The sequence below is a fragment of the Mycobacterium sp. NPDC050041 genome (assembly GCF_049541695.1).
Lineage (GTDB): Bacteria > Actinomycetota > Actinomycetes > Mycobacteriales > Mycobacteriaceae > Mycobacterium.
In genome coordinates, this window is record NZ_JBMVDG010000011.1 from 114,830 (window position 1) to 169,898 (window position 55,069).

Here is a 55,069-nt window from a genome sequence, read left to right on the forward strand (position 1 = left end):
GCCCGTCGACAGTGCATCGGTGCACAGCAACGCGTCCTCGTCTTCCATCCAGTCGGGGATCACGGACGGACCGACATCGGCGAAAGGCACCCGCACGAACTCGGCCTGCCCGCCGTCGTAACCACCACAGGTGTGCGAGTACCCGTAGATGCCGCCGACCGCGGTGGCGTTCGGGTTCACGTTGTGGCAGTTGGAATAGAGCCCCCTGGCGCAGAAGTAGCAGGATCCGCAGTAGATGTTGAACCGCACCATCACCCGGTCGCCCGGCTTGAGGTTCTGCACCGACGAACCGACCTTCTCCACGACTCCGATGAACTCATGTCCGAAGGTGTGGCCGACCCGGGTGTCCGGCATCAGGCCGTGATAGAGGTGCAGGTCGGACCCACAGATCGCCGCCAACTTCACCCGCACGATCGCATCGTTGGGATGCTCGATCGCCGGGATGTCCTTCTCCTCGATGCGGACCTTGTATGGACCGCGGTAGGTCATCGCTTTCATAGCGCCTCCTGTCGAATGAATGGGATACCGCGGCTTACCCCCCCGCCTTTCGGCGAAAACTGGCCTCGGTGGCCCAAATAATGCAGAGAGACATGACTTTTCATGACAAGTGCGCATCAGGTCAGCGCATCCGCGCCGTGCCTGCCTGCACGATCAGTGCGCTCCTCCTACTGCGAGCACAACTTCGCAGATGAAGATTGAAGCTGCCGGGACGAGGTAGACCCCCGTAACAGTGGGAACAGTGGTCTGAACACGGCGAGGAGGTACACATGTCCAACAAGCGACGGCTGCAGGGCCGCAGAATCGCCGCCCTGGTGGCGGACGGATTCGAGAAGGTCGAGCTGACGGTACCGATGCGCGCGCTGCAGTTGGCAGGCGCCAAGGTGGACGTCATCTCCCTGCGGCGCGGCCGAATACGCGGCGTGAACCTCCACATGCCAGCCACGCGGGTCGGCGTGGACAAGACGATCGGCGAGGCCGATCCGGACGACTATGACGGACTGCTGCTGCCGGGCGGATTCATCAACCCGGACCTTCTACGGCAGTCCGCGGAAGCGCGGCAATTCGTGCGGGAATTCGACAACAGTGAGAAGCCGATCGTGACGCTGTGTCACGGTCCATGGGTGCTGGCGTCGGCGGGGCTGCTGGACGGGCGGACGCTCACGTCGTGGCCCGGCATCCGCGATGATCTGGTGAACGCCGGCGCCACCTGGCTGAACCGAGACGTCGTCAAGGACCGGAACCTGGTCACCAGCCGCGGGCCACAGGACATGACATCGTTCGTTCCGGCGATCATCGACCACTTCGCGGACGCGAAGCCCGCGCTGTCAGCCGCGGTACCAGGCCAGGTCTCCGACCCGCAGCTGAGCTCCCCCGTCGGCTGGGCCGTTGCTGCGTTGCGCTGGTCGCCCAAGCCGTCGATATCGGCCGCTCTCGCTGGGCTGATGGCAGGTGCGCGGTTGTCACCCACATCGCCGCTGCGGAGGATCGTCTCCTGAACGTGGTCAGGTCGCGCGTCGGCCGGCGGCGCGTACACGAAGCATCGGCTTCGGTCTTGGTGGTATCGGCTGGTAATCGTGTGGATCGCACTGTTCGCGACGATTTACATTGTCCGCTAGTGCCATCCGGCGGAACTACCCGACTTTCGGGCCATGAGCCGCCGCCGGCGCCGCACACTTCTGTGTCGTCAGGACCCGCGAGATCGCCAGAAGGCCAGCATTGTCCGCGTCCTGTCGAGAAGGCTTCAATCTGATCGACTTCACCAGCGATGCTCAGATCACTGCCAGCGGCCTGCGAAGATGGGACTTGTGAACGACACGAACCTGCCGCCGCCCCGGCAGCCGCAGCCAGCGCAGCGCCCCATGCTGGGATCTCGTGCCGCGGCAATTCTCGTCTTTGCGTCTTCGGCGGCGGTGCTCGTGGTGGAGATCACCGCTCTGCGACTGCTCGCTCCGTACCTCGGCTTGACGCTGGAGACCAGCACCTTGGTGATCGGAATCGCGCTCAGTGCAATCGCTCTCGGCTCCTGGACGGGTGGGCGTATCGCCGACCGAATAGATCCGCACCGGCTGATCGGACCCGCACTCGCCGCATCCGGCGCCGTTGTGGCGTTCACGCCCGCGCTGCTCCGAAGCGTTGCCGAGTGGGCGGCACCGGGCTTGCTGCTGATTGCGTCGCTGACCATCCTGATCCCTGGCGCGCTGTTGTCCGCGGTCACACCCATGGTGACCAAATTGCGTCTGAGCACACTTGCAGAGACCGGGACCGTCGTCGGACAACTATCAGGCTTAGGTACCGCTGGTGCCATCGCAGGCACCGTCATGACGGGTTTCGTCCTGCTGTCGCGGTTACCGATCACCGTCATCCTCGTCGGACTCGGGACGCTTCTGGTCGTCGGCGCGGGCCTGTTCGAGTGGCGGACACGCGGATTCCGCAGTGTCAGCGCCGCGGCACTGGCACTAGTGCTGGTCACGGCCGGGCTCGCGAGCTACGTTGCACCCGGCCGCTGCGATGCTGAGACGAAGTACCACTGCGCCCGGGTCGTCGCAGATCCTGAGCGAGACGGCGGACGCACCTTGATGCTCGACGGTGTGCGGCACTCGTACGTCGACATCGGCGATCCGACCTTCCTCAAATTCACCTATATTCGCGCCCTTGCCGCGATCGTCGATGCTGCGTTTCCCGCTCGCGAACCGCTGGATGCCTACCACTTGGGCGGAGGCGGCCTCACCTTTCCCCGTTATCTCGCGACCGCCCGGCCAGGCACACAGAGCCTCGTCTCCGAGGTCGACGCCGAGGTGGTGCGCATCGACCGAGATGAGCTCGGTGTGCCGCAAGCCGGCATCGACATCCGTGTCGAGGACGGCAGGCTCGGTCTACGCCGACTCCGAACCGGAAGCCGTGATCTCATCGTCGGCGATGCGTTCGGAGGTGTGAGCGTGCCATGGCATCTCACGACGTTGGAGGCCATGACCGACATCCGCCGCGTCTTGAACTCCGAAGGCGTTTACGTTGCCAACCTCATCGATCACGGCGACCTGTCGTTCGCCCGCGCGGAGGTTGCCACCCTGCTGCAGATCTTCGAGTATGTCGTGGTCGGTGGTGAACTCAGAGACCTCGGAATCGACCCGGCAGCTGAACCGAATGGCGGCAATCTTGTGGTCGTGGCCGCCAACCGGCCGATTGATCTGCCTGCCACTCAAGCAGAATTGAACACGCGGGAGACGGGCTGGGTGCTCGCTACCGGCAAGGACCTGAACGGCTGGATCGGTGACGCCGTACCACTGGTCGACGACCATGCGCCCGTCGACCAGCTCCTCGAGCCCTACCCCGCACCACGCACGCAGTGAAAGGTCAGCTGACACAGAGGGATCGACCGAGAGCACCACACCGCCGTCGCTCAGCGATCCGTGCTGAGGTCTGGCTCCCTCGACGGCTCATCGATCGCGCAGTGCGCGGTCTACACGGTCGGCGCAGACAGCCGCTGGAGCGGTCTCGGGGGTTGACGTCGCCTTCCCGTCCGGTCGGCTGATGGCCGCACGTTTCACCAGGTGGCACGCCACGATGTGACCGCTCGCGACCGGCAGCAATTGCGGTTCCTCGACGCTGCAGCGGTCGAACGCATGCGGGCACCGGGTCCGGGTAGGCGTGAGCACCACCGGGTCGTACGTGCAGGCCGCTGCAACCCGACACGAGCCGCAGCGCGGCCGACAACGTCCGATAACCGACGGTGCCACCACGACCGGCACTTCGATTTCATATGGCCCAGCAGCCTCGGGCATCAGCCGCCCAAAACCCGTCGTCAGGCCTCGGCTGCGCCTCTGAACTGCGATTTTTGTGGTGGTCCCGGCTGGTTTCGAACCAGCGACCTTCCGCGTGTGAGGCGGTTCCCGCCTCCAAGCTGATGCAATTGTGCTGGTCAGAGGCCTGCGAGCGGGTGGATTTGGACCCACCAGAGCACCTGGTCTGAAAATTTGGCCCGATTTTGGCCCTATAAAAGGGAGGGAAGACGCCGACGATCTAGGAGGCTTCCGCCGGTGTGCGATCCGCCCGGAAGAGAGCGAAATCTGCACTTTGCACGGTGCAGCCATTAGCTACCGAAGAGCAGATAGAGAGCCGCGAAGGCGTACCCCACCATCGTGAGCATGAGTGGCAACTGCCCGGTCACCCGACGCTCGACCGTGAGAAGCCGGAGAGCGCTGTCGTGTGCGGCGATGACGGCGACAACGTGGCCGGCGACAACGCACGAGATCTTGATGGTCGACAGCACCGCCGGGTTCTGTGATAACCATCTGTTGCCGTCGGCCGAGGTCATTCCGAACACGACCCAGTTCCTGTCCAGAGGGTCGGTCAACAGGATGAGTGTGTCGTGGCCCTCCTCGACCAAGTAAGACAAGTAGTGGGCGAGGAAGTACCCGATGAATATCGGAATCAGAGAATGAGCCATCTGACCAGGCAGTCGCCTGCGTAACTGCCTGTCCGAACCGCCCGCTGCTCGTGCCGCGGCCCAGAACGTACCGGCCACAGTCACGATGCACAGCGACAGGCCGGTTGTGCGCAGGACGGCACCGCCGACCACCTCGGACACCAGGGGAACAGCCGCTTCATGGTCGTAAACGAAGTTCTCGAACAGCGGCATCGCCGAGACGCTGTCAAAGGCAATCGAGCCCAGCAGCACCGCGATCACGGCAAGGGTTCCCGGCCGCACAGGCATCGACAGCAGGTGATCGAATGGGCTACCGAAAATGACTCGATGGCTGACCACATCTCGGCGGAACGGCGAGAGCCGCGAGGCGACCACGCTGGCAATCTCGAACGGGTCCGCGCGAGTGAACCAGCGTTGCCCGAACAACGTGGCACCGACAGTCATCGCCACGACGTAGGCGAGTAACCAATACTTGATAGCCGCAAGCGTGCCAAGATTCGGGCTTGCCAACATCAGCCACACAACGGAAAACAGACCGGCTGCGGCCGGCCAGAATCCCCAACTCCGCGGGTAGCGGAGACCGCGGGTTGTTCGGCTGGACTCCGAATTATGGACCGCTCCGATGAGTCGATAGAGGGTCCGCATAGGTGAAATGGCTCGCCAGACGGGCCCGAAAGCGACGGAGATAACGACCAGTCCGACCCATAGCAACGCATACAAGACTCCGCGCAACGGGTTCTCGCCGTCCTGCGGGCCGACCAGGGCGCTGACCGCCACCAGGGCGGTGAACAGCAGCGCTGCCATCGCTGAGAACGACCGAATGCCCGGGGAGTCGACGACGTCGGTTGCCCAACGCGGCAGTACACGACCCGGCCTAGCCGGATCGAAGCGCGGCTGTTTCCACGCGAACGCCACGATGGCGAATGTCAGCGCCGTGATCCCCGTTGCACCGATCAGCACGGCGAACAGAGGAACCGGTAGGTCGGTGGCGCCGCCAACATCGTGCGCCAGAACCGCCGCGCCACCTCTGGCACTCATAGGCGAGCCTGGAGGACGACGACGGTGTCTCGGAGGAGCCGCCGCATTCGATTCAGTGCTTCGCCCTAGGCGCCATCTCTGGCTTATCCATGCGCAGCACTCAACTCACCGCGAAACCACTGATTACATCCTGGTCGCGGCAACGCACAGTCGCATACTGACACCGACACAAGCTTCCGGAAGCACGAATGTGCGGATACCGATGCTGCACGCAAGTCTTGTGCAGATGAACGGCACCGTCACCGCAGAGCAGGACGTCGACCGAGAGTCCGATCCGGCCATGGCAGGTGCCCGCCGGTGGCGTTTTTCGGCGCGGCGCAGCCCGGGCCGACCGGGTCCCTCATCTGGCGGCATCGGTTGTGTAGTTCGACGGATTCTTGGAGAACCGTTCGGCGCAACGGCCGGAGCAGAACCAGATGTCCTGATCGTCGTGACGCAAGTGATGACTGGTTGTGCGGGGGTCGATTCGAACACGACAAACGGGATCAACGGGGTACCGGGGCGCTGGCAGCGACACGCGGTACATCGCCATCGGGGACGTGATGTTGCGAAGCGCGGTGATGCCCAATGGGTATGCCGTCAGACCCACGTTTTCGCATGCGTCTACTACCGGCTCGGTGACTACTGCCTGGCCGGCGCCGGCGAGTGCCGTGACGCGCGCGGCGGTATTGACCGCGTGCCCGAAGAAATCGTCGTTGCGTCGGACGGCGCTTCCGTGGTGAATTCCGACTCGGAGCACGAGGAAGCCGTCTTCGGCAGCGGCGCGGTCGGCCAACGCCACGATCGTCGCCATCATCTGGTCGGGACTGGGGGCGTACAGCATCACTGCGTCACCCATGCTTTTCACCAGGTCGACATGAGGGGTGAGCGCGTCTTGGGTGAGATCCACCAGCCGCCCGGCGAGGTGTGCGGCTTCCTCGTCGCCGCACATCTCGGTCAGGGCGGTGAAGCCGGACAGATCGACGAAAGCGAACGTTGCGGCCTCGTTGGTGATCTCGTTCATGGCTGGCCGTTTCCACTCGCGTCGGTTGTCGTTGCGGTCGACCTGTACGACAGATTGTCACGAACTTGTAGACGCCCAATCCCTGGGAGGAATCGGCCGGCGGTTGCGGCGTACTGGGCATAGGGCTCGCCGTGGAGGCGGTGTAAGCGCGGCTCTTCGACTCGCCGTACCTGGGTTTCGATACCGAACACAGTAAGGACCCAACCGGTCAACGCGACCACGTTGAAGACCATGAGCGTCAGGCCGAGCAACGCGACGAGCACTGCGGTGAAGATCGGATTGCGCACCCACCGGAACGGGCCGGTGGTGACCAAACTGGTGCGTTCACAGTCGTCGACACCGATCCGCCACGATGAGCCCATCGCCATCCGGGCTGTGAAAGCGGCCAGGATGCCGATGACCGCCAGGATGACGCCGAGCAGTTGGACGGGAGGATGCAGGGAGCTCACCGGAGGAAGGCCCAGCCAGTGCGCGAGCGGGCCGCCAACACCGACTGCGAGGTAACCGATGTCGGTCGTGGTCAGCGCAAACCATCCCAGCGAGCCTCGCGGTGACAGCGTGCGCCGGTTCCCACTGTCACCGGTGCGGTGACGCTGGATCAGGGTGCGCAGCAGCCCACATAACAGCATCATTCCCAGGAACAGGCTTACTGCGGCGGCGGCCATCACCGTCCACCACCCTCGGCCACCGGCTTGAGGGCCACGCCCAGCAGGTAATCGCCTTGAATACGGGTGACCGATCCGAGGATGAGCAGGCCCTGCCGGCGCACTTCGTCGACGAATTGTTCGGCAGTGAATCGGTCGCCGATCGGGTGGTCGAACAGTCGCCGGTAGGTCGGGCGGTCCAGGGCATGGGCGGTGACCTCTTCGAAGTAGAACCGCCCGCCGGGCGCGAGCACCCTCGCGGCTTCGGCCACCGCGGTACGCCACTGCGGGATGTGATGGATGATGCCGAAGTCGAACACTGCGTCGTAGGCGTCGTCGTCAGCGTTGAGCGCGGCCCGAAGATCGGTGGCGCTGCCACTCACCAGGCTTACCCGGTTCCCATAAGACGCCAGCCGCTTTCGTGCCCGATCGATCATCGCCGGATCTAGATCGAGTGCATCGATCCGGTCGGCGCCGAAGCGTTGCAACACCAACTCTGATCCGTAGCCCGATCCGCAGCCGATTTCGAGTGCTGCGCTCCCCGGCGAGAGCCGGCCCCCGATTCGCAGCAGTACCGGCACCTCGTAAAAGCGTTGGAGCCACCGCCGAGGCTGCGAGTTGATCAAGGCGGTCTCGGCCCAGTTCATCAACACCACAGGACCCCTTTTCTCCCCGGCACCCATCGCACTTCGCGGGTGGCGATGAACAATCTATCTGTGACGCTATCATCGTTCTATGACGATGAATAGCGGCAGTACTGAGGCGTAGGACCGCGTTGGGGCGGGGACGCCCTGCTACGTCCGGGAGTGTTGGCCTCCACCGGGTCGATAGGCGTCACCGATGCCCATGCCCACCATGCCGTCCAGGTGTCTTTCGCGACAACGGCCGTCACGGTGCTCGACGCGGCTGGCAAACGGCATCGAGGCAGGAACCTGGTGGTGCCCGCGGACGCACAGCATCGGATTGAGGTCGGCGCCGAACAGGGCACCGTGGTCTTCTCTGACCCGGAGTCCGCGCGGGGACGGTCCGCTCATCTTCGGGCGGTTCGCTCCGGATTGACGGTCGTCCCGGCGCTAACTGTCACCGGTCGACGTGCGCTGGCCACCGTGGCCCTCAATGAAGGTCACCGCTTCCACCACCTCAAATGGGCCGGCATCGGCGACGTCAACTTCGGCCTGTCACCCTGCTGTGGGACCACCTGTTGCGCACCTACTCCTACGACCCCACCCGCCGCTTCGACTCCACCCAACTCGGCATGGCCGCCAAACCCCGGCTACCCCAGCACCTATCTCCACCAGATGCTCTACCCGTTCACTCGGGGCGGTGGCTGCACCCTGACAGGCAATGCCCGCTCGCAGCTGGCACCGACCCACCCCCCGAAGTGCAGTATCGCTGAGAACCGTTTATCATCGTCGTATGGCGATGAATAAGTCCGATGGATGCCCGTCTGGCAGCGCCCCGGGGGCCTCCAGCCTCGACGCTGCGGTGGCGCTGTTTCACAGCCTCTCCGACTCAGCCCGGCTGGCGATCGTACGCCGCCTGGCCGACGGGGAGGCACGTGTCGTCGATCTCGTCGGCGAGCTGGGCTTGGCGCAGTCCACCGTCTCGGCCCATGTGGCGTGTCTGCGGGATTGCGGCCTGGTGATCGGTCGGCCCGAAGGCCGCCAGATGTTCTATTCGCTGACCCGCCCGGAACTGATGGATCTGCTGGCCTCAGCGGAGACGCTGCTGGCTGCCACCGGCAACACGGTGGCGCTCTGCCCCAACTACGGAACCCGCGCCCGCAGGGTCGCGACGATCGACAACGAGGAGTCCCCCCGATGAGCGACGCCTGCGGCTGCGGCAACGACGAACCCCGCAGCGCCGACGATCAGGACGAGCCCGAACGACTGTGGGAAATCAGGGAACTGCAGTTCGCCGCCATATCGGGCGTATTCCTGCTGGCCGCTCTGATCGCCGGATTCGCTGACGCCCCCGAGCCGGTCGTTCTCGCCCTCGAAGTGGTCGCGCTGCTGGCCGGCGCCTACACCTTCGTACCGTCAACCCTCAGGAGGCTGGCCAAGGGCAAGATCGGCGTCGGCACTTTGATGACCATCGCCGCGGTGGGCGCGGTGATCCTTGGCGAGGTCGGTGAGGCCGCGATGCTGGCCTTCCTGTTCTCCATCAGCGAAGGCCTGGAGGAGTATTCGTTGGCACGCACCCGCCGCGGATTGCGCGCCCTGTTGTCGCTGGTGCCCGACGAGGCGACCGTGCTGCGTGGCGGCGGCGAAGAAACAGTTGCTCCTGCCGAACTAGAGATCGGCGACCGCATGCTGGTCAAGCCGGGCGAGCGTGTCGCCACCGACGGTATCGTCCGGCAGGGCCGCACGGCACTCGATGTCTCGGCCATAACCGGCGAGTCGGTCCCCGTGGAAGCCGGACCCGGGGATGAAGTGTTCGCCGGATCCATCAACGGCACCGGGGTACTGGAGGTCGAAGTCACCACCACCGCCCAGGACAACTCACTCGCTCGCATCGTGCGCATCGTCGAGGCCGAGCAGTCCCGCAAGGGCGCCTCCCAACGCCTCGCCGATCGCATCGCCAAGCCGCTGGTACCTGGCATCATGATCGCCGCGGCCGTGATCGCGGCGATGGGCAGCCTGATGGGTGACCCGGCCACCTGGATCGAACGCTCCCTAGTGGTGCTGGTGGCTGCATCACCGTGCGCCCTGGCGATCTCGGTGCCAGTCACTGTGGTCGCCGCCATCGGCGCCGCCAGCAAGCTCGGATCGCTGGTCAAAGGCGGCGCTGCCTTAGAAGGGCTCGGCCGAATCCGCGGCATTGCCCTCGACAAGACCGGCACGCTCACTGCCAACCGGCCCGCGGTCATCGAGGTCGCGACCACCAGCGGCACTACGCGCGAACACGTGCTGGACCTGGCCGCAGCATTGGAATCGCGCAGCGAGCACCCGCTCGCCGCCGCGATACTGGCCGCGGCCGGCGAGGTCACCCCCGCCTCCGACGTCGAAGCCGTCACCGGTGCGGGGCTCACCGGACGGCGCGACGGGCACACCATCCGGCTAGGCCGCCCCGGCTGGCTCGACCCCGGCCCACTGGCTGGCGACGTCACCCGAATGCAGCAGGCCGGCGCCACCGCAGTCCTCGTCGAAGACGACGGCCGCGTCATCGGTGCCATCGCCGTGCGCGATGAGCTGCGCCCCGAGGCCGCCGAAGTGATCTCTCAACTGCGGCGCGACGGCTACCACGTAGCCATGCTCACCGGTGACAACCAGGCCACCGCCACCACGCTGGCCCGCGACGTCGGGATCGAAGCCGTGCACGCCGAACTGCGCCCCGAGGACAAGGCGCGACTGATCGAACAGCTACGCACCCAACGCCCGACCGCGATGGTCGGCGATGGCGTCAACGACGCTCCCGCATTGGCCACCGCCGACGTCGGCATCGCGATGGGCGCGATGGGCACTGACGTCGCCATCGAAACCGCCGACGTAGCGCTGATGGGCGAAGACCTGCGCCACCTCCCGCAGACGTTCAGCCATGCCCGCCGAGCCCGAGGGATCATGTTGCAGAACGTCGGCCTCTCCCTCGGCTTGATCATCGTGCTGATGCCGCTGGCGCTGTTCGGCATCCTTGGACTCGCGGCCGTCGTACTGGTCCACGAACTCGCCGAGATCATCGTCATCGCCAACGGCGTGCGCGCCGGACGTACCAAACCGCTGACCTCCGCAGCGGTTCGACAGCCAGCCAACAAATTACGCACCTCGGCGGTGGGCGCGCCGTCGTGACAGCCGGCGACCCCACCGGCAACCGAACAAGTGTGCTCCGAGCGCGAATCACCCTGGCCGCCGTGGCGGTGACCGCCGCCGGATTGGACCTGATACTCAAGTCGTGGGCCAACCGCACGCTGACCGACGGCAGCACAAGAGAATTCGGTTTACTCCAACTTCGACTAGCTTACAACCCCGGGGTGGCGTTCAGTCTCGGCAACACTGTGCCCCCAGCAGTTCTGCTCGGCGTCACAAGCGTGATCGTGATCGCACTCGCGGTGTTCGCCTTCCGATTCACCCGCAACGCGGCGTTGCCCTTCGTGGTGGCACTGGCCGCCCTACTGGGTGGCGCCGTAGCCAACCTCATCGACCGCGCCGCTGATGGTGTGGTCACGGATTACCTGCACACAGGGTGGTTTCCCACCTTCAACCTCGCTGACGTCTTCGTCGTCACGGGCGCTGCCGTACTCGTTATGGCGAGCCTGCGCGCAAGCGAGACCGGCAACACGGGAGCAGCAGCATGATCCTGTCGTCGATCCTGCCCGCGGTCGGCCTGTTCATCGTCACAAATATCGACGACATCATCGTGCTCTCGTTGTTCTTCGCCCGCGGCGCAGGACAACGCGGCACAACGGCCCGGATCACCGCGGGCCAGTACCTGGGATTCGCGGGCATTCTTGGCGCGGCAGTCCTCGTCACGTTGGGCGCCGAAGCGTTTCTGCCGCCGGAGATCACCCCGTACTTCGGGCTCATCCCCCTGGCCTTGGGACTGTGGGCGGCATGGGAAGCCTGGCGTGACGATGATGACGACGACGACGCGAAAGTCGCGGGCAAGAATGTCGGCGTCTTGACCGTCGCTGCAGTCACATTCGCCAACGGCGGAGACAACATCGGCGTCTACGTCCCGGTCTTCCTCAGCGTGGGGCCCGCGGCCGTGGTCGCGTACTGCGTCGTCTTCCTGGTGCTCGTCGCGGTCCTGGTCCTCGCCGCCAGATTCGTCGCCACCCGCGCGCCGATCGCCGAGGTCCTCGAGCGCTGGGAACACGTTCTTTTCCCGATAGTTCTGATTGGTCTCGGCATCTTCATCTTGGTCAGCGGCCTCGCCTTCTGAGAGTTGAACAGTCTCGCTCGCAACGCGTGGATACCAAATCGGCCCTCGAGGAGGACCTGTGAGTAGCCCTAGGCGATCTGGCGCCGTCATCGCAGGCCTGGTCGTACTGACCACAGCGCTGTTGATCGGATGCAGCACCGGCGAGAACGCTGTGGCACAAGGCGGTACGTTCGACTTCGTCTCTCCCGGCGGCAAGACCGCGATTTTCTACGACCCCCCCTCCACACGAGGCACCATAGGCGATCTGCGCGGACCAGACTTGTTCACCGACGAACAGATTCAGCTCTCGGACTTCACTGGCAGGGTCGTCGTCATCAACGTGTGGGGCTCCTGGTGTGCGCCATGCCGCACCGAAACTCCCGAACTGGAAACGGTTTACGCCGAATATCGCGACCGAGGGGTGCAATTCCTGGGTATCGATGTACGCGACAACAGGGACACCGCACGTGACTTCGTCACCGACCGCAACGTCGGCTACCCCTCCATCTACGACCCATCGCTGCGCAGCCTGATCACCCTGGGACGCAACTATCCGACCAGCGTGGTCCCCACCACGATGGTCCTCGACCGCCAACACAGAGTCGCCGCGGTTTACCTCATGGCACTGCTGGCCGAAGACCTGCGGCCGCTACTCGACCGGCTGACGACCGAGCGCTGACGCTCCGCGAACGACCAGCTGCAGATTCGCCGCTGGTCAGCGGGAATCACGTGCATGTCAGGCCAGAGGTGCCCGTCTCGACGGCCCGCAATTCCGATCAGTCCTCTGCCGAGGCTAGGCGAGCGCGAGGAAAAGCTTCTCCAGTTCCGCTTCGGTCATCGGAGTGTCGGCGCCGGACTGCTCACCGGTGACACAGTCTCGCAATCCCGTCGCGACGATCTTGAAGCCGGCGCGGTCAAGCGCGCGAGAAACAGCGGCCAACTGTGTGACGACGTCTTTGCACTCACGTCCTTGCTCGATCATCGAAACGACGCCGGCGAGCTGGCCCTGCGCCCGACGCAATCTGTTCAGAACTGCATCGATCGCCTCTTGGTCTCCGACCATGGTCATTCCTTTCGTCGCCGCTACCAGATTACCCGTGGGGGTATTCGGCAGGCTGGTCAACCATCCCGTCCCCGTCCTCTCTCCCGCCCCAAAAGGGCCGGTGTCAAACGCCGCCGGGCACAAGTGGATGCCCCGCCGCTTGCAAGTCTATACCCCTGGGGGTATCTTCGTCGACAACAGCGGCATACCCCCAGGGGTATAGGGTCGACTGGGACTAGATACCCCGGGGGGTATCGTAGCTATGTACAGCGGGCCGCCGCGAATCGGTGCCCGACTCGGTTTGAGAGGAATGGTCGATGATCTTGGAGCAGTACTACATCGAGTGTCTGTCGCATGCGTCGTACTTGATCGGCGATGAAACGACCGGCCGCGCGGTGGTGGTCGATCCGCGCCGTGACATCAGCGATTACCTGGCCGACGCAGCGGAGTTCGGGCTGACGATCGAAGGGGTGATCAACACCCACTTCCACGCCGACTTCGTCTCCGGGCACCTGGAATTGGTTGATGCGACCGGCGCGTGGATCGGGTTCGGTGAGGCCGCCGAGACCGACTACCCGATACGCCGGCTGGCAGACGGGGAGCACGTGTCGCTGGGTGAGGTGGACATGGAGATTCTGTCGACGCCGGGCCACACCTGGGAATCGATCAGTGTGCTCGTTCGTGAGCGTGCCGGGGCCGAGCCGGTGGCCGTGCTCACCGGTGACTCGCTGTTCATCGGCGACGTCGGCCGCCCAGATCTGGCCAATATCGGTGACAGCTCGACCAGTGACCTGGCTCGAGCGATGTACCGCACGATCCACCACAAGCTCATGCTGCTGCCGGACAGCGTGACCGTGATGCCCGCGCACGGGGCCGGCTCGTCGTGCGGAAAGAACCTCTCGACTGAACTCACTTCGACCATCGGTGAACAGCGGGTGAGCAATCCGTCGGTGCAGCCGATGCCCGAGGATGCCTTCGTCGCGATGCTGACCGCGGGTCAGCCCGCCGCACCGGCGTACTTCGCGTCCGACGCGGCGATGAACAAGCGCGTCCACCCTTTGCTGCAGCCCGACCGCACCGTGCCCGAGATGAGACCCCCGCAGATCCGCGCAGCGCTCGATGCGGGGGTGCGGGTGCTCGATGCCCGCAGCGTGGAGGACTTCGCCGCCGGGCACCTGCGTGGGACGGTCAACGTCGGCTTCGACGGCCGGTTCGCCGAGACGGGCGGCATGGTCGCCGACGTTGGTGAGCAGATCGCCCTGATCACCTATCCCGGTGAAGAGCAGCAGGCGGCGCTGCGGCTGGCGCGTATCGGCTTCGACGACGCCATCGGCTATCTCAACGTGAGCCGCGGGCAGTTCCCGGCTGCGCTCGCCGACCTCGTGCAGGCCGCACCGCGTACGACGGTCACCGAACTGGACGAGCTGCTGGCCGAAGGAGCGGTGACGCTGATCGACATCCGCAACCCGGGTGAGCGCGAGGGCGGCGCCATCCCCGACTCCCTGCACATCCCGCTTGCCCAGTTGCGTCTGCGCCTCGGCGAGGTGCCGGTCGGCAAGCCGATCGTCGTGCACTGCGCCGGTGGCTGGCGTTCCAGTGTGGCTGCATCGTTACTGCGCGCCAACGGTATTCGGCAGGTCTCCGACATGGTCGGAGGGTACAACGCTTGGGCCGACGTCCACACCGCAGTCTGACAAGACACACGAAGGAAAGACTTCACAGGATGTGTTACGCCGTTACCTGCCGGGGGTGTGGGAAGGCGACGTGGGATGGGTACGGCGCCGCGATGATGCGGCGCCGATCGAACGGGTAGCGGAACTGTCATGGCGATCGCGATAGGCCTGGCCCTGGGTGCGCTGATCGGCGTACTGCTGGGTCTGCTCGGCGGCGGCGGGTCCATTCTCGCCGTTCCGGCGCTGGTTTACGGGATGGGTTTCGACGTCGAGCAGGCGATACCCATCTCGCTGATCGTCGTCGCCGCGGCCTCAGCGGTCGGGATGCTGCCCAAGATCCGCGCCAAGCAGGTGCGGTGGCGCATGGCCGCAATCTTCGCCGCCGGCGGTATACCTGCCACGGTCGCCGGTAGCGCCATCAGCGCGCACCTGCCCCAGTCGGTACTGATGATCGGATTCGCGGTGGTGATGGTGGTCGCCGGTATCCGCATGCTGACCGACCAGGGCGCCACCGGCACGGCCTGCAAGGTCGACGCCGGCCAGGTCAACTGGCGCCGCTGCGCACCCCGATCGGTCGGTGCCGGACTCCTGGTCGGGTTGCTCACCGGACTGTTCGGCGTCGGCGGTGGCTTCCTCATCATCCCGGCACTGGTGGTGGTCCTCGGTGTCGAAATATCTACGGCCGTCGGCACTTCGCTGCTGATCATCGTCGCCAACTCCGTCACCGGCGTCTTCTCTCACCTCCAGGGAATCAACGTCGACTGGCAGGTCACCGCCGCCTTCGTCGCCGCCGCGATGGCCACCTCACTGGTCGCCGGATACTTCGGCACCAAGACCAACGCCACCCGGCTGCAGCGCTGGTTCGCCTACCTGGTGTTCGCCGTCGCCGCCTACGTGCTCGTCGACACCCTCATCTTCAGCTGACCGGGATCGAAGGAGCAGGAGGTGGACGTCGCGAACACGGAAACCTTCGGACTCGGATGAGCGCAGCTACCTAGCCACCACGCCATGCCGATCGACTTCGAGCATCATCTACTATCTCGGTACGAACATAGGAGATGCCGGGCGGTCGGTGACCGGGGCGCGGTAAAAGGAGCCAGACGTGCGCAAGTTCTCTCTGATGACGGTTGTGGTGGCGATGGCGGCGATGCTGGGGGTGAATTTTGCCGGGGTAGCGTCGGCGGCGGAGAACTGTGCGCACCGCTTCGGGTCGCATCAGCAGGTCGCTGATGGCGGTGGCATGCAGGACTGGTCGGTAACGGATTTGAAGAAAAGCAGTGACGTGGCGCCTGGATTCCCGGTGGCCGGGCAGCTATGGGAGGCGACCGCGACGGTGACGGCGATCTCGGGCACCTCGACGCCAGTGATCCCCAACTTCAACGCGACATCTGACGGCGGGAGCTACCCGGTGCTGTGGCAATTGGCGACTCCGCAAGGCATCTCCGCTGCCACGTTGGCTCAGGGTCAGACGGCGACCGGCAAAATTTACTTCGACGCCACCGGCGGGGACCCCATGGCCGTCATCTATAGCGCTGGCGGCGCGAAGCCGCTGATGTGGTGCTGCAGCGAGGCAATGATGACGATGATGGCGATGCCGATGGACAAGTGCACGTGTTGCGCCGACATGAAGGAACCGTGCCCATGCTGCGCGGGGAAGATGTAACGCAGCACTCAAGCGGCACAAGAGCCCAGCTCAAGCGCGCCCTCAGGCGGTTCCGTTCAAGAACGCCTTGGCTACTATTTCGGTACCGAGATAGTAGTTGGCGCGCGTCGCGCCGGTAATCGCGATCCAGGACCCCCGCCGACGAAGACCGGCCGCAGCGAAGAGCCATGCACGGGAAGAGGTGGTATCGGTGCGGGTGTTCGGTGAGCTGGAAACCGTGGTGATGGCCCAGCTGTGGGCCACCGACGGACAAGGCACCGTCCGGGAGGTGGTCGATCAGCTGCGCGCCGACCGTGAAGTCGCCTACACCACCGTGCTCTCGACGATGGAAAACCTTCACCGCAAAGGGCATCTGCGACGGCAACGCGAAGGCAAGGCCTACCGCTACCGCACCACCCTGAGCCACGCCGAACACATCGCTGGACTGATGCGCGAAGCCCTCCGCAACAGCGAGGAGGACACCACCGCTGTTCTGATGCACTTCGTCGACGAAATGAGCCCAGAGGAACTAGCGGGGCTCGAAGACGTGATCCGGCGCCGCGGCGCAGGGACTTCCAACCGATGAGCCTGGCCGTGTGCCTGCTCGCGAACGCGATGTGCTGACGGTGCTGGGCCCTGCCGTGTTGTCGCGGGCGCGCCGGTGCCGCACCACGACTTGGCATAGGTGCCTAACTGGCTGTGACGGGAAGTGTGCTGATGTCCGCGGCGGCGATGCTCATGTCCCAGACCGTCGCCTCCTGGGGTCGGATCGGTGCGGTCCTTACCCGGGTGCATCGCCGGTCTGGATTTGATCGTGAGCGGCGGGTACGGCCAGGTGGTGCAGGTCGGCGTCCTCGGCGAGCATCCTGGCGGTGGCCACGCCTGGCACTCGCGCCGCGCTCTGTACGAGTCGAGAAGGCGGCAACTGTATGCGCGCGAAGCCCTAGCCGTGATTGACGTAGATCTACAGTAGGTGGCGGCCGCTGATGGTCGCCGCCGCCCCTCGCTGCTTAGCCAGGACCTCTGAACGCTAGAAGAACCGCTCTGGCGGGGAGTGGCGCGCTGACGGAAAGGATGACGGAAGAATCTCGGTCAAGTTGAGATCTGATGTCGCATAGTTGCCGGCCCAGACGGTGCTGTCATCATCGGACGAGTGGCGCCCACAACAGCGACGAAGACGGACAGCAGGCTGGCGGCTCGCCTTGCCGCATTGGCCTCTATCGGCGCTTCGGTGATCCACTTCGCCGTCGTGCCGAATCATTGGCGAGAGTGGATGCTCGCGGGGCTGTTCTTCGCCGCGATCGCGTCGTCTCAACTTATTTGGGCACGGGTGGTGCTAACCCGAACTACAGCTCCAGTGCTCGCCGCCGGCATCCTGCTCAACGTGGGAGCCATTGCGCTATGGGCCTTATCGAGGACTGCTGGATCCCCGTTCGGCCCGAACGCAGGGGAGCCGGAGTTAGTGCAAGCCGCCGACCTCTGCGCACTCCTGTTACAGATCTACGTCGTGATGGGTGCTGGGTGGGTGTTATACCGAGGTCCGCAAGGCGAGCACGTATCAACCTTCGTCAGCGCCGTTATCCTCTTGGGCGCAACCGGTGTCGTGGCGCTGGCGTCCACCATTGGAGTCGCTTCGGGGATACGGCACGGCCATCACGCCCCAGCGAGCGCAGACGCCGATCACCATGGGACGGCGAACGAGGATGCCCCCGGTGACCACCACGGCACTGGCGCCGAACCGGCGGAGGAAAGCCATCCCGGCACGGAAACCGGGCCGGTGGACAGCCCCGACGTTGGCCATCCAGAGTCGGTCATTCCGCCGGCGGTGATTGAGCCTGCCGAGGAGCTGACGGCGCCTGCACCGCCGGCGGCTCCGCCGCCATCTACGGTTCCCTCGCAGGAAAGTCACGGCGATCACGATCACGGCGGATGACGCTGAGGTGCCCGTGCGGGGTTGAAGCACACTCTGCGGCGGGCTACGCGGAATCAGCGATCGAGGACCGCGCGGGTGCTTGACTCGGGACTCAGGTCGAGGCTGCGCAACAGTTGCGCGTTGAGCGCCACGACGATCGTCGACATAGACATCAGGATTGCGCCGACTGACATCGGGAGCACAAATCCAATCGGTGCGAGCACACCGGCAGCCAGAGGCACTGCGATGAGGTTGTATCCGGCACCCCACCAGAGGTTCTGCTTCATCTTTCGGTAGCTGGCACGCGACAGCTCGATGACCGACAGCACCGAGCGCGGGTCGGAGCTGGCCAGGATCACACCGGCAGAGGCGATGGCTACATCCGTGCCGGCGCCGATCGCGATGCCCACGTCGGCCTGCGCCAACGCGGGAGCATCGTTGACACCATCGCCGACCATCGCCACCTTCTTGCCCTCATGCTGCAGAGCAGACACCTTCGACGCCTTGTCCTCCGGGCGTACGCCGGCGAACACGCGATCGATGCCGAGTTCCTGGCCCACCGCAAGGGCGACGGCCTCAGCGTCACCGGTGATCATGACGACCTCGACGCCGAGCTTGTGCAAGGCATCGACCGCTGCGCGGGATTCGGGGCGGATCTCGTCGGCCAGGCGCAGCCCGCCGAGCACTGCGCCGTCGCGGACGACGTGCAAGATGATCGCACCCTCCTCACGCCAGGCGCTGGCGGTGCTGACTTCCTGTCCGCCGATTTCGTCGAGCAGGCGGGGGCCGCCCACCCGGATCTCGCGCTCTCCAACCGTGGCAGTCACCCCAACCGCCGGAGAGGATGAGAAGCCGCTGGCGCGCGGCACAGTGAGTGCGCGCTCCTCGGCGGCTTCCACGATGGCCCTCGCCAAGGGGTGTTCGCTGTCAGCCTCGGCGGCGGCCGCCAGGGCGAGCACAGTGTCGTCGTCGAGGTCACCGCGAGCCTCGATCGCGGTCACGGTCGGCTCGCCCTTAGTCAGAGTGCCGGTTTTGTCGAAGAGGACGGCGTCGACGGTGCGCATACTTTCCAGGGCCAGGCGATCCTTGATCAGCACACCTCCTCGCGCGGCGCGCTCCGTGGCGATCGACACCACCAGCGGTATCGCCAAGCCCAACGCATGCGGACACGCGATGACGAGCACCGTGATCGCCCGGACGACGGAGGCGTCGGGATCTCCGACAATCGACCACACCGCGGCAGTGATGGCTGCGGTCGCTAGGGCAAACCAGAACAGCCAGCCCGCCGCCTTATCGGCGAGGCGCTGGGCTCGCGAGGACGAATTCTGCGCTTCGGTGACCAGGCGCTGGATTCCCGCCAAGGCGGTATCTTCGCCGGTGGCAGTGATTTCAACCCGCAGTCCGGAATCGGTGGCGACAGTCCCAGCCGTCACCGCATCTCCGACGCCGCGGGCCACCGCCCGCGATTCACCGGTCACCATCGACTCGTCCATGTCCGCACGTCCGTCGACGATTCTGCCGTCGGCGGGGACGCTGCCACCGGGTCGCACGACCACCAGATCTCCCACTTGCAGATCGGCGGGCGCGACGGTGATGACGCGGTCGCCGTCGACCTTCTCGGCCTCGTCGGGAAGCAGCGCGGCCAGTGAGTCCAGTGCGGAGGTGGTCTGAGCCAGGGAGCGCATTTCGACCCAGTGGCCGAGCAGCATGATGACGATCAGCAGCGCAAGTTCCCACCAGAACTCCAGTTCGTGGTGGAGCAGGCCCAGGCTGGCACCCCAGGAGGCGAAGAATGCGACGGTTATGGCCAGACCGATGAGCAGCATCATTCCCGGTTTGCGGGAGCGGATTTCGCTGACGGCGCCGGTGAGGAAGGGGCGACCACCGACGATGTACATGACCGTGCCCAGCAGTGGCGCGATCCAGCGGCCGCCGGGGACGTCGGGCACTGCGTAGCCGAGCAGCATTGCGAACATGGTCGAGAACGCGATGACCGGGACGGCGATGATGAGGTTGATCCAGAACAGCTTCCGGAACACAGCAGCATGATCGGCGCCGTGGCCGGCATGACCTCCGTGGTCAGCATGGTTGTCGTGGTGGACGTTGGTGTCCTGAATGGCGTGCTCGCCGTGGCCGTCATGGTCTGCGTGAACGCCGGCGTGCGATGTCGCTACGGCGTGCTCGTCGTGGTTAGTCATGTTGTGCTCTCCTTGAGGAGTCTCACGTGTCGGTTCGCGCGGGTGTGTAGCAGCGCGGCGGCGGCGGTGCACTGCCGGTGTGGGTCATGACCGCACGAGTCGGGCGATGGCTTCGGATGCTTCGGTGAGTTTGGCGTCGGCGGCCGGTCCCCCGGCGGCAGCAGCGTCTCGAACGCAGTGCCGGAGATGGTCGTCGAGCAGCGCCAGCGCGACGCTTTGCAGGGCTTTGGTCAGCGCGTCAGCTTGGGTGAGGATGTCGATGCAATAGCGTTCCTCCTCAATCATCCGGCTGATGCCGCGTGCCTGGCCCTCAATGCGTTTCAAGCGTTTGAGGTATTTGTCCTTATCGGTGATGTAGCCGTGGTGGACCGAACCCGATGCCGGGCAGTCGGTGACGTTCTCGTCGACGTGAGTCATGGCAGATCCTTCGTCCTGTGAGCGGGGGCGCCGATAGGAGCGATGCGGCGCGGGGTCCGAATGTCAGTCACGCCGCGCTGCCGTACTTGTCGGGGTCTCGGTCGAACCGCGGTCCACATCCTTTGCAGCAGAACCAGTACCGTCGGCCGCGGTAGTCGCGGAACAGGCCCGCGGCTTCGGCGGTCGTCTTGTTCACCGGCGTGCCGGGCATCACCGGGCATGTCGTCCCGTCCGTTGCGGGGTCGAGGAGGTTTGTGGCCGCAGGATTGATGACCGTCGTGTCGAGGTCTTGTGTTGAGCCGCTGCAGCAGCAGCGCGACGTCAGTTTCTTGTTGTCGGACATGCGTTCTCCTTTGGAAGCGGTTTAGTGAGTAGGGGCAGAGGATGTGGATTTGAAGCCGCGCAGTCGAAGGCTGTTACCCACGACGAAGACGCTGGAGAACGCCATTGCCGCGCCGGCGAGCATGGGGTTGAGCATGCCCAGGGCTGCGACCGGTATGGCGGCGACGTTGTAGCCGAACGCCCAGAACAGGTTCGTCTTGATCGTCGACAATGTTCTGCGGGATAGCCGAATCGCGTCGACGGCGCTGCGCAGGTCGCCGCGCACCAGGGTGATGTCGGAGGCCTCGATCGCGACGTCGGTTCCGGTACCCATCGCCAGGCCGAGGTCCGCTTGAGCCAATGCGGGCGCATCGTTGACGCCGTCGCCGACCATCGCCACAGTCTTGCCTTCGGACTGCAGCCGGACAATGACGTCGACTTTGTCTTTCGGCATGACCTCGGCGATCACGGTGTCGATGCCGACCTCGGCGGCGATCTGGCGGGCGACGGCTTCGTTGTCGCCGGTGAGCAGCACAGGCGTCAGGCCAATCTCGCGCATCTGTGAGATCGCCTGAGCACTACTCGGTTTCACCGTATCCGCGACGACGAGTACGCCGCGAGCCTGACCGTACCAGCCGACAGCGACCACCGTCTTGCCTTGCGCTTGAGCCGCTTCTTTCGCCCGCACCAACTCTGGGCTCAGGCGTTGAGACCAGTCGGCGAGCAGTGATTCGCGTCCCACGACGACGGCGTGGCCGTCGACGACGCCCTGCACGCCCATGCCTTCGGCATTGGCGAAATCCTCAGGGATGGGTAGCGTCCCGAGTTCTTTGGTGGCGGCGATGGCGATGGCTTGGGCGATAGGGTGCTCCGAGGCGTTTTCCAATGCGCCGGCCAGCCGGAGCAGGTCCACGCGTTCGGTTCCCGGGGCGGTGATGACGTCGACCAGGGTCATCTTCCCAGTGGTGACGGTGCCGGTCTTGTCCAGCACCATGGTGTCGACCTTGCGAGTGGACTCCAGCACCTCAGGGCCCTTGATCAACACGCCAATTTGCGCGCCGCGACCGGTGCCGACCAGAAGTGCGGTCGGCGTGGCCAAGCCGAGCGCGCAGGGGCAGGCGATTACTAGGACCGCCACCGCGGCGGTGAAGGCGGCCGCGACTGAAAAGTCCGCGCCCAGCCATGCGCCGAGTGTGATTACCGCGATCGCGAGGACAATCGGCACGAAGACGCCGGAGATGCGATCGGCCAGCCGCTGGACCTGGGCTTTGCCGGTTTGGGCGTTCTCCACCAGCTGAGCCATCTGCGCCAGCTGGGTGTCGGAACCGACGCGGGTAGCGCGCACCACCAGGCGGCCGCCAGCGTTGACGGTCGCACCGACCACGCTGTCACCTGGGCCGACCTCCACGGGGACCGATTCGCCGGTCAGCATCGAGGCATCGACCGCCGATGTCCCCGATACCACCACCCCGTCGGTGGCGATCTTCTCTCCTGGGCGCACGACGAACTGGTCGCCCACCGACAGGTCCCCGACGGCGATTTTCGATTCCGCGCCGTCGCGCAGCACGGACACCTCCTTAGCGCCCATCTCCAGTAGGGCGCGCAGCGCCGCACCGGCCTGCCGCTTGGACCGTTTCTCGAAGTAGCGCCCCGCAAGGATGAATGTCGTCACGCCAGCGGCGACTTCGAGGTAGATGTTGGCGGCGCCGTCAGACGGTGCGAGTGTCAGTTCGAACGGATGCTTCATTCCCGGGGTGCCGGCGGTCCCGAGGAACAGCGCGTACAGCGACCACAGGAAGGCCGATAAGGTGCCCAGGGAGATGAGCGTGTCCATCGTCGCCGTGGCGTGGCGCAGGTTGGCCCAGGCGGCGCGGTGAAACGGCCACGCCGCCCAGACGATCACCGGCGCGGCCAGCACCAGCGACGCCCACTGCCAGTAGGTGAACTGCAGCGCGGGGATCATCGCCATCGCGATGACCGGCACCGACAGCAGCACCGAACCGGTCAGCCGGTGGCGCAGGGACACCATGTCGGGGTCTTTGGTCTCGCCTGTTTCCCCAGGCGGGGCGGGCTTCTCCGGTGTGGGTAGCGCGGCGCTGTACCCGGCGTTTTCCACCTCGGCGATTAGCTGTGCGGGATCGTATCCGTCAGGCACCGTGACGGTGGCCTTCTCCGTCGCGTAGTTGACTGTTGCCGCGACGCCATCAATCTTGTTGAGCTTGCGTTCGATGCGGTTGGCGCAGGAGGCGCAGGTCATTCCGGCGATGCGTAGCTCAACGCTCAGGCCGGACACGGGTGTCGATGTCGTCATGTGTGTTAGTGCCTTTCAGTTCTTCTGGGCCGGACGGAGGTCATCCGTGCCCGCCGGCATGGCCGGCGTCGCGCGACGGTTTTGGCGCGGGGTTATTGGTGTCGCCGCGTGCGGCGTCGACGACGAACGTGGCGGTGTGCACGGTGTCGTCGACCTGGAAGTCGAGGTAGAGCAGGTAGCGACCGGCGGTGGGTGCGGTCGCCGCGAACGACACAGCAGGGCCACCGGTGCGGTCCCCCACCGGCTCAGCGCCCTCGGGGTGCACGTGCAGATACGCCAGGTCACCTTCACGCAGCGCGACGAGGTGCCCGTATGCCCCCAGGTAGGGCATCAGTGCCGTCACCGGCTTGCCGTCACGGGTGATCTTCGCTGTGAGCTGCTTCGACACGCCCGCGATGAGCGCACCGTCGAGTTCCACGGTGTACCCGGCAATCTGATCCGAGGTGCGTGTGGTCAGTGGGGGCGCCGGGGCCACCTCGCCGGCCACGTCTACCGTGCGGGTGAGCGTGAGTTTGGTGCTGTTGGCCTGGGCGGGCTGAAAGTCCGCGAACACCCGGTAGGTCCCGGCGGCCTTCCACATCCAGGGCGTCGACCATAAGCCGGTTGTCTGGTCCAGGACTGGGTGGACGTGCGCGAAATGCTGACCATCGGAACGGACGACGATGAGATGCAGTTTCTTGTCGTGGACGGTGGCGTAGTCCAGGAGCGGCGTGCCGCTGGGATCAGCGATGGTGAAGCTCAAGCTGCCAGGACCGCTGGGGGCTCCGGGTGCCCGTACCGCGCTGAGCGCGTATCCGCCTTGAGCTAGCGACAACCCAGGCGAATCAGCGGACAGAGGGGATACCGGTAGCACCTGCTGGGTTGGCCCGCTGTGGTCAGCCGGATCCGCGCCGAGGTTCTGTGTACCGGTCGGCGGGGCGTCGGGTACGACCGCCGCTGCGCTGAAGTACGCAGCCGTGAACGCCACAGTAAGTCCGGCACCGAAAGCGGCCAACCGCCCCGTGGCGTTCATGCGACACGCACCGCCGAATAGCCGGCCTCGTCGACGGCATGCAGGATTTGCGCGTCATCGACCGGACCGCTGGCGGTCACGACCAGCGTGCCCGTTGCGGCACTGACCTGGACATCTTGAACCCCGGCGACCTCGCCGACTTCTTCGCGCACCGACTGCTCGCAGTGCCCGCAGGTCATGCCGGTGACGGCGTACTTGCTTGTGCTCACGAGATCATCTCCGTCCTTCTCAAATTATACCCCCATGGGGTATATCCGGTGACAGCTTACCCCCCTGGGGTATATGCGCAAGTGTGAGGCTGCAAGTGCCACTCGGGGCGACCTCCCCCGGTGCTGATACTTAGGGAGGATCGCCGGCGGAGATACGTCGCTTCTCGACTCGTCTTCGCACGTAATGTCGCCGCGCGCTTCGATCCGACTCCGACGCCCCGCCCTTTAACCAAATCTTCATCGAAGAATTACCAACCTCTGAGGCTGCCGCCTAGACACCTAGGGGCCGCCCGCCGACTCACGATGCGCCGTGCGAACGTGGTCAGCCCACGGACTCGTCACGGGATGCCTCCGAGCAACGCTTGCATGTCCACGTCGCAGAGATCATTCAACATCGCGATTACGCCTTGGCTGCCTGCCGACCCTCACGTATCCCCGACCTGAAAGACGCCCCGACACCGTCGTTTTCGCAGGTTATCCGGAGTTGGATCCCCCGTGTTGGGTGACTCTCCACCTGCGAGGTTCCTCACGCGCGGGCGCCAGAACATATTGTCCTGGGCCGCGAATGCTGCTTGAGCGCAGCACTTGGCTGCCTCGCCTCGGCGCAAGGCATGCCACCAGACGATGCCGGGACCAGTGTTGATGGGAATTCCACTCATGTAGTTCTGTTACAGATGTTACTTACGGGGCGGGTGTGAGTTACGCTTTTCTACGTAATTGCTACGTATGTCATTGCTGCACATTCGGATGAGTCGCGGGCCATGGTTGAGCATGACGCGCGAAACCGGCACGTGGCGGCGCACGAAGAAACGAGTCGGCGTGAAACTTTTTGCGCAACGCGCACATATGGCCCGCCGAAGCGTCGACGGGCACACGTCGCCATTCGAGTTCAGGCAATTCGGTGCGGTACTGCGCCGGGTCGGCTGCGGTCTTGGGTTGCTCACCTCACTGTCTATCGCATTCTCCCCCGTCGCTTGGGCTGAACCCACTGCTGGAGTGTGGGATCCGCTGCTACCGCGGATGGCGAGTGCAGGCGCGCCGGGTGACCCGGTCGCCATTGCGAACGCCTCGCTGCAGGCGAGTGCTCTTGCGACACAGACGACCATGGACATGGGCCGCAAGTTCCTGACCAGCCTGGGCATTCTCAGTCCGGCAGCGAGTCCTTCCTCTACTGTCCGAGGCGGCCGAGTGTACGGCGCGCAGGCAGTCGAGTACGTCATTCGGCGAGCCGCGACACAGATCGGAATTCCGTACTCATGGGGCGGGGGCAGTCTCAACGGGCCTAGCCGCGGTGTCGACTCCGGTGCGGGAACCGTTGGTTTCGATTGTTCCGGCTTGACGAGGTACGCGTTCGCCGGCGTAGGGATATTGCTTCCGCGCTACTCCGGGGATCAATATGATGCCGGACGCAAAGTGCCCCCCTCGCAGGCCAAACGAGGGGATCTACTCTTCTGGGGACCTGGGGGCAGCCAGCACGAAGCCATCTACCTTGGAGGTGGCCAGATGCTCGAGGCACAGCAGACTGGTGTTCCCATCAAGGTGTCACCGGTGCGGAAGTCGGGGATGACACCGTACGTCGTTCGCATCATCGAGACCTGACGCAGCCTGTGCCGCATTCCCCCGGACCGTGTTCTGTGGCCGTGCCGGATGACCGACGCGCCCTGCGTGACTCAGCAGCCGAGAAAGTAACCCACGCCACGCACTGTATGGAGATATCGAGGGGATGACGGGTCCTCACCGAGCTTGCGACGCAGCTTGCCGACATGGACACCCAATGCGGCTCGGCTACCGCCAGCATCGGTGCCCCAGACGATCTCTTCCAACTGCCGCCACGTCAGCGGTTCATTCGGACATGTGGACAGCGCGGCGAGGATGCAGAATTCAGTACGCGTGAGCGCCAAGGTGCTGCCGCTGAGGTGCACGCGGTGTGCCTTCATGTCGACAACGAGGTCGCCGATGGAGCGCAGCGTCAATGCACCATTGTTCTGCCCCGACTCCGCACCGACGTCGACGTACCTGAGTGCCCGACGAATGCGAGTGATGATGGGGCCCACATCGCGTGCAACCGGAACTGTCTCATGTGGCAGCAAAGGGGTGATTTCTGCATCGGTAAGTGCGACGACACCGACGTGAGCCACCTGCCGAAGACGGTCCAGGTTAGCGAGCCGCGCTCCATCTGTACCAACGGACACCAGCACGACGTCGGGGTCGCCGCAGCGCAGCTCCTCGAGCGCGGCAGAATCGGAATACGTGACAGCAACAACGAAATCGAGGGCACGCAGTCGTCGAGCCAGCGCCGCGGCGTAGATGTGTCGCGGCTCGCACAGCAGCAAGCGGATGCGGCCGGTGCCAGCATTCACTTTTAGCCCGCTGTTCCGGCGCCCGATTTCGTCGGTCGTGTGGGCTCCTTCATCGGTGGCACCGGCGACGTCCGAACTTGTTTCCAGTCAGGACTGCCGGGTTTCGCCTATTGTACGTCATCTACGTAGCAATTACGTAGATGACAAGCCAACCGACGCGCCCTGTCGCGGAGATGTCAAACAACGCCTGCTGCCGCTACTACTCAAGTAGTGTTCGCGCCATTCACGGCCGCCGCGGACTGGAGACACCCCTTGCGGTCCAATCGGTACAGCGCGAGCGTTGAGGCAAACCCGATGAAGCTCAGCATGATCCACAGCCCTCCAAACGTACGCGGCCTTGGTAGCCTCGTTAGCATTGATCATGTTGTAACGAGGCGTTTCGTTCCAGAGTCATGTAGGCCCCGGGGGCGACGCGACACGTCTTTGCGTATTACCTACGGCGTTACTCCGTAGATAATTCATTCGCCGGTTTCCCGAAGCTGACGGGTTCCCAAATGTTTGTTGAGAACTTGCTCCTGCTTGAATCCCCGAGCTGTTCGCAATAGGACGTCGGTCGTCGCCGAACCACCGGTGTCCATGACGCAAACCGGGCCACTTCTGCGACGACTGTGGCTCAGTGGTGACAGAGCACTTGGATCAGCGCTGGGGTTGCGAGCATGACGGTCATCGCTGCGCCTAGGGCGACGCGGTGGCGCCATTGGGTGTGCCTCTGTGTGGGTATCGCCAGTCGCAGTGCGCGGCTGATAACTGCTGTTCCTGCGGCCGCCAACCCGTCGGGCAACGGCGCTCCGTGGCCGGCCAGTGTGAGCAAACCGCCGAGCAAGGGGCGGGTCCCGACGCTGCGTGCGGCAACGTCATCGGCGCACATCTCGAGTAGCTCGGCCACCGCGGCGTTCGCACTGGCGAACAGTGGGATCCGAGGGAGTGTGAAGGTCAGCGCGCGCAGCACCATGAGGATGTGATGGTGTCGGCCCGAGATGTGGGCGTCCTCGTGGGCGAGAACCGCTTCGAGCTGCGCGCGGTCCAGGGAATCGATGGCCGCGGAGGTAACAACGATGGCATTGGGTCGCCCGATCACGCAGTATGCGGCTGGTCGGACAGCGTCAACGACCACCACGTAGGGGCTATTCGTGGGCCGTCCGATAATCCGCGCAGCATGTGCATGTTCGTGGCTGCGTGCGCGCAAATCTGCGATCGAGCGGCCGACCCGTATCGCTACGATGGACAAAGTCAGCAGGCCCCCGGCGATCAATGCCATCGACCCGATGCGTCCCGGCAGCGGCGTGTGGTCGGACAAGCCGAACAGTTCGAGGCATAACGTCAACGCCTCGGCATCGTGCACACCGTCCGCAACGGCGACGATGATCAACGCGAGGGTGGCCACCCAGGCGATGAGGGTGGCGCCGAGCGCGGCCAACCAAGCGGCGACCCCCATGTGGGGGCTCACCCCGCCGCTGGTCATTCTGCGCAACACGGGAGGCGCCAGCCAGCCCAGCGCACCGCCGTAGAGCGCAAGCCACATCGCCGCGGTCATCATCGCCGGCCCTTGCCTAGTGCCGCCCTCAGTTGCGCGGACTGCTCCTCGCTCATCTGATCGACGAAGAAGGACAACACCGCGCTGGTATCGCCGCCGGAATCGAACGCCGCCTTCATCAGGCGGGCCGAGCGTTCCTCACGGCTCATAGAGGGGCGATATACGAAGGCTTTGCCGCTGCGCTCCCGGGTGAGCCAACGCTTGCGGTACAGGTTGTCCATCGTTGACATCACCGTTGTGTAGGCAATCTGACGGTGACGCGACATTTCATCGAAGATATCGCGCACCGTTACGGGGGCCGCGTAATCCCAAACCTGCTCCATCACGACCGCTTCGAGGTCACCGAACCCTCGGTGTTCCATATCGCCGGACTCCCGCTCTCGAACGTCGGCTGGCACACACGCCGCGACGCTATTGCCGTTCCCAATGTAGCCGTCCTCAGTCCACTTGCCGGTACCTGCAGCGGTGAAAGGAGGTCGCGTCCGTTGCGTTTGACGGCTCCGGCTTTGGGTTGCCGGGCACATGACACCGACCTCAACGTTCGACGACACTCCACAGCGACCCAACCGCGGGCGCTCGACACGGTGCGGCGAGCCGATGGTGCCCAGCGCAGATGTCGCCGGCGACCCGATCGCCATCATCAACGCCGTCCTCAAGATCATGGCCACCTCGACCCAGATGACTGCCGAGATGGGACGCAACTTCCTCACCAAGCTCGGCGTTCTTTCGCCAGCGGCCGCTCCCGCCGACCCTGGTTTCACCAATGGGCGTATTCCTCGGCTCTACGGCCGTCAAGCCTCGGAATTGGTCATCCGCCGGGCCATGTCTCAACTCGGGGTGCCGTACTCGTGGGGCGGGGGCAACGCCAGCGGACCTTCTCGTGGCATCGATCAAGGCGCCGGCACCGTTGGCTTCGATTGTTCGGGCCTGATGCTCTACGCGTTCGCCGGCGTCGGCATCAAGCTTGACCACTACTCGGGGTCGCAATACAACGCCGGCCGCAAAATTCCCTCCTCCCAGATGCGTCGAGGTGATCTGATCTTCTACGGCCCCAACGCGAGTCAGCATGAAGCGATGTATCTCGGGGACGGAATGATGCTCGAAGCGCCCTATACCGGGGCCGTTGTGCGTGTCGCGCCGGTACGCACGTCTGGCATGACGCCCTACGTGACCCGCTTGATCGAATACTGAGCTCGCCTACCGGGTCTCGGTGGCACATCAGCGGCGTCGCCACACCCGACTGGCAACGCCTCGTCAAGCCCGCTCGAGTTCAGTGAGTGCGGATGCGGTCGCTGTCGGCACATTCACTAGTCGCGTCGTAAACGCGGGGAAGCCCGCGGTGGTCTTAGAGAGCCGAACAGGGCAACCGTGCCCCCGATGGCACTTGCCCACACTACGAGGAGTCCTGCGCAGAGCGTCAACCATGTCTGCCATCCGAAGCCGTCGGGACAAAAGCTCAACCACCAATGCATGGTGCTGCACCTCCTTCCATGCTCAGCTTGCGTAGATTGCACCGTTCAACAGGTATGCCTTCTATGAAGATCTGCTGAAGATCGACGATGCATCAGTCGTGCCCCACCACAACTGCACGGCCAGCGGGCACCATGAATGCGATGGAGCACCCGACCGGACCGCCGCCTGAACAGGCAAAGGGTTACCGCGCGCTGGTGGTCGATGACGAAGTAGCGCTGGCCGAGGTCGTGGCAAGCTACTTGGAGCGGGAACAGTTCGAGGCGATCGTGGCCGATAACGGCGTCGACGCGATCGCTGTCGCACGAGAGCTCGACCCAGATGTCGTCGTCCTCGACCTGGGACTTCCGGGCATCGACGGTCTGGAGGTGTGCCGACAGTTGCGCACGTTCTCCGACGCTTACGTGGTTATGCTGACAGCTCGCGACACCGAGATCGATACCGTGCTCGGCCTCACCGTCGGCGCTGACGACTACATCACCAAGCCATTCAGTCCACGAGAACTCGTGGCGCGCATCCGGGCCATGCTGCGGCGCCCGCGCGTGCTGCAGACACCCCTTGCGGCACCTGGACGTGACACTGCACCGCCGCGGCGGTTCGGACCGCTGAGCATCGATGTGGCGGCCCGCGAAGTGCGCATCGACGGTGTTTCGATCTTGTTGACCCGCACGGAGTTCGACATTCTGGAGGCGCTGTCCGGGCACCCCGGGATGGTGCTGACTCGGCTGCAACTCCTCGAGATCGTTCGCGAAGGTCCGTGGGTCGGCAATGAACACCTCGTCGACGTCCATATCGGCCATCTTCGTCGCAAACTTGGCGACGACGCTGCGCAGCCCCGCTACATCGCTACGGTGCGCGGAGTCGGTTACAGGATGGGTACCGGACAGTGACCACCGCTTCCATCGCTGCACTTCGACGACGAAGCCGGTGGAGCCGTCGTCCTGGTATCGGGTTGCGTCTCCTCGCGGCCCAGGCCATCGTCTTGGTCGCCGGAGCGGCGACCACCTCCGTGGTGGCCGCTGTCGTGGGACCGCCGTTGTTTCGTGAACATCTGCATCGGGCCGGGGTGCCGGCTAATTCACTCGAAGAAATTCACGCCGAGGAAGCGTATGGCTACGCGACCGTGATATCCATCGGAGGTGCCCTGGCGGTCTCGGCGCTGGCTGCACTGGCGGTCAGCTGGTATGTCAGCCGACGACTGCAGCGGTCGATCACCGAGGTCTCCTCCGCGGCGACCGCCATCGCTGACGGTCATTACGGAATCCGCGTGTCTTCTCCTCGACTCGGCGACGACTTCGATGCGCTCGCCGTTGCCTTCAACGAGATGGCGTCCCGACTGCAGGCTGTCGAAACGACGCGACAGCACCTCTTCGGCGACTTGGCGCACGAGATTCGCACACCCGTCGCGGTGCTCGAGGCATACGTCGAGGCGCTCGAAGACGGGGTTCGCGCGTTGACGCCGCAGACCGCGGCGATGTTGCGCGATCAGACCCGGCGGCTCGTGCGATTCTCCGAGGACGTGTCCGCCCTGGCCAAGGCGGAGGAGAGCTCCGTCTCGATGACCTACGACCTCATCGACGTCGGACGGCTTGCCGATCGCTGCGCCGCCGTCGCACGCGAACCCTATGCCGATAAGGGTGTCGCACTCGATGTCCACGTCGACCCCGGATTGCCGTGCTTGTGGGCAGACGAACAGCGGCTGGCTCAAGTCCTAGGCAACTTGCTCGACAATTCGTTGCGGCACACGGCTCGCGGCGGACGCGTCGAAATTCGTTGTATGCGTGTCGCAGAGCAGGTGTCAATATCTGTCGTGGACAGCGGAGAGGGAGTAGCAGCCGAACATCTTCCTCGGCTGTTCGAACGGTTCTACCGCGCTGACGCGGCCCGCGACCGCGGAAAGGGCGGCGCAGGAATCGGGCTTGCAATCGCGAAGGCACTCGTCGAAGCGCACGGCGGAACCATCACCGCAACAAGTGCAGGCCCGGGCACCGGCGCCACGTTCACCCTCACCATGCCGACCGCGCGCCGCCACGACGATGCGCCGGCGACGGAAGGCGCGTGACGAACGGTCGGCCATTAAACAGTTCAGCTCACTGAGTTTTCAGCAGGCCCTGCATCGTGGTGATCTCCTGTTGCTGCGAGGAGACGATGGCGCGCGCCATGTCGACAGCCGCGGGAAATTGCCCGCTGTCGATCTCTTGCTGAGCCATCGTGATCGCACCCTCGTGATGCTTGATCATCTGCGTCAAGAACAGCCGGCCGGCTTCGGTACCCTGTGCGTTCTGCAGAGCCGCCATGTCCGCGTCAGACATCATTCCGTGACCGCTGCCCGTCGGCATTTGACTCATGTCCCCGCCGGACATGTCGTGACCCGGCATGGGTGTGCTGCTCGAAGCGGGCGTTGAACCGGCCCCCCACTGCTGCAGCCAGCCTTGCATCTGATCGATCTCCGGGGCCTGAGCGTTCTTGATTTGATTGGCCAGCGTCACGATCTGCGGCTGGATGCCCTGCTTGCCCAGGAGCATGTCACTCATCTCGATTGCCTGCTGGTGATGAGGGATCATGCCCTGCGCGAACGCCACATCAGCGTCGTTGTGCGCGGCGTCGCTACTTGCGGCGCTGGTCGATGGTGCCGACGCCGCGGCCGAAGTGCTGGACGACGCCTGAGTATCGCTCGCCGTATTCGAACAGGCGCTGACAGCCACGCCCACCGCCACTGCGGCCATGAGCCCATACCCAACTCGCTTGTGCTGCATCGCACATCCTTCCCAGACCATTCTCGGTGATAGCGGGCTTTCACCCGACACGCGTTATGCGCGGCTCGGGACCAGCCTCCTGGGGCGGAGTATGCGTCGCCTCGTCTTCCGATAAAGATTTGATGAAGAGCGCTCCTAGCCACGTCGCAGGTGGCCGCACCGCTCCCCTTTGTGCCGGCGGGACGCGCTCGCGCTCCACCCCAATCTACTATCACGTTACGTACATCGGTCGGCCGTGATGAGGGGAAGTACCGTGTAGCGCTGGAATGTCGTTGCGATGAATGCAGCCGCGGCGTTGGTGGTCGCCTTCTCGGGCCCTGTCGAGGACACCCCGGCGGTCGTGCCGGGAATGACACACATTCATGGCCTTGGCATCAATCCATCCGACCAACGTCTCTATGTGGCAACCCACTACGGATTATTTCGGATAACCGAGGATGACGCCCCGCAACGCGTCGGCGACTCGATGCAGGACTTCATGGGCTTCACCGTCACCGGCGCTGACGAGTTTCTGGCCAGTGGCTACCCCCACCCGGCGGACCGACAACAGCCCCCGCACCCTGGTCTGATCAGGACCACTGATGCCGGGCAATCGTGGCAATCGGTGTCGCTGAAGGGTAGTGCCGATTTTCACGCACTGGAGTATCGCCACGGGCGCATGTACGGGCTGGACAGCCAGTCCGGCGCGGTGATGGTCAGCGACGACTCGCGGTCCTGGCAGACGCGCACCGACGTTACGGCCGCCGACCTCACTGTGTCGCCGGCGAACGCCCAGGAGGTTGTGGCAACGGCCCGCGGAGGGCTGCTGCGCAGCACCGGCGGCGCCTCGACGTTCTCTACGGTCAGCGGAGCACCACAGCTGATACTCGTCAGCTGGCCCGACAGTGGACACCTCATCGGTGCTGACGCCGGGGCAGGCTTCACACCAGCACCGACGGCGGCCAGACCTGGCAGCCGGGGTCCGCCGTCGCGACCTCAGGCGCTCTTAGCCGCGGGCGGAGGCCACATGTATGTCGCCACGGATGACGCCATGTACGCCTCCGACGACGACGGCGCCTCGGCGCGGATCCTGACCTCTGTTTCCTGAGCGAGCGACCAAGACGTCTCAGTCGCGGCGGGCGTTGTGGATGGGCGCCACCCTCACCGGAGTGCCGTATGTCGAGGCGTGAACCATCATGCCGTCGCCGATGTAGATCCCCGCGTGCGAGACATCGGCGTAGAACGTCGCGATGTCGCCTGGCTGTCGGAGATTGCGACCGGCCGCCCGCCTGCGGCCGGCGCCTGACTGGAGCGGGGTACACCAATCAAGTGATGTGACGATGCTGTTCGGCGCCCGGCGGCACCGCGGCTGCTGGTCACTGGCCAGCGCTGCTCCCATCGCACAGTTACCGGCCATCGCGACGGTCGACCATGAATCCACCCTGCGGGCAACTTCAGCTTCCGCGCCAAGACGCACGCCCCAGGGACCGCTCCGAACACGACTGAGCCCGCCACAAAGGGGAGAGCAGAGGTCACCGATGCACTTGTCGATCACGCGATCGGCGAAAGGTATGTTCGTTAGGTAATCCTGACCTTGCAGAGAGGCCGGTCGATGTCAGCCCGTCGTAGTCGTTGGAGTCGCATCACCGCACTGGGGGCCGCCGTCGCGCTGGCAGCGGGTCTCGCCGCCTGCTCGTCGTCGGAGGAAGAGGACGGCCTGCTGGTGTACAACGCGCAGCACGAGTCGCTGACCAAAGAGTGGATCGACGCCTTCACCAAGGAGACCGGCATCAAGGTCACCTACCGCCAGGGCGGTGACACCGAACTGGGCAACCAGCTGATCGCCGAGGGCGACTCCTCGCCTGCCGACGTGTTCCTCACCGAAAACTCGCCCGCCATGGCCGCCGTCGAGAAGGACGGCCTGTTCACCGACGTCGACCAGGCCACCATCTCCCAGGTGCCGCCGCAGTTCCGCCCCGCCACTAACAAGTGGACCGGCGTCGCCGCGCGCACGACGGTGTTCGCCTATGACAAGACCAAGCTCACCGAGGCCCAGCTGCCGCGATCGATCATGGATCTCGAGAAGCCCGAGTGGAAGGGCCGCTGGGGCGCCCCGCCGGTCAAGCCCGACTTCCAGGCCATCGTCGCGGCGATGCTCGAACTCACCGGCGAGCAGGCCACCAGCGCGTGGCTGGCAGGCATGAAGTCAGGCGCCGAGATCTACTCCGACAACATCGCCACGCTGCGCGCCGTCAACGACGGCCAGGTCGAGGGCGGAATCATCTACCACTACTACTGGTACCGCGATCAGTCGCAGACCAAGGAGATTTCGCGCAACACCGCGCTGCACTACTTCCGCAACCAGGATCCCGGCGCCTTCGTCTCGATCTCCGGCGGCGGCATCCTGAACTCCAGCACGAAGAAGGAAGACGCCCAGAAGTTCCTCACCTTCATCACCAGCAGGGCCGGTCAGGAAGTGCTCGAGAAGGGCACCTCGTTCGAGTACCCCGTGGCCAGCGGCGTGCCGGCCAACCCCGCGCTGGTGCCTCTCGCCGACCTGCAGGCACCCGCCGTGAACCCGTCCAACCTCGACGCGCAGAAGGTCACGGACCTGATGACGAAGGCGGGCCTGCTCTAGATGGGTGGCTGACATGGTCACCCCCACCGCGACGGCTGTCGACGCGGCCCTGATCGACGCCGTGCCGCCGTCGGAAGTGCCCGGCCGGGCAGCCGCCACCCGGCCTGGGCCGGTTCTCACCGCCGGTGTGGTGCTGCTGGTGGTCGCGACGTTCGTTCCGATCGGGTACGTCGCCTGGTCGGTGGTGTCGCTCGGGCCCGCGCGGGTGTGGGAACTGCTCGCACGGCCGCGCGTGCTCGAACTGTTCGTCAACACCGTCGGTCTCGTCGTCGTGACGGTCCCGATCTGCATCGTGCTCGGCGTGGGCGCGGCGTGGCTGGTGGAGCGCTCCGACGTCCCCGGCCGGGCGGTGTGGCGGCCGCTGTTCGTCGCTCCCCTTGCGGTGCCCGCGTTCGTCAACAGCTACGCCTGGGTGAGCGTCGTCCCCACCCTGCACGGCTTCTGGGCGGGCATCCTCGTCGCGTCGCTGTCGTACTTCCCGTTCGTCTACGTGCCCGCCGCCGCCACGCTCCGTCGCCTGGACCCGGCGATCGAGGAATCCGCTCGCACGCTCGGTTCCAGCCCGGCGTCGGTGTTCCGGCGCGTGGTGCTGCCGCAGCTTCGGCTCGCCGTGCTGGGCGGCGGACTGCTCATCGGCGTGCACCTGCTGGCCGAGTACGGCGCGTTCGCGATGTTGCGCTTCTCGACGTTCACCACCGCAATCTTCGAGCAGTTCCAGGCCACATTCAACGGCGCGGCGGGCAGCACGCTCGCGGGCGTCCTCATGCTGCTGTGCCTGGTGCTGCTCGTTGGCGAGGCGGGGGTCCGCGGTAACGCTCGCTACGCCCGGCTCGGTTCGGGCGCTCAGCGCACGTCGCCGCCCCACCGCCTGGGTGGCATGACGCTGCCCGTGCTGGCGGCCCTCGCGGCACTCGGCGTCCTGTCGCTCGGGGTTCCGGTGTGGACGATCGTGCGGTGGTTGTGGATCGGCGGCAGCGACGTGTGGACGATCGGCGAGATCGTGCCGTCGACCGCGCAGACCGTGGCGCTGGCCGCCGCGGCAGCGGCGCTGACGACGGTGCTGGCCTTCCCCTTCGCCTGGATCGCGGTGCGGCACCGCGGGTTCTGCGCCCGCTTCGTCGAGGGCTCGAACTTCGTGACGAGTTCGATGCCGGGCATCGTCACCGCGCTCGCGCTCGTCACCGTGGCGATCCGCTTCGCGCCGCCGCTGTACCAGACGGCGACGCTGGTGCTCGCGGCCTACGTGCTGATGTTCATGCCCCGCGCGATGGTGAACCTTCGGTCGGGTCTGGCCCAGGTGCCGCAGACGCTAGAGGAGGCGTCGCGCTCGCTCGGCGTATCACCCGCCCGCACGCTGTTGCGGATCACGTTGCGGCTCACCGCACCTGCGGCCGCCGCTGGCGCCTCGCTGGTGTTCGTCGCCGTGGCGACCGAGCTGACCGCCACCCTGCTGCTGGCGCCGACGGGCACCAACACCCTGGCGATGCGGTTCTGGTCGCTGTCGAGCGAGCTGGCCTATGCGGGCGCCGCACCGTATGCGCTGTTGCTCGTCGTGCTCGCGCTCCCGGTCACCGTCGTGCTGTTCCAGCAGTCGAGCAGGGCGGCCGCGCTATGACGAACGCACTCGACGTCAGCGGCCTGGTCAAGTCCTTCGCTAGCCAGACCGTGTTGCACGGCATCGACCTCGGCGTGACCGCGGGCACCATCACCGCCGTCGTCGGCGCCTCCGGCTGCGGCAAGACCACGCTGCTCCGCCTCGTCGCAGGATTCGAGAACCCGGACGGCGGAACGATTTCCATCGCCGGACGCCAGGTGGCGGCCGCCGGACGCAGCACTCCCGCGCACCGCCGCGACGTAGGTTACGTCGCGCAGGACGGTGCGCTGTTCCCACACCTGACCGTGGGTCAGAACATCGCCTACGGGCTGTCCGGCCGCCGCAACGTCAAGCAGCGCGTCGCCGAACTGCTCGCCACCGTCTCCCTCGACGAGTCCTACGCCGGGCGCCGCCCGCACGAACTCTCCGGCGGGCAGCAGCAGCGGGTGGCCCTCGCCCGCGCCCTTGCCCGCCAACCCGCGCTCATGCTGCTCGACGAACCGTTCAGCGCCCTGGACACCGGGCTGCGGGCGTCGACCCGCAAGGCCGTCGCCGCACTGCTCTCCGATGCCGGTGTCACCACCCTGATCGTCACTCACGACCAGGAAGAGGCACTGTCGATCGCCGACCAGGTCGCGGTCATGCGCGACGGCCGGTTCACCAAAGTCGGTACACCGCAAGAAGTTTACCGCGAACCCAACGATCGCTTCACCGCCGAATTCCTCGGCGACTGCGTGCTGTTGCCGTGCACGGTGGCCGGCGGGGTCGCCACCTCGGCGCTGGGCCGCCTACCGGTCCGCGGCTCCGTCCCCGACGGCGGCGGCACGCTGATGCTTCGCCCTGAGCAACTCGAGGCGACGGCCGTCTCCGACGACGACCTCGGCGACGGCATGGCGACAGTCCTGGCGTCGGAGTTCCGCGGCCACGACGTCATGCTCACCGTCGACCTCGGCGGCGTCGCCGCGCCGATCACCGTCCGCCAGCACAGTGTCGCGCCACCGACCGTCGATGCGAAGGTCCGAATCCACGTCACCGGCGCCGCCGTCGTGTTCGGTGACCGCCCACGCGACGGCCGATGACAGCGCCATGATGTTCGAACGACACGTCGACCACCTCGCCTGCTACGGCGACGACGTCGCGGTGATCACGGCCGAGAAAACCGTCAGCTACGCCGAACTCGCAACTCGGGTCGCCGCTCGGGCCGCCGAACTGGGCGCGCGGCGCAAGCTCGTCCTGCTCGAGACCCGCAACGACCTACCCACGCTGGTGGCCTACCTCGGCGCGCTCGCCGGCCACCACGTCGTGCTGCCCGTCCCGGCGGGCGGCGACCACCGGTCGGTCGTCGAGACCTACCACCCGGACGTCATCGTCGCCGACGGCGCCATCACCGAGAGACCACGCCACCGTCCCACCCCCGAACTCCACCCGGACCTGGCCCTGCTGCTCTCGACGTCCGGCAGCACCGGCTCCCCCAAGCTGGTGCGGTTGTCCCGGTTCAACCTCGCCGCCAACGCCGAGTCGATCGCCACCTACCTCGGCATCACCGGGACCGACAGGGCCGCAACGACTCTGTCGATGTCGTACTGCTACGGGCTGTCGGTGATGCACAGTCACCTCCTGCGCGGAGCCGGACTCGTCCTCACCGAACTGTCCGTCATCGACGGCGACTTCTGGAAGTCGTTCCGCGCCAGTGGCGCAACGTCGTTCGCGGGCGTTCCGCATACCTTCGAACTGCTCGACCGGATCGGCTTTGAGGCGATGTCCCTGCCGAACCTGCGCTACGTCACCCAGGCCGGCGGACGGCTCGACCCGGACAGGGTTCGGCGGCTCGCCAATCTCGGCGCACGCTCGGGGTGGCGGTTCTTTGTCATGTACGGCGCCACCGAGGCCACCGCGCGCATGGCCTACCTGCCGCCGGAGCTCGCCCACGACCATCCCTCGTCGATCGGCGTTCCGATCCCCGGCGGCTCGTTCCGGATCGATCCGGTCGACGGCATGCCCGATGGCACAGGCGAACTGTTCTACCGCGGGCCGAACGTGATGATGGGCTACGCCCACACCGCCACCGACCTCGCCTCCGGTGCCGGCGTCGAGGAACTGCGCACCGGCGACCTCGCCTACCGGCGTCGCGACGGCCTCTACGAGGTGGTCGGCCGCAGCGACCGGTTCGCGAAGCTGTACGGACTGCGCATCGACCTGCAACGCGTCGAGTCGGCTCTGCATGCCGACGGCGTCGACGCGATATGCACCGACGGTGACGGCCTCCTGATCGTCGGCGCCGCCGACCGTCCCAAAGATTGTGACGTCGCAGCCGCGGCGACCGACGCGTCCGGGCTTCCCCGGGCGGCGATCCGGGTGGTCGACGTCGACGAGATTCCGCGGCTGCCGACCGCCAAGCCGGACTACCGCGCCCTGCGGGAGCGGGCCGCCGAGCGGACGACCGACGACGCCCGTCTGGACCTGCGTGGCCTGTTCGCCGACGTGCTGCAGATCGACGCGGCCGACATCGACCCCCGCAGCAGCTTCGTCGACCTCGGTGGCAACTCGCTGTCCTACGTCGCCATGTCGGTGCGGCTCGAACGTGCACTCGGGCACCTGCCCGCCGACTGGCAGCGGCTACCGCTGAGTCAGTTAGAGTCCGCCGGCAAGACCCGCCGCTGGTGGGGAACGACGCTCGAGACCAGCGTGGCGCTGCGTGCGGCGGCGATCGTCCTGGTCGCCGGATCGCACGCCGAGCTGTGGGTGCTGTGGGGCGGCGCACACATCCTGCTGGGCGTCGCCGGATACAACTTCGGCCGCTTCTGCCTCACGCCCCTGCCGCCTGCCACCCGGGTGCGCCACCTGGCCAGCACCATCGGCTGGATCGCCGTGCCTGCCATCGCGTGGGTGGCGTTTGCGCTAGTCGTCACCGACGACTACGAGGCCTCGAATCTGCTGCTGGCGAACAAGTTCCTCGGATCCGAGGACAGCATGACCGCCGGGCGGCTGTGGTTTGTCGAGGTCCTGGTGTGGGTGCTGGTGGGGTTGGCGCTGCTGTGCGCGACGCGGTGGGGCGACCGCGCCGAACGCCGGTGGCCGTTCGGCGTCGCCGCGGCATTCCTGGCCCTGGGCATGGCGCTGCGGTGGGACGTCTTCGGTATCGCGCTTGGCAAGGCCGCATGGTTCACCATGATGGCGTTCTGGTTCTTCGCGATCGGCTGGGCCGCCTCGAAGTCGTCGACGGTGTGGCAGCGGCTCGCCGTGACCGCGGTCCTCGCCGTCGGCATCGTCGGGTACTTCGGCCAGCCCAACCGCGAGGCGATGGTGTTCATCGGGCTGGCGCTGCTGATCTGGCTGCCCGCCATCCGCTGCCCGTCGGCGTTCACGGTCACCGCCGGCGTGATCGCCGAGGCGTCACTGTTCATCTACCTGACGCATTACCAGGTGTATCCGCTTTTCGGGGAGCACCGATTGCTCGGCGTAGTGGCCGCGGTGGCAGTCGGCATCGTGCTGACCTACCTCGTGGCGATGACTCGGCGGTGGCTACGGCTGCACCGCCCGACGACCCTATGGACGATGAAGTGGCGAAATGACGCCGACACACCGCGGCACTCGAGTCGTTAGGCACGCGTTACTCGTCTCGCTATGCAGGCGTGGTGGTTGCACCCGTGTCGGTCATGCTCCCGGTGACGGTGCGGCCGCCGAGCATGGTGGCCAGCACACGGGTATCCGGCAGGTCAGTGAGCCGACAGGTCAATGGGTTTCGGTCCACGACAACCAAGTCCGCGTGGTGTCCGACAACCAGTGATCCTATTCCGTTCCAGCCCAGGACCTGGGCAGCGGTGCGTGTCCACATGGCCAGTGCCTCGGTGCGTGAGATTCCGGCGGTAGCGGCGGGACGTCCGGTGGCGCCGTAGCGCGGTTCGACAGCCAAGGCGAGGTGTTCGAAGATGTTCTTGGGTCCCCAGTCCGTGCCGCACCCTACGGTCATCCCGGCCGCCAGGAAACGCTGCAGCGGAACGAGATGTTCGAGGATGTGTTGTCCGACGCGCTCGGCGAACAGCTCTCCCTTACCCCAGGAGAACGACATGGTGGTTGTGAGTCCGAGTCCCAGGGCCGCGAGGCGCCTGATCTGGTGAGGTTCGGCTATCGCGGCGTGCTGCACGATCCAAGGGCGGTCACCCGCGCGCAGCGGCCCGTCGAGGCTTTCGAGCTGGTCGAGGTAGGTGGCGAGTTCACCGTTGCCGGCGATCATCATGTTCAAGCGCAGGCCACTCTCCAGGCAGAACCGCATGATCTTCTCGACCGTGTCGGCAGGTACGAAGGATCGCCCTGTGGTCATGGCGCCGAATGGTCCTCGGTACGGCTCACGCATCAGTAGTTGTCCAGAGTGGCAGGACCCGCCGCGCCCGACGGTGATGCCGTCGACGCGCAGCATGTCGTCGTCGCGGTCAACCATGTCGGTGGCGCGTTGCAGCCGGGTCAGCAGGCGTTTGACGTCCAGTGGCTGATCGTCGGGCATGCCGTAGATGTGCGCTTCCGGTGCACATTGCACCCGCACGGTGAGCTGATCGGTGCTGCGCAGCCACCGGTAGAGCTCGATGTGGGAGAAGTCCATCGCGTGGGCTTCATAGACAGTGGTTACGCCGAGTGCGTTGGCGTCCCGCATCGCGCGAATCACGCCGGGCTCGAAAGCGTTGGGCTGCAGCAATGGTAGGCGCCGTAGCAAGCTGTTCATGTAGTCGTCGTTGTTGTAGTACAAGGTGACCGCACCGTGAAGTCGGCCAGTGGGCTCCCCGCTGGTGTCCTTCTCGACCCAGACATCGCCGATGCGGTCGGCCGTGTGGCGGTCGATGCCCAGCCGCTGCAATCCGGCGCTGTTGAGTACACACGTGTTCGGGATGACCGGAGCCCACGCCTGGATGAATACCGGATGGTGCGGTGCGGCGCGGTCGAGCACGACTCGATCGGGCAGGACGCCCTCAGCGAGGTCACGGTACGAGCGCCTCAGAAAGTAGTGCGGCTCCCCCACTGGAGCCGTCATGATCCACTCGCCGACCGGCGTCGTCTGCGCGCGGGAGGTGATGCGCGCGGCGATGTCGCTGTGGTCGACCGCATCGGCCAGGTCGACCAAAGGCTCGGCGATCACCCCGAAGTGCAACAGGTGGGGGTGGGTGTCGACGAAGCCGGGCAGCACGGTGGCGCCGTCGAGGTCTACGACATCGGCGTCCGCTCCGGCCGCACGACGAACGGCGGCGTCGTCGCCCACGGCGGTGATGTGGCCCTCGGTGACGGCCACCGCTTCGGCGACGGTGTCTGCGTGATCGCAGGTGAGGACGGTGGCGTTGGTGTAGACGGTGCTCGTCATGAATGGGTCGCCGCATCCCGGACGCCGTGGTCTTTGGCGCTGCCCTTGAGCTGGCAAGCGCCGCTCGCGCGGAATGGCTCGGCGAGCTGCGCCAGATATCCCACGGGGTAGTTCGGTTTGGCGGCCATACCGAGGTCGTCGCTGCTGAATCGGCGCTGAGGGTCGAAGGAGAATGTGCGCAGCGCGTGGTCCCAGACGAGGGTGAACAGACCGAAGTTGACGTCACCGATGCCTGCCCACTTCAGGTGATGAAAGCGGTGGCCCTCATTGAGCGCCAGCACCTTGCGCAGCGGACCAATGCGGTAGTCGGCGTTGGAATGCTGCAACAGCAGTTGCACCGCAATGCACACGGTCAGCACCTCGGCCACGGCCTTGGGCATTCCCAGCAGCAGCAGCGGCACGGTGCCGGCCGCAAGTTCCAAAGCCCCGTGCAGTGGGTGCTTCATCAAGCCGTTGAAGCCGTAGAACCGTTTGACGCTGTGATGCACGGCGTGAAAGCGCCACAGCCATCCCACCTTGTGACTGACCAGGTGCGCGGCGGTCACCCCGAGATCAGTGACCACGATCGCGACCAGCACCTGCACCACGAATGGCAGCCCCGCGGGCCACCGTTCACCGAACGGTGACAGCGCGGCCATGAGCGGAATCACCAGCACTGTGAGTAGCAGAGACGTCTCGTTGATGAAAGCGTGTGCCACGTCGCGGCGATCATCACCGACCGACGTGTTCCACTCGTCGGAGTAGGGCAAGGTTCGCTCGGCAACGAACGACAGGCCGATCGCCGCAACGATGAGCGCCGCCATCCACAGCTCGGCCCAGGGCGCGTGCGCCAGGCCGATGGCAGCACCGTTTATCCCGATCAGCATCACCGGGACGTAGCCGTAGCGAACAAATGTCTTCGTCATGTTCTCAGTGTCGAGAGTGCGAGTAGGTCGGCGCATGTACAGATCCGGCGACCTTTTTGCCGAGCGTGGTTCGACGTATTCAGGCGTCGGCGCCGAGTTGGCATACTCAAGACGTGACATGGTCGGGTGCAGCGGTGATCGAGCCAGGCCGGCTGATCTACGGCGGTCGCCTTGGCGCCGCGCACGGTCATTCGCACGCGGCGGTACAGATTGCCGTGGCCTCCGATGAACGGGTGCTCTTCACCGACACTTCGGGCCGTAGCGTCCACGCCCGCGCCGGGGTCATTCCGTCGGGCGTCATGCACTCTGTCGATGCCGGCGCGGCGACCGGAGTCATGATGTATCTGGATCCCACGAGCGCACGCGGGCGCCGCGTCGAGGCTCTCGTCGACCGGGACGCGAAGGTGAACGTCTCCGCCTGGGTCACGGCGGCGCAGCGGCTTCCGGCAGCGCCGCCGCTGTCGGAGGATCTCTCGGCGGCCGCCGATGCCGTGCTCGCCCATCTCCTTGGGCCTGATGACCTCGTCACCACACGGGCCGAGACGCATTCCGCTGTCGCGGCCGCCATCACGCTGCTGCCCGACCTGCTCGGCGGCCCGGTGCGTCTGACCGACGTCGCTTCCGCCGTTCACCTGTCGGCCGACCGGCTCGGCCGCTTATTCGCCCGCGACATCGGTTTGTCGTTTCCCGCCTACGTCCGGTGGGCAAGGCTCATCCGCGCGATGGAAGTGGCGCGAGAGGGAGGGACCATCACCGATGTGGCGCACGCCGCCGGATTCACCGACAGCTCCCACGCCAACCGCGCGTTCCACGAGATGTTCGGCGTTGCACCGATCGACGTGCATCGCAGCGTGCGGCTCGCCTGACCAATCGCGCGGCTGTGGGGCGCCCCCGGCAGGATTCGAACCTGCGGCCTTCTGCTCTGGAGGCAGACCAAACCCGTTCAGGGCGGTCTGTCGGCGTTCGCCGAGGTGTAGCGGCTAGAGCAGAATGGTGGCTCTGACCTGCTGCATCATGTTGCACGGGTCCGTGGGCGTTCGAGGCCGTTCGCCGAGGAGTTTTGCTTGAGTTGTGGCGAAGATAAGTCGGTTTGTCAGCTCGCCAGCAGGGATCCAAAGCCTTGGTCGGCGAGGGCGATGGCGTCAGACTGGCCGAGGATGACGCCATCGAGGTCGGGATGATTGCCGAGGTGAGACTGCGCGTGCTCGGAGTTGGTGTGGAAGGTGATTGATCGACAGACGGTATTGGCCAAGGTCCCGCAGCAGTCAGCGTGGCCGATGACGACGACGGTGGTGGCTGGTTGCCACATTCATTCGTGGCCGCGGCGTTGAATGCGGATCAGTGTGCCCGAGTCGGGGTCGGTCGAGTCGATGATGCCGTCGCCGCCGGTCATCAGTGGGATGCCGAGCGCGTCGATCGCACACATCGCAGCGACCGAGCGGTGGTCGGCAAGGCGGACGGTGTGGCCCGTGGGCCGGCCAGAGAAGGGGTAGGCGACGTCGACCTGTCCATCGGAGGCGGTGTGCACGAGGTCGGCGCTGGCGAGTTGATTCAGCGCGTCATCGAGATCGACGCCGACTGCGGTCGCCGTCGATGATAAGTCGTCGCGATGAGCCTGGCCTTTATCGCAAAAGACCCGCAGCACGCCCTGGTGTATTTCGCGGATCGCGGCCGGAAGTTGGTCGGCGACCTCGGCGACAGATGCGGTCTGCCCGACGACCGCTCGGGCATTGATGACCGCGGCCGATCGGCGCGGCGCAATGCGTCGAGAACGCGTCGCGGTGTGGGCAAGTCCAGTCGGCACGCGTCGCCGATTGGCCCGCCGATCTCGCCCCGCATGACGTTTATACCATCGACAAGCACGGTCGGCGACAGGGTAGCGGCCGACGCGGTCGATAGTCGGCGCTTGGATGCCAAGTGTGGCCAGGCATTCGTTGACCAGCGTCCTGGAGGCATCGGCGTTGGGGCATCCCGGCGACGTGAGTAATTCGATACGCAGGTCGGCTCGCTTCCGTGCGGCGGGCGTCGTTCTCACCAAACCAGCATGACACCCCCGCGCCGGCGCTCGCCCGGTGCGGCACCGAAACGCACGGTTCGGCGCCACCGTCGTGTCCTAATTCGCCTGTGGCGCAATGTAGCCCACCCGAGGTTTGCTGGCATCCCGGCCGATGGAAACGGCCGCTCGAAAAAATCCCTGACTTCTGCTCGGCAGTCAGGTGGGGGGTGCCTAGATATTCTCGCGGGTCACATGCGGGCCAGTGTCAATTGCCCTCGGTGGTGGTCGTAGTGCTGGCCTGGGTAGCGGTAGACGTTGGCGAGCGTCATGTAATCGAGGAAAAAGGGGTCCCAGCCGGGCGGGTAATGCATGCCTCGGCGCAGGGACGTGTTGTTCTCTCTGTCGAGCGACCGCTGTAGCTTGCCGATTTCGCGGTCCATTTTCTTGCCCATGCGCCGACGGTTGTAGAAGAGAGAGGCCGCGCAAGACCCGTAGTAGTTGATCACATGAAACGGCGGCGTGGCAACGTCGAGCATCCGCGCAAAGCCTCGGCTGACGCGGACTGGTAGTCGCCCGAGTATGCGCACGATGATCAGCAGTCGTCGCACGAGCATGTAGGCGAACACCATGTGGAATAGCAGCTGCTCGTTCGTCCATCGTGTGCCAACAGTGGCTTTGTTCCAGTCGTCATCGGTTGCGGCGGCCAGGAGATGATGGAGGTCGGCGCGGGCGCGCTCCAAGTCGGCCGCTATTGCTGCCCGATCGGTTGTTGGTTCCGACATGGGTCACCTCGATTCGTGCTGTGTCGCGCCAGCTTCAAGCCTATGCACCACGAGCCCGATCAGAACCGCCACTCGGGCGGTCGCAGGTCGACGGCCGCGTCGGGATCGCTCGCCGAGGCGGCAGCACGCCGCTGTGGATCACGTCAGGCCCTCCGGTGTGTCCGGTGTGGGCGCCCACGTCAGGATGGCGTCGCCCAAGCACTCGATGAGCCGCTCCCGCGCCACGCCCCGTACGTGGTCGTTGACGAGCCCGAGAACCGGACCGAGCAACACGCCGGGCGCGGTGACGCAATCCTCGGCGGGGAGAGCCTCAGCCAACTCCCAGCCGTGTGCCTCAAGCTCGGCATCGCCGGTGAGCCGGCCGCACATGACGACCGTGGCGGCCTCGGTGACGCGGCAGTCGCGCACGAGCTCGTTGTCGTCGGTGACGTCGGCCTCGGCCGCGGCGATCATGCCAGCCTCGCGCATCCGCTCGACGAACACGGAGCGCCAGCGTGCGGGCTCGACGCGCACCACGTTCGGCGGCGGCGGGCCGGGCGGCGACGCGTCGACGAGAACGCTCCCGGTCAGGTTGAGCAGCGGCTCGACGAGCACAGCTGCCCTTACCTCGCGGGGCCGCGACGCTCGGCACTGAGCTCACCGCCCGGCAGGTACCCGGTGCCCGCGTGCCAGCCGGCTCATACCCCACCAGGCGACCGGTGCGAGCACCACGACGGTCCACATGCCGGGGACATAGGAGGTTGTGGAGTCGTTGAGCCACGGGAACACGAGGAAGTGAGCCAGCTCCGTGACACCCATGGATGCGAAGAAGGTCCACGCTAGATAGCGGCCAAAGGGGCTCGCTCGTTTCATCAAAAGAGGCACCACCAACCACGCGCCTACCGAGAGCCCGACGAGCGCCAGTACGGCGAACGACGCGACATCCGGCTTCGGTACGCCCGTAACGTCAGCAAGGTAGGCGAAGAACCCGAACTGTTTCTCCTCGACGCGGTGCAGAAGAAAGAGGACCAGGCAGCTGACGAACGGCACCTTGATGTCCGACCAAGTCCCGCGCGCCGGAAGGACCAGCCACAGCACCAACCCGCCGATGAAACCAGCCGTGAAGATCAGCATCGTGACGACACCGAAGCCGATGTATCCGAGCAGCAGCGTCACCGTGCTGACCAGCAGTGCGGCCACGACGGCCGAAGCAGGCGCCTTCGCCGACGTGGTTGCGCGTCGCGCGGCGTCTCCCCCGGCCGACGGTGCAGACCTCACGCCGAGAGTTGCTCCGCGAGATCGGCCGGGACGGTCATCGACGTCATCAGTCCGGCGTCCACCCGGCCGGTGTTACCCTGCGGATAACGGCCGGTCAGCGAGCCCGGTGCAGCGACGACGATGCGCACCACCTGGCCGAGCGCCTCACGGCGATCATGTTCGCGCAGCGCGAGTTTAAGCATCGTGACGTGATTGAGCGTGTGCAGCAACGGATTCGGTTGCGAGATGATGTGCGCCCGTTCAAGATGCCGCCAGCGCTGCTCAGTTGAGGCTGCAGCCGTCGCCGCCGCCATCTCTCGGTGATATAGCGCGCGTGCCTGTGGGCTGAGCCGATTCATTCGAACACGCCCCTATTCCTCATCGCAGCATTGGCAGTCGTGCCGGTCGGTCGCCGCCTCGGCTGCCGGCAGCGGGGCGGCGCAACACGTTCGTCCCTTCCAGGCTTCGAGGCCTTCCCGTACGGCGATGGCGGCGATGACGAGGGCGGCCAGCGGGTCAGCCCACGACCACCCGAAGAAGCTGTTCAAGAGAAGCCCTACCAACAGCACCGCCGATAGGTAGGTGCAGAGCAGGGTCTGTTTGGAGTCGGCGACGGCCGATAGCGAGCCAAGTTCGCGCCCTGCTCGCCGCTGCGCCCAGGACAGCACCGGCATGATGGCCAGGCTCACGGCTGCCAGAGCGATGCCCACTGTCGAGTGCCGGGCTTCACCGAAGCCGAACAGCGACCGAACCGCATCGACGGCGACGTAGGCGGCGAGGGCGAAGAAGGAGAACGCGATGACCCGCAAGGCGGCTCTCTCTCGGGACTCGGGGTCCTTGCCGGCAAACTGCCATGCCACCGCCGCAGCGGACGAGACCTCGATGACGGAGTCCAGCCCGAACCCGACGAGGGCTGCCGATGAGACGCGTGTCCCCTCGGCGAGCGCGATGATGGCCTCGATCACGTTGTAGGTGATGGTCGCCGCGACGAACAGGCGGATTCGACGTGATAGCACTCGCCGTCGGTTGTCGGTGATCATCGGGCGCGCGGCCGGCACGCCCAGATCGCTCATCAGCAACACTCCTTCTCATCGCTGGCCGGGCAACAACCGGGGTCGACCGCCAACACCACCCCAGCGAGGTCGTTGAGCGCGTGGCCGATTCGAGAATCGGCCAACTCATAGCGTGTGCGCCGACCTTCGGGGATCGCGACGACGAGGCCACATCCCCGCGGGCACGCGAGATGGTTGGAGACGGTTTGGCGCGAGACACCGATGTCATCGGCCAGGTCGGACGGGTAGCGGCCACCGCGACACAAACTCTGCAGGATATGGGTTCGGGTAGCGTCCGACAACGCGTAGCCGAACCGCACCAGCGCATCGCGACGCACTACGGTCTCCATCACCGACGATGGTACAGAATTTCGTGTATTCACACAACGCTGTACCGACTAAAGTCGTCGGCCCCTCGGTGTCAGTGCTCGGCGACCGAGTTACCGGCCGTTGACGTGCGTCCAACGCCAGGGAGGAACCGGCCGACCGTTGCGGCGTAGTCGACGTAGCGCCGACCGTGCGTGAACCGCAGATAGGGTTCTTCCACGACGCGCACCTGCAATTCAATGGACACCAGCAGCAATGCAAAGCCAATGAGCGTCAGGATGTTCGGCACCATCAGGGCCACGCCGGCGCCGAAAGTGAGCATGGCGGTGAAGATCGGATTGCGAACCCACCGGAAGACTCCGCTGTCCACCAGCTGCGTCTTCTCCGTAACGTCGACGCCGATACGCCAGGAATCGCCCATGGCTTCCTGCGCCCCCAACGTCGCCGCGACGCCCGCAATGGCAGCGCATGCGCCTACGATTCCCCAGACGCGGTGATCGAGACTTTCGATCGGCGCGAGGATCCCGACCAGTTGCAGGACCGGCGCCGCGACGCCGACCAGGATCGCCATCACGAAGCCCATCCCAGCGAGCCATTCCCATGAACCCGGTCGCCCGTGGATCCCGCGCATCCCCGTCGATCCCGTTCGCCGCCATTGTCGGTAGCTGCGCAGCCCGAAGGCGGTGGCGAGGAAGACGCCGTAGAGCGCCAATGCTGCAACGGACATGATGTCTCGTCCTTCCGTCGATGTGATGTGACCCGGTCCTATGGCTGAGCGCGGTCGAGGACCGGAGATTCTGAAGTTGCGAAGTCCTCAGGGCGCCGACTGAACCGCGTCGCGCACAAGCTCGAGCAAAAGCGGTACACCCGGTGATCGTGGGTCACAGTAACGGCGGTGCCTGTCGCCGCAATGTGCATGCGGCATACCGGATCCACGTGTCCCTGATGTGTGCTGGCGACATCGGCGGCGTACACCTCGATGGGTTCGGCGATGTTTCGCAGACGCATCGCACCCAATGTTGCGATCGGCAGCCCAAAGTTGGCGTTCGCCGCGGCAACTGATGGGTCGATGAGGATCTGGCCGGCGCTCGCCTGGCCGGCAAGACGAGCGGCGAGGTTGACCGTGGCGCCGAAGACGTCGCCACGTCGGCGCACAACGGGCCCCGAACTGACACCAGCGCTCAATAACGGGAAGCCTCCAGCACCGCGCGTGGCCTCAGTAAGGCGGATTAGGAAGCCGAGCGCTGCCTGCGCGTTGCCCGTGATGACCATGACAGCGTCGCCGATTGATTTGATCACCTCGTCGCCGGGGCCGAGCGCATCTGCCGCCATGCCGGCGAAGGCGTCCGCCAGTTCGGCAGCGTGGTGGTCGCCGTGGACCTCGGTCAGCGCGGTGAATCCGGACAAGTCCGCGAAGATCACGACTGCGTGAGTGTCAATGTGTTCGAAAGGTGTCCACGCAGGCTCGCCCATGTCGTCAGCCGCCGTCTCGTCCGCTTCGGTAGCTCGGTCCGTGCGCTTCGGCGCAGTGATCGTCGGCCGGGACTGGGTTGTGATCGATTTGCAGCGTGGTGTGGTCGATGCCGTGATCGGTGTGCAGGAATTCCTCCAACTGCGCACGGACGCGCGGACCAGGCCCCAGCCTGCTTTGACCATGCGGCCCTCCTACTTAATGCGTGACACAATACATAGCGATATGCGCATATGTCTATACCTGATGTGGTGTTCGGCTTGGATCACGTCGCAGAACGGCGCTCGTTGCGGCCGGTCCACCAGCCCACAGCGTGCGGACGACCTACGGTTTCACTCCGTATATAGTCGAGGCCGATGCAGATAACGCGCGCTTTCAGCCACCGTGGGACGCGACCCCTTGCACTCGGAGCAGACGCGGCCTTTTCCGCTAGTCAAGCCGCATCGGCGATGCCTAACCGTAAGAAGGACGTGCTCTGATGGCTCCTGCCACGCGAATACTGCTGACCGCCTTCGCGGTCATCACCTTGGTGATCGGAGCGGGCGTATACCTCTCAGTTCGCGATCAAGACGAACCGGCTCTGGCGCAGACGCAGGCCGAAGACGTCGGTCAGCTGGTCCGCGATAATAGTCGCCGCCTCAATACGGTGCCGAACAGCGACACCACCTTCGTCGAATTCCTGGACTTCGAATGCGAAGCATGCCGCGCGGCATTCCCGCTCGTCGAACAGCTGCGCTCCGAGTACGGCGACCGGGTCAACTTCGTCGTCCGCTATTTCCCCATCAAGTCGCACTTCAATGCGGAGCGGGCGGCCCGGGCGGTGGAGGCGGCCGCTCAACAAGGCAAATTCGAGCCGATGTACAAGAAGATGTACGAAACGCAGACCCAGTGGGGCGAACAACAGAAGCCGGCCGATGCGACCTTCCGAGGCTTCGCCAACGAACTCGGCATCGACATGGGGGCGTTTGACACCGCCTACAACGACCCCGCGACACTCGAACGCATCAACTTGGACGTCGCCGACGGTGAGGCTCTCGGCGTGCAGGGCACGCCGACCATCTTCCTCAACGGCAAGGAACTGGAATTCAGAACCTACGAAGACATGTCGACGGCGGTCGAACAAGCGTTGAAGAACTAGACGGACGAACAGGCGGACCTCGGCCTGCCACGAGTCGTCCCCTTGGGGGCACGACAACGCGCGGTCGATGCCATCTGCAGTGCGGACGGCTGTCGCGATTGGTGGCGCGAGCGGCAAGACCGGTCGTTGTGCGTCCTTCTCTGTGATTACCTTCCTTGCGTGGTCTCCGGGCAAGCCAACTCAGATGTCACCTATTCGTGCAGAAGACCCCCGATCTGCGATGGCATTGCGTTCCGGCGCGGAGACCTGGCTAAGCCGTCGACATTCCCGCTGTCTGTGGCGCTTCACCTCAGTGACCTCCGGTGGCGCGCGCGACGGCACAACTCGGATCCCACGCAAACGGGATTGCGCTGCAGCCAGAGCACACCCGCTTCAACAGTTGTCCGCAGCAGCTTCTCCAGTAACGCTCTGCCGTCGCGGGCTGCGCAGCTGACACTGCGGTGTGCAAGACGGCGCCCTTCAGATCGGGAGCGTGGTGTTGCTGACGAATGCATCCCGAACCCATGCAATGAACTCATTCCACAATCCAGTCACTAGCGCCAGACCCACGACGACCAGCAGCACGCCACCGAAGACTTGAATTCCTCGGGTGTTTCGCCGTAGCCAGCCCAACGCGCCTACTGCATGCGTGGAGCCGAACGCCAGAACAATGAACGGGATGCCAAGGCCTAGACAGTAGGCGACGACCAGCGCCAACCCGCGGGCGACGTTCGTTCCTTCGGTCGCGGACGCCACCGCGATCACGCCGGTGAGCGTCGGGCTCAAGCACGGGGTCCAACCCAGTCCGAAAACCGCACCGAGAAGTGGTGCGCCGCCCAGCGTTGACAGTGCTTTCGGCGTGAACCGAGCCTCGCGTTGCAATGCGGGGATGAAGCCCATGAACGCCAGGCCCATGATGATCGTGACGACACCGCCGATGCGTTGCAGCAACACCTGGTTGCTGATGACCGCCGTCGTCAATCCCAGGATGGCGACAGTTCCCATCAGGAAAACACAAGTAAAGCCGGCGACGAAGAGGCCCGCTGCTCCTGCGAGCCGCAGACGTGCGCTCCCCGACCGCTCGGTTCGCGGGCCCGCGTCCCCTCCTACTACCGCGGCCAAATACGACAAGTAGCCGGGCACCAGCGGGACGACGCACGGTGACGCAAACGACACAAGGCCCGCCATCACCGACACGAGCAAAGCCAGGAGCACCGGCCCGGACGTGGCGATAGCCGTGAAGCTATCCGCAGCGTTCAACACTCATCCGACCTGCCTCCCGCGCACCTACTTATCTACTACGTATACTAGTAGAAGTGGTTTGGAGTCCTCGACCGCGGGCCGTTCTCGAGAGCCGATCAACTACTATGCAGGTACGTACATGCAGAGGGCATCGTTCTATCGCCATGCGGGCACGAGTGGAGGGAAGGGGAAGTCCATGCAGCATTCCTCGCGTAAGCCGATGGTCGCGACGATGACGGTCGTATTCGCAGGTGTCTTGATGCTCAACGCGACGTCGGCTCCGGCCGAGCCGCCAGCCCCCACGCCTCCTGCACCTGGCGATCCGCTTTCGGTACCGGCGTCCATGCCGCAGATGCCCGGTGTGCCTCTATCTGCCGACCCGCTGCCAGGACCGGCGCAGTCGATACCCGCTGATACGCCGGCCGGCCAGAACCCGACGCCCTACATGGGGCCGCCAGTCTTCGCTCCCCCGACGTTCAATCCGGTGCAGGGCTCGATGGTCGGTGTCGCCAAGCCCATCGTCATCAACTTTCAACGGCCTATCGCCGACCGCCCTCTAGCCGAGCAGGCCGTTCACATCTCGTCCGACCCTCCGGTGCCCGGCAAATTCTACTGGATGAGCGACACCCAACTCAGATGGCGCCCCATAGATTTCTGGCCGGTAAACGCCACCATCAACATCGATGCCGGCGGGACGAAGTCGAGCTTCCGCACCGGCGACTCATTAGTGGCGACCATCGATGACTCCACCCACCAGATGGAAATCATGCGCAACGGCAAGCTCGAAAAGACAATCCCGGTATCGATGGGAAAGCCGGGATACGAGACCCCCAATGGCACCTACTACGTGCTGGAAAAGTTCGCGGACATGGTGATGGATTCCTCGACATACGGCGTTCCGATCGACTCAGCCGAGGGTTACAGGCTCAAAGTCCAGGACGCGGTCCGGATCAGCAACGGGGGCATCTTCGTTCACGGCGCCCCATGGTCAGTCGCCGATCAGGGCAAACGCAACGTCAGCCACGGGTGTCCCAACCTGAGTCCAGCTAATGCACAGTGGTTCTACGACAACTTCGGCAGCGGGGACCCGGTCGTCGTCAAGAACTCCGTCGGGATCTACGACGAGAATGACGGAGCCCAGGACTGGCAGATTTGACCTCTGACCCGGTGTTTGCCGAGCGCTTATGAAATGCCCGCATCCGAACCGCTTGGCCGTTCGGAAGGACTTTCGCGAAACAACCGCGCCGCCAGCGCGGCGAACACCAGCGCGATCGTCGCCCACATCACCAAGTTGGTCCCCAGCGTATGCAACCGGAACTCATAGAGGTCATCGGCGGCGAATCCCGGATAGACGATGGCGCCGGTGTCGTTGCGCAGTGCGTTTGGTGTCTCGTCGAACGTCGGCAGCATGAGCATGACGATCGCAATAGCTACAACATACGATCCGGCAGCGGTGAGCGTTGCATTCCAGTTGCCCAAGCGTGGTGACAGCCGCCGGCTCAACCACACCGCCGATACCATCAGGACGGCCGAGAGCACCACGATCAGCACGAACAGCAGGGTACGCTGCTGAAGAGTTTCTTCCTGCCCTACCGCCGGAGGGTTCTTGGGGTATTTCACTGCCGGTACCAGGTACAGCGACAGGAACATCCCGGCGGCCAACAGGATTGCGAGCAGGCGCGGTGAGAGATTTCCGATGCGCCCATAGGCGACGCAATAGGCCACCGCGAACAGTGCCCCCATGGCGACACTGAACGCCAGCACGCCAAGGCCCATGCCGATATTGGCCTGTACCCCGCGGGTAAACATCTCGACACCGTGCTCGTTGACCCCGCCGCCTCGTTGCGGCCCTCCTCGTAGGCGACAGCGCGGCCGATTACCGGCGTAACGAACAGCCGGGCGTACGCGAATGACAACTGCCCCGCCAGCGCGCCGGCAACCAGGCCACGCGCGACGATCCGCTTCTCCATGCTCAGTTGTCCCCGATCAGTGGCACGGGAAGCCGAGGAGATGACGGCCGTCGTACAGAAACTCGTAGAGATGCTCGTTGCTGCCGAACATCGATGTTGCGCCCTGATCGAGGCCGAAAAAGTACAGCACGATTACAGCTAAGACCGCCGTGCCGGCAACCCAGACTGCGTCCTTCGCCGCGGGAAGGTCGAGCGGCGGCGCATGCGGTGCGATTGTCGAATTGGCCATGTCAGCTCCTGATCGGGACGGGACGTCCCGGGTCGATGGATACCAATGAGCAGCGGGTCCGACAGTTGCGATGGCGTGACCGGTCCGGTCCTCGGCGACTTTGTCGGCGAGCAACATCAGCAGCATAAGATGCTCGTCCGTACCGCCCTACAAGGACATTGAACGAGTCCACGTCGACTCGACATTCCACCCGCCCGGCAAGGACGTCAGCATGCCGAGTGCGAAGCTACCGACGAACGACTGAGCGGTTCTCAGGGTCCCTATCACCCGACGACGTGGTTTCACCACCGACGCGACGTGCGAACTGGCGCAGACAGGCCATCGAACAGAACCGGTATCGAGCGCCCTGGTGCGTGATCGTC

At 65.2% G+C, this 55,069-nt stretch carries 53 protein-coding genes, 2 tRNA genes and 5 pseudogenes (2 of these 60 cut by a window edge); 25 read left to right on the forward strand and 35 right to left on the reverse strand.

Features of this window, described 5'->3' with window-relative positions:
* A protein-coding gene (locus ACPCHZ_RS25890) for a zinc-dependent alcohol dehydrogenase (RefSeq protein WP_423487376.1) crosses the window boundary here: on the reverse strand, nt 1-498 show its start. It extends 651 nt beyond the left edge of the window; only the first 498 of its 1,149 coding nucleotides appear in the window; its start codon is at nt 496-498; its stop codon lies beyond the left edge, outside the window.
* 269 nt (nt 499-767) lie between these two features.
* Between ACPCHZ_RS25890 and ACPCHZ_RS25895 the strand changes: the two genes are divergently transcribed.
* Nucleotides 768-1,496, forward strand: a complete 729-nt coding sequence (locus ACPCHZ_RS25895; protein WP_423487377.1) for a type 1 glutamine amidotransferase domain-containing protein — start codon at nt 768-770, stop codon at nt 1,494-1,496.
* A 309-nt stretch (nt 1,497-1,805) separates the two neighbouring features.
* Complete coding sequence (locus tag ACPCHZ_RS25900) at nt 1,806-3,347, forward strand: fused MFS/spermidine synthase (RefSeq protein ID WP_423487378.1); 1,542 nt, start codon at nt 1,806-1,808, stop codon at nt 3,345-3,347.
* A gap of 488 nt (nt 3,348-3,835) precedes the next feature.
* Here the strand turns inward: ACPCHZ_RS25900 and ACPCHZ_RS25905 are convergent.
* From ACPCHZ_RS25905 to ACPCHZ_RS25925, 5 genes are all read right to left on the reverse strand, one after another.
* Nucleotides 3,836-3,905 (reverse strand) — tRNA-Val (locus tag ACPCHZ_RS25905).
* A 182-nt stretch (nt 3,906-4,087) separates the two neighbouring features.
* Nucleotides 4,088-5,461 (reverse strand): hypothetical protein, encoded by a 1,374-nt coding sequence (locus ACPCHZ_RS25910; protein ID WP_423487379.1) that lies wholly within the window; start codon nt 5,459-5,461, stop codon nt 4,088-4,090.
* A 340-nt stretch (nt 5,462-5,801) separates the two neighbouring features.
* Entirely contained in the window at nt 5,802-6,464 is a 663-nt protein-coding gene (locus ACPCHZ_RS25915) for an adenylate/guanylate cyclase domain-containing protein (RefSeq protein WP_423487380.1), read from the reverse strand.
* Nucleotides 6,461-7,129: a methyltransferase family protein gene (locus ACPCHZ_RS25920; protein WP_423487381.1), complete on the reverse strand. Its 669-nt coding sequence runs from the start codon at nt 7,127-7,129 to the stop codon at nt 6,461-6,463. The genes ACPCHZ_RS25915 and ACPCHZ_RS25920 overlap by 4 nt, the downstream gene beginning before the upstream one ends.
* Nucleotides 7,129-7,755, reverse strand: coding sequence for a class I SAM-dependent methyltransferase (locus ACPCHZ_RS25925; RefSeq protein ID WP_423487426.1), 627 nt, complete (start codon nt 7,753-7,755; stop codon nt 7,129-7,131). The genes ACPCHZ_RS25920 and ACPCHZ_RS25925 overlap by 1 nt, the downstream gene beginning before the upstream one ends.
* Nucleotides 7,756-7,899: 144 nt before the next feature.
* Here ACPCHZ_RS25925 and ACPCHZ_RS25930 point away from each other — a divergent pair.
* The 6 genes and pseudogenes from ACPCHZ_RS25930 to ACPCHZ_RS25955 all read left to right on the forward strand — a co-directional run bounded on the left by ACPCHZ_RS25930 (nt 7,900) and on the right by ACPCHZ_RS25955 (nt 12,644).
* Nucleotides 7,900-8,538 (forward strand): annotated as a pseudogene (locus ACPCHZ_RS25930) (sterol desaturase family protein).
* Nucleotides 8,525-8,932, forward strand: a complete 408-nt coding sequence (locus ACPCHZ_RS25935; RefSeq protein WP_423487382.1) for an ArsR/SmtB family transcription factor — start codon at nt 8,525-8,527, stop codon at nt 8,930-8,932. Before ACPCHZ_RS25930 ends, ACPCHZ_RS25935 begins: the two are co-directional and overlap by 14 nt.
* Nucleotides 8,929-10,893 (forward strand): heavy metal translocating P-type ATPase, encoded by a 1,965-nt coding sequence (locus ACPCHZ_RS25940; protein WP_423487383.1) that lies wholly within the window; start codon nt 8,929-8,931, stop codon nt 10,891-10,893. The genes ACPCHZ_RS25935 and ACPCHZ_RS25940 overlap by 4 nt, the downstream gene beginning before the upstream one ends.
* Entirely contained in the window at nt 10,890-11,399 is a 510-nt protein-coding gene (gene lspA / locus ACPCHZ_RS25945) for a signal peptidase II (protein WP_423487384.1), read from the forward strand. Before ACPCHZ_RS25940 ends, lspA begins: the two co-directional genes overlap by 4 nt.
* Complete coding sequence (locus tag ACPCHZ_RS25950; protein WP_423487385.1) at nt 11,396-11,986, forward strand: cadmium resistance transporter; 591 nt, start codon at nt 11,396-11,398, stop codon at nt 11,984-11,986. Before lspA ends, ACPCHZ_RS25950 begins: the two co-directional genes overlap by 4 nt.
* A 58-nt stretch (nt 11,987-12,044) precedes the next feature.
* Nucleotides 12,045-12,644, forward strand: a complete 600-nt coding sequence (locus tag ACPCHZ_RS25955) for a TlpA family protein disulfide reductase (RefSeq protein WP_423487386.1) — start codon at nt 12,045-12,047, stop codon at nt 12,642-12,644.
* A 114-nt stretch (nt 12,645-12,758) separates the two neighbouring features.
* On the opposite strand, the gene ACPCHZ_RS25960 is transcribed toward ACPCHZ_RS25955, so the two are convergent.
* Nucleotides 12,759-13,028: a metal-sensitive transcriptional regulator gene (locus tag ACPCHZ_RS25960; RefSeq protein WP_302913305.1), complete on the reverse strand. Its 270-nt coding sequence runs from the start codon at nt 13,026-13,028 to the stop codon at nt 12,759-12,761.
* A 296-nt stretch (nt 13,029-13,324) separates the two neighbouring features.
* On the opposite strand from ACPCHZ_RS25960, the gene ACPCHZ_RS25965 reads away from it, so the two are divergent.
* The 5 genes from ACPCHZ_RS25965 (at nt 13,325) to ACPCHZ_RS25985 (ending at nt 18,255) form a co-directional block, all read left to right on the forward strand.
* A complete protein-coding gene (locus tag ACPCHZ_RS25965; RefSeq protein WP_423487387.1) occupies nt 13,325-14,701 on the forward strand; it encodes an MBL fold metallo-hydrolase in 1,377 nt (458 codons plus the stop codon).
* Between the two features lie 129 nt (nt 14,702-14,830).
* A complete protein-coding gene (locus ACPCHZ_RS25970) occupies nt 14,831-15,604 on the forward strand; it encodes a sulfite exporter TauE/SafE family protein (RefSeq protein ID WP_423487388.1) in 774 nt (257 codons plus the stop codon).
* A 196-nt stretch (nt 15,605-15,800) separates the two neighbouring features.
* Nucleotides 15,801-16,343 carry an MPT63 family protein gene (locus tag ACPCHZ_RS25975; RefSeq protein WP_423487427.1) on the forward strand — a complete coding sequence of 181 codons (543 nt, stop codon included), beginning with the start codon at nt 15,801-15,803 and terminating at the stop codon, nt 16,341-16,343.
* A gap of 190 nt (nt 16,344-16,533) precedes the next feature.
* Nucleotides 16,534-16,908 (forward strand): BlaI/MecI/CopY family transcriptional regulator, encoded by a 375-nt coding sequence (locus ACPCHZ_RS25980; protein WP_423487389.1) that lies wholly within the window; start codon nt 16,534-16,536, stop codon nt 16,906-16,908.
* A gap of 567 nt (nt 16,909-17,475) precedes the next feature.
* Nucleotides 17,476-18,255 carry a hypothetical protein gene (locus tag ACPCHZ_RS25985; protein WP_423487390.1) on the forward strand — a complete coding sequence of 260 codons (780 nt, stop codon included), beginning with the start codon at nt 17,476-17,478 and terminating at the stop codon, nt 18,253-18,255.
* A gap of 53 nt (nt 18,256-18,308) precedes the next feature.
* On the opposite strand, the gene ACPCHZ_RS25990 is transcribed toward ACPCHZ_RS25985, so the two are convergent.
* From ACPCHZ_RS25990 to ACPCHZ_RS26015, 6 genes are all read right to left on the reverse strand, one after another.
* Nucleotides 18,309-20,432, reverse strand: coding sequence for a heavy metal translocating P-type ATPase (locus ACPCHZ_RS25990; RefSeq protein WP_423487391.1), 2,124 nt, complete (start codon nt 20,430-20,432; stop codon nt 18,309-18,311).
* A gap of 84 nt (nt 20,433-20,516) precedes the next feature.
* Nucleotides 20,517-20,849: a metal-sensitive transcriptional regulator gene (locus ACPCHZ_RS25995; RefSeq protein WP_423487392.1), complete on the reverse strand. Its 333-nt coding sequence runs from the start codon at nt 20,847-20,849 to the stop codon at nt 20,517-20,519.
* 67 nt (nt 20,850-20,916) lie between these two features.
* Nucleotides 20,917-21,192, reverse strand: coding sequence for a YHS domain-containing protein (locus ACPCHZ_RS26000; protein WP_423487393.1), 276 nt, complete (start codon nt 21,190-21,192; stop codon nt 20,917-20,919).
* A gap of 21 nt (nt 21,193-21,213) precedes the next feature.
* On the reverse strand, nt 21,214-23,481 hold the full coding sequence (locus ACPCHZ_RS26005; protein ID WP_423487394.1) for a heavy metal translocating P-type ATPase: 2,268 nt from the start codon (nt 23,479-23,481) through the stop codon (nt 21,214-21,216).
* A 40-nt stretch (nt 23,482-23,521) separates the two neighbouring features.
* On the reverse strand, nt 23,522-24,493 hold the full coding sequence (locus ACPCHZ_RS26010) for a heavy-metal-associated domain-containing protein (RefSeq protein ID WP_423487395.1): 972 nt from the start codon (nt 24,491-24,493) through the stop codon (nt 23,522-23,524).
* A complete protein-coding gene (locus ACPCHZ_RS26015) occupies nt 24,490-24,702 on the reverse strand; it encodes a heavy-metal-associated domain-containing protein (protein ID WP_423487396.1) in 213 nt (70 codons plus the stop codon). Before ACPCHZ_RS26015 ends, ACPCHZ_RS26010 begins: the two co-directional genes overlap by 4 nt.
* A 771-nt stretch (nt 24,703-25,473) precedes the next feature.
* Here ACPCHZ_RS26015 and ripB point away from each other — a divergent pair.
* Complete coding sequence (gene ripB, locus ACPCHZ_RS26020) at nt 25,474-26,301, forward strand: NlpC/P60 family peptidoglycan endopeptidase RipB (RefSeq protein WP_423487397.1); 828 nt, start codon at nt 25,474-25,476, stop codon at nt 26,299-26,301.
* A gap of 71 nt (nt 26,302-26,372) precedes the next feature.
* On the opposite strand, the gene ACPCHZ_RS26025 is transcribed toward ripB, so the two are convergent.
* From ACPCHZ_RS26025 to ACPCHZ_RS26035, 3 genes are all read right to left on the reverse strand, one after another.
* Nucleotides 26,373-27,062 (reverse strand): winged helix-turn-helix transcriptional regulator, encoded by a 690-nt coding sequence (locus ACPCHZ_RS26025; protein WP_423487398.1) that lies wholly within the window; start codon nt 27,060-27,062, stop codon nt 26,373-26,375.
* 613 nt (nt 27,063-27,675) lie between these two features.
* The gene (locus ACPCHZ_RS26030; RefSeq protein WP_423487399.1) at nt 27,676-28,599 is read right to left on the reverse strand and encodes a M56 family metallopeptidase; all 924 of its coding nucleotides are present in this window, start codon (nt 28,597-28,599) and stop codon (nt 27,676-27,678) included.
* A complete protein-coding gene (locus tag ACPCHZ_RS26035) occupies nt 28,596-28,958 on the reverse strand; it encodes a BlaI/MecI/CopY family transcriptional regulator (protein ID WP_423487428.1) in 363 nt (120 codons plus the stop codon). The genes ACPCHZ_RS26030 and ACPCHZ_RS26035 overlap by 4 nt, the downstream gene beginning before the upstream one ends.
* Before the next feature lie 232 nt (nt 28,959-29,190).
* On the opposite strand from ACPCHZ_RS26035, the pseudogene ACPCHZ_RS26040 reads away from it, so the two are divergent.
* The 3 genes and pseudogenes from ACPCHZ_RS26040 to ACPCHZ_RS26050 all read left to right on the forward strand — a co-directional run.
* A pseudogene (locus ACPCHZ_RS26040) lies at nt 29,191-29,787 on the forward strand (NlpC/P60 family protein); the annotation flags it as partial.
* A gap of 422 nt (nt 29,788-30,209) precedes the next feature.
* Entirely contained in the window at nt 30,210-30,956 is a 747-nt protein-coding gene (locus ACPCHZ_RS26045) for a response regulator (RefSeq protein ID WP_407667586.1), read from the forward strand.
* The gene (locus tag ACPCHZ_RS26050; protein WP_423487400.1) at nt 30,953-32,128 is read left to right on the forward strand and encodes a sensor histidine kinase; all 1,176 of its coding nucleotides are present in this window, start codon (nt 30,953-30,955) and stop codon (nt 32,126-32,128) included. Before ACPCHZ_RS26045 ends, ACPCHZ_RS26050 begins: the two co-directional genes overlap by 4 nt.
* A gap of 28 nt (nt 32,129-32,156) precedes the next feature.
* Here ACPCHZ_RS26050 and ACPCHZ_RS26055 read toward each other — a convergent pair whose 3' ends face one another.
* On the reverse strand, nt 32,157-32,822 hold the full coding sequence (locus tag ACPCHZ_RS26055) for a DUF305 domain-containing protein (RefSeq protein ID WP_423487401.1): 666 nt from the start codon (nt 32,820-32,822) through the stop codon (nt 32,157-32,159).
* 277 nt (nt 32,823-33,099) lie between these two features.
* Here ACPCHZ_RS26055 and ACPCHZ_RS26060 point away from each other — a divergent pair, with 277 nt between their 5' ends.
* Nucleotides 33,100-33,909: a F510_1955 family glycosylhydrolase gene (locus ACPCHZ_RS26060; protein ID WP_423487402.1), complete on the forward strand. Its 810-nt coding sequence runs from the start codon at nt 33,100-33,102 to the stop codon at nt 33,907-33,909.
* 18 nt (nt 33,910-33,927) lie between these two features.
* On the opposite strand, the gene ACPCHZ_RS26065 is transcribed toward ACPCHZ_RS26060, so the two are convergent.
* Nucleotides 33,928-34,218: an NlpC/P60 family protein gene (locus tag ACPCHZ_RS26065; RefSeq protein ID WP_423487429.1), complete on the reverse strand. Its 291-nt coding sequence runs from the start codon at nt 34,216-34,218 to the stop codon at nt 33,928-33,930.
* Between the two features lie 195 nt (nt 34,219-34,413).
* On the opposite strand from ACPCHZ_RS26065, the gene ACPCHZ_RS26070 reads away from it, so the two are divergent.
* The 4 genes from ACPCHZ_RS26070 to ACPCHZ_RS26085 are packed head-to-tail and all read left to right on the forward strand — an operon-like array spanning nt 34,414 to nt 40,636.
* Nucleotides 34,414-35,439, forward strand: a complete 1,026-nt coding sequence (locus ACPCHZ_RS26070; protein ID WP_423487403.1) for an iron ABC transporter substrate-binding protein — start codon at nt 34,414-34,416, stop codon at nt 35,437-35,439.
* Nucleotides 35,440-35,452: 13 nt separating this feature from the next.
* Nucleotides 35,453-37,054: an ABC transporter permease gene (locus ACPCHZ_RS26075; protein ID WP_423487404.1), complete on the forward strand. Its 1,602-nt coding sequence runs from the start codon at nt 35,453-35,455 to the stop codon at nt 37,052-37,054.
* Nucleotides 37,051-38,112, forward strand: a complete 1,062-nt coding sequence (locus ACPCHZ_RS26080; RefSeq protein ID WP_423487405.1) for an ABC transporter ATP-binding protein — start codon at nt 37,051-37,053, stop codon at nt 38,110-38,112. The genes ACPCHZ_RS26075 and ACPCHZ_RS26080 overlap by 4 nt, the downstream gene beginning before the upstream one ends.
* 7 nt (nt 38,113-38,119) lie before the next feature.
* On the forward strand, nt 38,120-40,636 hold the full coding sequence (locus tag ACPCHZ_RS26085; RefSeq protein WP_423487430.1) for an AMP-binding protein: 2,517 nt from the start codon (nt 38,120-38,122) through the stop codon (nt 40,634-40,636).
* A 19-nt stretch (nt 40,637-40,655) separates the two neighbouring features.
* Here the strand turns inward: ACPCHZ_RS26085 and ACPCHZ_RS26090 are convergent, their stop codons facing one another.
* Together ACPCHZ_RS26090 and ACPCHZ_RS26095 are read right to left on the reverse strand one after the other, a co-directional pair.
* Nucleotides 40,656-42,281, reverse strand: a complete 1,626-nt coding sequence (locus tag ACPCHZ_RS26090) for an amidohydrolase (RefSeq protein WP_423487406.1) — start codon at nt 42,279-42,281, stop codon at nt 40,656-40,658.
* Between the two features lie 95 nt (nt 42,282-42,376).
* Entirely contained in the window at nt 42,377-43,285 is a 909-nt protein-coding gene (locus tag ACPCHZ_RS26095) for a sterol desaturase family protein (RefSeq protein ID WP_423487407.1), read from the reverse strand.
* Nucleotides 43,286-43,341: 56 nt separating this feature from the next.
* On the opposite strand from ACPCHZ_RS26095, the gene ACPCHZ_RS26100 reads away from it, so the two are divergent.
* The gene (locus tag ACPCHZ_RS26100; protein ID WP_423487408.1) at nt 43,342-44,151 is read left to right on the forward strand and encodes a helix-turn-helix transcriptional regulator; all 810 of its coding nucleotides are present in this window, start codon (nt 43,342-43,344) and stop codon (nt 44,149-44,151) included.
* 20 nt (nt 44,152-44,171) lie between these two features.
* Here the strand turns inward: ACPCHZ_RS26100 and ACPCHZ_RS26105 are convergent.
* The 11 genes and pseudogenes from ACPCHZ_RS26105 to ACPCHZ_RS26155 all read right to left on the reverse strand — a co-directional run bounded on the left by ACPCHZ_RS26105 (nt 44,172) and on the right by ACPCHZ_RS26155 (nt 50,334).
* Nucleotides 44,172-44,235: transfer RNA gene (locus tag ACPCHZ_RS26105), tRNA-Ser, on the reverse strand.
* A 143-nt stretch (nt 44,236-44,378) separates the two neighbouring features.
* Nucleotides 44,379-44,711 (reverse strand): annotated as a pseudogene (merB, locus tag ACPCHZ_RS26110) (organomercurial lyase).
* Nucleotides 44,684-44,798 (reverse strand): annotated as a pseudogene (gene merB / locus ACPCHZ_RS26115) (organomercurial lyase); the annotation flags it as partial. The pseudogenes merB (ACPCHZ_RS26115) and merB (ACPCHZ_RS26110), both read right to left, overlap by 28 nt.
* 731 nt (nt 44,799-45,529) lie before the next feature.
* On the reverse strand, nt 45,530-46,063 hold the full coding sequence (locus ACPCHZ_RS26120) for a DinB family protein (protein WP_423487409.1): 534 nt from the start codon (nt 46,061-46,063) through the stop codon (nt 45,530-45,532).
* Between the two features lie 138 nt (nt 46,064-46,201).
* Nucleotides 46,202-46,657: a hypothetical protein gene (locus tag ACPCHZ_RS26125; protein WP_423487410.1), complete on the reverse strand. Its 456-nt coding sequence runs from the start codon at nt 46,655-46,657 to the stop codon at nt 46,202-46,204.
* 42 nt (nt 46,658-46,699) lie between these two features.
* Nucleotides 46,700-47,242 carry an HXXEE domain-containing protein gene (locus ACPCHZ_RS26130; RefSeq protein ID WP_423487411.1) on the reverse strand — a complete coding sequence of 181 codons (543 nt, stop codon included), beginning with the start codon at nt 47,240-47,242 and terminating at the stop codon, nt 46,700-46,702.
* Between the two features lie 74 nt (nt 47,243-47,316).
* Nucleotides 47,317-47,658: a DUF3703 domain-containing protein gene (locus ACPCHZ_RS26135; RefSeq protein WP_423487412.1), complete on the reverse strand. Its 342-nt coding sequence runs from the start codon at nt 47,656-47,658 to the stop codon at nt 47,317-47,319.
* 12 nt (nt 47,659-47,670) lie between these two features.
* Nucleotides 47,671-48,372 carry a cation transporter gene (locus ACPCHZ_RS26140; RefSeq protein WP_423487413.1) on the reverse strand — a complete coding sequence of 234 codons (702 nt, stop codon included), beginning with the start codon at nt 48,370-48,372 and terminating at the stop codon, nt 47,671-47,673.
* Entirely contained in the window at nt 48,372-48,701 is a 330-nt protein-coding gene (locus ACPCHZ_RS26145; RefSeq protein ID WP_423487414.1) for an ArsR/SmtB family transcription factor, read from the reverse strand. The genes ACPCHZ_RS26140 and ACPCHZ_RS26145 overlap by 1 nt, the downstream gene beginning before the upstream one ends.
* A gap of 71 nt (nt 48,702-48,772) precedes the next feature.
* Nucleotides 48,773-49,405, reverse strand: a complete 633-nt coding sequence (locus ACPCHZ_RS26150) for a methyltransferase family protein (protein WP_423487415.1) — start codon at nt 49,403-49,405, stop codon at nt 48,773-48,775.
* Between the two features lie 38 nt (nt 49,406-49,443).
* The gene (locus ACPCHZ_RS26155; RefSeq protein ID WP_423487416.1) at nt 49,444-50,334 is read right to left on the reverse strand and encodes a hypothetical protein; all 891 of its coding nucleotides are present in this window, start codon (nt 50,332-50,334) and stop codon (nt 49,444-49,446) included.
* Nucleotides 50,335-50,627: 293 nt separating this feature from the next.
* Between ACPCHZ_RS26155 and ACPCHZ_RS26160 the strand changes: the two genes are divergently transcribed.
* Nucleotides 50,628-51,287: a DsbA family protein gene (locus ACPCHZ_RS26160; protein WP_423487417.1), complete on the forward strand. Its 660-nt coding sequence runs from the start codon at nt 50,628-50,630 to the stop codon at nt 51,285-51,287.
* Between the two features lie 459 nt (nt 51,288-51,746).
* Here ACPCHZ_RS26160 and ACPCHZ_RS26165 read toward each other — a convergent pair whose 3' ends face one another.
* The gene (locus tag ACPCHZ_RS26165) at nt 51,747-52,454 is read right to left on the reverse strand and encodes a cytochrome c biogenesis CcdA family protein (RefSeq protein WP_423487431.1); all 708 of its coding nucleotides are present in this window, start codon (nt 52,452-52,454) and stop codon (nt 51,747-51,749) included.
* 250 nt (nt 52,455-52,704) lie between these two features.
* On the opposite strand from ACPCHZ_RS26165, the gene ACPCHZ_RS26170 reads away from it, so the two are divergent.
* Nucleotides 52,705-53,664 (forward strand): L,D-transpeptidase, encoded by a 960-nt coding sequence (locus tag ACPCHZ_RS26170; RefSeq protein ID WP_423487418.1) that lies wholly within the window; start codon nt 52,705-52,707, stop codon nt 53,662-53,664.
* 26 nt (nt 53,665-53,690) lie between these two features.
* On the opposite strand, the pseudogene ACPCHZ_RS26175 reads toward ACPCHZ_RS26170, so the two are convergent.
* From ACPCHZ_RS26175 to ACPCHZ_RS26185, 3 genes and pseudogenes are all read right to left on the reverse strand, one after another.
* Nucleotides 53,691-54,478: pseudogene (locus tag ACPCHZ_RS26175) on the reverse strand (CbtA family protein).
* Between the two features lie 16 nt (nt 54,479-54,494).
* Nucleotides 54,495-54,707 carry a CbtB domain-containing protein gene (locus ACPCHZ_RS26180; RefSeq protein WP_423487419.1) on the reverse strand — a complete coding sequence of 71 codons (213 nt, stop codon included), beginning with the start codon at nt 54,705-54,707 and terminating at the stop codon, nt 54,495-54,497.
* 226 nt (nt 54,708-54,933) lie between these two features.
* A protein-coding gene (locus tag ACPCHZ_RS26185; RefSeq protein ID WP_423487420.1) for an adenylate/guanylate cyclase domain-containing protein crosses the window boundary here: on the reverse strand, nt 54,934-55,069 show its 3' end. The gene runs 596 nt beyond the window's last position; 136 of the gene's 732 nt are visible here — the last part of the coding sequence; its start codon lies off the right edge, out of view; it ends in the stop codon at nt 54,934-54,936.

What these genes read in the sequence shown, in the direction of transcription:
- ACPCHZ_RS26160 (WP_423487417.1), top strand. Translation starts at nt 50,628, where the DNA reads ATGGCTCCTGCCACGCGAATACTGCTGACCGCCTTCGCGGTCATCACC.
- ACPCHZ_RS25950 (WP_423487385.1), top strand. Translation starts at nt 11,396, where the DNA reads ATGATCCTGTCGTCGATCCTGCCCGCGGTCGGCCTGTTCATCGTCACA.
- ACPCHZ_RS26045 (WP_407667586.1), top strand. Translation starts at nt 30,210, where the DNA reads ATGGAGCACCCGACCGGACCGCCGCCTGAACAGGCAAAGGGTTACCGC.
- ACPCHZ_RS26165 (WP_423487431.1), bottom strand. Translation starts at nt 52,454, where the DNA reads ATGGCGGGCCTTGTGTCGTTTGCGTCACCGTGCGTCGTCCCGCTGGTG.
- ACPCHZ_RS26055 (WP_423487401.1), bottom strand. Translation starts at nt 32,822, where the DNA reads ATGCAGCACAAGCGAGTTGGGTATGGGCTCATGGCCGCAGTGGCGGTG.
- ACPCHZ_RS26080 (WP_423487405.1), top strand. Translation starts at nt 37,051, where the DNA reads ATGACGAACGCACTCGACGTCAGCGGCCTGGTCAAGTCCTTCGCTAGC.
- ACPCHZ_RS25920 (WP_423487381.1), bottom strand. Translation starts at nt 7,129, where the DNA reads ATGGCCGCCGCCGCAGTAAGCCTGTTCCTGGGAATGATGCTGTTATGT.
- ACPCHZ_RS26005 (WP_423487394.1), bottom strand. Translation starts at nt 23,481, where the DNA reads ATGACGACATCGACACCCGTGTCCGGCCTGAGCGTTGAGCTACGCATC.
- ACPCHZ_RS25960 (WP_302913305.1), bottom strand. Translation starts at nt 13,028, where the DNA reads ATGGTCGGAGACCAAGAGGCGATCGATGCAGTTCTGAACAGATTGCGT.
- ACPCHZ_RS26030 (WP_423487399.1), bottom strand. Translation starts at nt 28,599, where the DNA reads ATGATGACCGCGGCGATGTGGCTTGCGCTCTACGGCGGTGCGCTGGGC.
- ACPCHZ_RS26035 (WP_423487428.1), bottom strand. Translation starts at nt 28,958, where the DNA reads ATGGAACACCGAGGGTTCGGTGACCTCGAAGCGGTCGTGATGGAGCAG.
- ACPCHZ_RS26120 (WP_423487409.1), bottom strand. Translation starts at nt 46,063, where the DNA reads ATGTCGGAACCAACAACCGATCGGGCAGCAATAGCGGCCGACTTGGAG.
- ACPCHZ_RS26065 (WP_423487429.1), bottom strand. Translation starts at nt 34,218, where the DNA reads ATGGCCGGTAACTGTGCGATGGGAGCAGCGCTGGCCAGTGACCAGCAG.
- ACPCHZ_RS25970 (WP_423487388.1), top strand. Translation starts at nt 14,831, where the DNA reads ATGGCGATCGCGATAGGCCTGGCCCTGGGTGCGCTGATCGGCGTACTG.
- ACPCHZ_RS26145 (WP_423487414.1), bottom strand. Translation starts at nt 48,701, where the DNA reads ATGGAGACCGTAGTGCGTCGCGATGCGCTGGTGCGGTTCGGCTACGCG.
- ACPCHZ_RS25940 (WP_423487383.1), top strand. Translation starts at nt 8,929, where the DNA reads ATGAGCGACGCCTGCGGCTGCGGCAACGACGAACCCCGCAGCGCCGAC.
- ACPCHZ_RS26180 (WP_423487419.1), bottom strand. Translation starts at nt 54,707, where the DNA reads ATGGCCAATTCGACAATCGCACCGCATGCGCCGCCGCTCGACCTTCCC.
- ACPCHZ_RS25915 (WP_423487380.1), bottom strand. Translation starts at nt 6,464, where the DNA reads ATGAACGAGATCACCAACGAGGCCGCAACGTTCGCTTTCGTCGATCTG.
- ACPCHZ_RS26010 (WP_423487395.1), bottom strand. Translation starts at nt 24,493, where the DNA reads ATGAACGCCACGGGGCGGTTGGCCGCTTTCGGTGCCGGACTTACTGTG.
- ACPCHZ_RS26135 (WP_423487412.1), bottom strand. Translation starts at nt 47,658, where the DNA reads ATGAATCGGCTCAGCCCACAGGCACGCGCGCTATATCACCGAGAGATG.
- ACPCHZ_RS26070 (WP_423487403.1), top strand. Translation starts at nt 34,414, where the DNA reads ATGTCAGCCCGTCGTAGTCGTTGGAGTCGCATCACCGCACTGGGGGCC.
- ACPCHZ_RS25995 (WP_423487392.1), bottom strand. Translation starts at nt 20,849, where the DNA reads ATGACTCACGTCGACGAGAACGTCACCGACTGCCCGGCATCGGGTTCG.
- ACPCHZ_RS25910 (WP_423487379.1), bottom strand. Translation starts at nt 5,461, where the DNA reads ATGAGTGCCAGAGGTGGCGCGGCGGTTCTGGCGCACGATGTTGGCGGC.
- ACPCHZ_RS26155 (WP_423487416.1), bottom strand. Translation starts at nt 50,334, where the DNA reads ATGGTCAAAGCAGGCTGGGGCCTGGTCCGCGCGTCCGTGCGCAGTTGG.
- ACPCHZ_RS25895 (WP_423487377.1), top strand. Translation starts at nt 768, where the DNA reads ATGTCCAACAAGCGACGGCTGCAGGGCCGCAGAATCGCCGCCCTGGTG.
- ACPCHZ_RS26140 (WP_423487413.1), bottom strand. Translation starts at nt 48,372, where the DNA reads ATGAGCGATCTGGGCGTGCCGGCCGCGCGCCCGATGATCACCGACAAC.
- ripB (WP_423487397.1), top strand. Translation starts at nt 25,474, where the DNA reads ATGACGCGCGAAACCGGCACGTGGCGGCGCACGAAGAAACGAGTCGGC.
- ACPCHZ_RS25965 (WP_423487387.1), top strand. Translation starts at nt 13,325, where the DNA reads ATGATCTTGGAGCAGTACTACATCGAGTGTCTGTCGCATGCGTCGTAC.
- ACPCHZ_RS25975 (WP_423487427.1), top strand. Translation starts at nt 15,801, where the DNA reads ATGACGGTTGTGGTGGCGATGGCGGCGATGCTGGGGGTGAATTTTGCC.
- ACPCHZ_RS25925 (WP_423487426.1), bottom strand. Translation starts at nt 7,755, where the DNA reads ATGAACTGGGCCGAGACCGCCTTGATCAACTCGCAGCCTCGGCGGTGG.
- ACPCHZ_RS26150 (WP_423487415.1), bottom strand. Translation starts at nt 49,405, where the DNA reads ATGTCCGTTGCAGCATTGGCGCTCTACGGCGTCTTCCTCGCCACCGCC.
- ACPCHZ_RS26095 (WP_423487407.1), bottom strand. Translation starts at nt 43,285, where the DNA reads ATGACGAAGACATTTGTTCGCTACGGCTACGTCCCGGTGATGCTGATC.
- ACPCHZ_RS25990 (WP_423487391.1), bottom strand. Translation starts at nt 20,432, where the DNA reads ATGACTAACCACGACGAGCACGCCGTAGCGACATCGCACGCCGGCGTT.
- ACPCHZ_RS26085 (WP_423487430.1), top strand. Translation starts at nt 38,120, where the DNA reads ATGATGTTCGAACGACACGTCGACCACCTCGCCTGCTACGGCGACGAC.
- ACPCHZ_RS26060 (WP_423487402.1), top strand. Translation starts at nt 33,100, where the DNA reads ATGAATGCAGCCGCGGCGTTGGTGGTCGCCTTCTCGGGCCCTGTCGAG.
- ACPCHZ_RS26170 (WP_423487418.1), top strand. Translation starts at nt 52,705, where the DNA reads ATGCAGCATTCCTCGCGTAAGCCGATGGTCGCGACGATGACGGTCGTA.
- ACPCHZ_RS26075 (WP_423487404.1), top strand. Translation starts at nt 35,453, where the DNA reads ATGGTCACCCCCACCGCGACGGCTGTCGACGCGGCCCTGATCGACGCC.
- ACPCHZ_RS25935 (WP_423487382.1), top strand. Translation starts at nt 8,525, where the DNA reads ATGGCGATGAATAAGTCCGATGGATGCCCGTCTGGCAGCGCCCCGGGG.
- ACPCHZ_RS26000 (WP_423487393.1), bottom strand. Translation starts at nt 21,192, where the DNA reads ATGTCCGACAACAAGAAACTGACGTCGCGCTGCTGCTGCAGCGGCTCA.